This window comes from Brevundimonas sp., from assembly GCF_003248455.1.
Lineage (GTDB): Bacteria > Pseudomonadota > Alphaproteobacteria > Caulobacterales > Caulobacteraceae > Brevundimonas.
This window is the reverse complement of sequence record NZ_QFNM01000026.1, coordinates 1-42233: the sequence shown is the minus strand read 5'-3', so window position 1 is coordinate 42233 and position 42233 is coordinate 1. Positions and strand designations below refer to the sequence as shown.

The 42233-nt window shown below is 68.5% G+C and carries 47 protein-coding genes, 1 tRNA gene and 2 pseudogenes; 33 read left to right on the top strand and 17 right to left on the bottom strand.

Annotation, left to right across the window (positions count from 1 at the left end; all coding sequences use genetic code 11):
* The 5 genes and pseudogenes from rpoD to DI624_RS11260 all read left to right on the top strand — a co-directional run.
* Positions 1-679 (top strand): RNA polymerase sigma factor RpoD (rpoD, locus tag DI624_RS11280; protein WP_291538475.1); only part of this gene is annotated, 679 nt, incomplete at its 5' end.
* Between the two features lie 190 nt (positions 680-869).
* Positions 870-1700: a hypothetical protein gene (locus DI624_RS11275; RefSeq protein ID WP_291538473.1), complete on the top strand. Its 831-nt coding sequence runs from the start codon at positions 870-872 to the stop codon at positions 1698-1700.
* A gap of 263 nt (positions 1701-1963) precedes the next feature.
* Positions 1964-2719 (top strand): extensin family protein, encoded by a 756-nt coding sequence (locus DI624_RS11270; protein WP_291538471.1) that lies wholly within the window; start codon positions 1964-1966, stop codon positions 2717-2719.
* 36 nt (positions 2720-2755) lie between these two features.
* Complete coding sequence (locus DI624_RS11265) at positions 2756-3205, top strand: hypothetical protein (RefSeq protein ID WP_291538469.1); 450 nt, start codon at positions 2756-2758, stop codon at positions 3203-3205.
* 54 nt (positions 3206-3259) lie between these two features.
* A pseudogene (locus DI624_RS11260) lies at positions 3260-3452 on the top strand (extensin family protein).
* Between the two features lie 194 nt (positions 3453-3646).
* Here DI624_RS11260 and DI624_RS11255 read toward each other — a convergent pair.
* The 3 genes from DI624_RS11255 to DI624_RS11245 are packed head-to-tail and all read right to left on the bottom strand — an operon-like array spanning position 3647 to position 4924.
* The gene (locus tag DI624_RS11255) at positions 3647-4006 is read right to left on the bottom strand and encodes a DUF1428 domain-containing protein (RefSeq protein ID WP_291538466.1); all 360 of its coding nucleotides are present in this window, start codon (positions 4004-4006) and stop codon (positions 3647-3649) included.
* 22 nt (positions 4007-4028) lie between these two features.
* Positions 4029-4511, bottom strand: a complete 483-nt coding sequence (locus DI624_RS11250; protein ID WP_291538464.1) for a VOC family protein — start codon at positions 4509-4511, stop codon at positions 4029-4031.
* Entirely contained in the window at positions 4508-4924 is a 417-nt protein-coding gene (locus tag DI624_RS11245) for a VOC family protein (protein ID WP_291538462.1), read from the bottom strand. The genes DI624_RS11250 and DI624_RS11245 overlap by 4 nt, the downstream gene beginning before the upstream one ends.
* A gap of 58 nt (positions 4925-4982) precedes the next feature.
* Between DI624_RS11245 and DI624_RS11240 the strand changes: the two genes are divergently transcribed.
* The gene (locus DI624_RS11240; protein WP_291538459.1) at positions 4983-5666 is read left to right on the top strand and encodes a helix-turn-helix domain-containing protein; all 684 of its coding nucleotides are present in this window, start codon (positions 4983-4985) and stop codon (positions 5664-5666) included.
* A gap of 94 nt (positions 5667-5760) precedes the next feature.
* Positions 5761-6510 (top strand): SDR family NAD(P)-dependent oxidoreductase, encoded by a 750-nt coding sequence (locus tag DI624_RS11235; RefSeq protein WP_291538457.1) that lies wholly within the window; start codon positions 5761-5763, stop codon positions 6508-6510.
* Positions 6511-6543: 33 nt separating this feature from the next.
* Here DI624_RS11235 and DI624_RS11230 read toward each other — a convergent pair whose 3' ends face one another.
* The gene (locus DI624_RS11230; RefSeq protein WP_291538455.1) at positions 6544-6753 is read right to left on the bottom strand and encodes a flagellar basal body rod C-terminal domain-containing protein; all 210 of its coding nucleotides are present in this window, start codon (positions 6751-6753) and stop codon (positions 6544-6546) included.
* 217 nt (positions 6754-6970) lie between these two features.
* Between DI624_RS11230 and DI624_RS11225 the strand changes: the two genes are divergently transcribed.
* Positions 6971-8854, top strand: coding sequence for a DEAD/DEAH box helicase (locus tag DI624_RS11225; protein WP_291538452.1), 1884 nt, complete (start codon positions 6971-6973; stop codon positions 8852-8854).
* Positions 8855-8976: 122 nt separating this feature from the next.
* Here the strand turns inward: DI624_RS11225 and DI624_RS11220 are convergent, their stop codons facing one another.
* Together DI624_RS11220 and rpmB are read right to left on the bottom strand one after the other, a co-directional pair.
* On the bottom strand, positions 8977-10713 hold the full coding sequence (locus tag DI624_RS11220; RefSeq protein WP_291538450.1) for a M1 family metallopeptidase: 1737 nt from the start codon (positions 10711-10713) through the stop codon (positions 8977-8979).
* Between the two features lie 108 nt (positions 10714-10821).
* The gene (gene rpmB, locus DI624_RS11215; RefSeq protein WP_291538448.1) at positions 10822-11118 is read right to left on the bottom strand and encodes a 50S ribosomal protein L28; all 297 of its coding nucleotides are present in this window, start codon (positions 11116-11118) and stop codon (positions 10822-10824) included.
* Between the two features lie 225 nt (positions 11119-11343).
* On the opposite strand from rpmB, the gene DI624_RS11210 reads away from it, so the two are divergent.
* The gene (locus tag DI624_RS11210; RefSeq protein ID WP_291538446.1) at positions 11344-11853 is read left to right on the top strand and encodes a DUF3617 family protein; all 510 of its coding nucleotides are present in this window, start codon (positions 11344-11346) and stop codon (positions 11851-11853) included.
* A 12-nt stretch (positions 11854-11865) separates the two neighbouring features.
* Here DI624_RS11210 and DI624_RS11205 read toward each other — a convergent pair whose 3' ends face one another.
* The 3 genes from DI624_RS11205 to fdxA all read right to left on the bottom strand — a co-directional run bounded on the left by DI624_RS11205 (position 11866) and on the right by fdxA (position 13546).
* Positions 11866-12261 carry a hypothetical protein gene (locus tag DI624_RS11205; RefSeq protein WP_291538444.1) on the bottom strand — a complete coding sequence of 132 codons (396 nt, stop codon included), beginning with the start codon at positions 12259-12261 and terminating at the stop codon, positions 11866-11868.
* A gap of 112 nt (positions 12262-12373) precedes the next feature.
* Complete coding sequence (locus tag DI624_RS11200) at positions 12374-12904, bottom strand: CarD family transcriptional regulator (protein ID WP_055753908.1); 531 nt, start codon at positions 12902-12904, stop codon at positions 12374-12376.
* 300 nt (positions 12905-13204) lie between these two features.
* Positions 13205-13546: a ferredoxin FdxA gene (gene fdxA / locus DI624_RS11195; RefSeq protein ID WP_291538428.1), complete on the bottom strand. Its 342-nt coding sequence runs from the start codon at positions 13544-13546 to the stop codon at positions 13205-13207.
* Between the two features lie 185 nt (positions 13547-13731).
* Here fdxA and DI624_RS11190 point away from each other — a divergent pair, with 185 nt between their 5' ends.
* Complete coding sequence (locus DI624_RS11190; protein ID WP_291538424.1) at positions 13732-14358, top strand: YceI family protein; 627 nt, start codon at positions 13732-13734, stop codon at positions 14356-14358.
* Between the two features lie 30 nt (positions 14359-14388).
* On the opposite strand, the gene DI624_RS11185 is transcribed toward DI624_RS11190, so the two are convergent.
* Positions 14389-14664: a S4 domain-containing protein gene (locus tag DI624_RS11185; protein ID WP_291538422.1), complete on the bottom strand. Its 276-nt coding sequence runs from the start codon at positions 14662-14664 to the stop codon at positions 14389-14391.
* Positions 14661-17147, bottom strand: a complete 2487-nt coding sequence (locus DI624_RS11180; protein ID WP_291538420.1) for a helicase-related protein — start codon at positions 17145-17147, stop codon at positions 14661-14663. Before DI624_RS11180 ends, DI624_RS11185 begins: the two co-directional genes overlap by 4 nt.
* 245 nt (positions 17148-17392) lie before the next feature.
* Between DI624_RS11180 and DI624_RS11175 the strand changes: the two genes are divergently transcribed.
* The 13 genes from DI624_RS11175 to DI624_RS11115 all read left to right on the top strand — a co-directional run bounded on the left by DI624_RS11175 (position 17393) and on the right by DI624_RS11115 (position 27758).
* Positions 17393-19333, top strand: coding sequence for a methyl-accepting chemotaxis protein (locus tag DI624_RS11175; protein ID WP_291538477.1), 1941 nt, complete (start codon positions 17393-17395; stop codon positions 19331-19333).
* On the top strand, positions 19333-19608 hold the full coding sequence (locus DI624_RS11170) for an STAS domain-containing protein (RefSeq protein WP_291538418.1): 276 nt from the start codon (positions 19333-19335) through the stop codon (positions 19606-19608). Before DI624_RS11175 ends, DI624_RS11170 begins: the two co-directional genes overlap by 1 nt.
* Complete coding sequence (locus tag DI624_RS11165; protein ID WP_291538416.1) at positions 19605-19970, top strand: response regulator; 366 nt, start codon at positions 19605-19607, stop codon at positions 19968-19970. The genes DI624_RS11170 and DI624_RS11165 overlap by 4 nt, the downstream gene beginning before the upstream one ends.
* Positions 19971-19996: 26 nt before the next feature.
* Positions 19997-22216, top strand: a complete 2220-nt coding sequence (locus DI624_RS11160; RefSeq protein ID WP_291538413.1) for a chemotaxis protein CheA — start codon at positions 19997-19999, stop codon at positions 22214-22216.
* 3 nt (positions 22217-22219) lie between these two features.
* Positions 22220-22675 carry a chemotaxis protein CheW gene (locus DI624_RS11155; protein ID WP_291538410.1) on the top strand — a complete coding sequence of 152 codons (456 nt, stop codon included), beginning with the start codon at positions 22220-22222 and terminating at the stop codon, positions 22673-22675.
* Positions 22672-23532: a protein-glutamate O-methyltransferase CheR gene (locus DI624_RS11150; RefSeq protein WP_291538407.1), complete on the top strand. Its 861-nt coding sequence runs from the start codon at positions 22672-22674 to the stop codon at positions 23530-23532. Before DI624_RS11155 ends, DI624_RS11150 begins: the two co-directional genes overlap by 4 nt.
* Positions 23529-24566 (top strand): chemotaxis response regulator protein-glutamate methylesterase, encoded by a 1038-nt coding sequence (locus tag DI624_RS11145; protein ID WP_291538405.1) that lies wholly within the window; start codon positions 23529-23531, stop codon positions 24564-24566. Before DI624_RS11150 ends, DI624_RS11145 begins: the two co-directional genes overlap by 4 nt.
* 13 nt (positions 24567-24579) lie before the next feature.
* Positions 24580-24969: a response regulator gene (locus DI624_RS11140; RefSeq protein WP_291538402.1), complete on the top strand. Its 390-nt coding sequence runs from the start codon at positions 24580-24582 to the stop codon at positions 24967-24969.
* Entirely contained in the window at positions 24966-25508 is a 543-nt protein-coding gene (locus DI624_RS11135; RefSeq protein ID WP_291538399.1) for a chemotaxis protein CheD, read from the top strand. The genes DI624_RS11140 and DI624_RS11135 overlap by 4 nt, the downstream gene beginning before the upstream one ends.
* 2 nt (positions 25509-25510) lie before the next feature.
* Positions 25511-25846 carry a hypothetical protein gene (locus tag DI624_RS11130; RefSeq protein WP_291538396.1) on the top strand — a complete coding sequence of 112 codons (336 nt, stop codon included), beginning with the start codon at positions 25511-25513 and terminating at the stop codon, positions 25844-25846.
* A 228-nt stretch (positions 25847-26074) separates the two neighbouring features.
* Positions 26075-26151: transfer RNA gene (locus DI624_RS11125), tRNA-Arg, on the top strand.
* 153 nt (positions 26152-26304) lie between these two features.
* Entirely contained in the window at positions 26305-27042 is a 738-nt protein-coding gene (locus DI624_RS11120) for a cytochrome c oxidase assembly protein (protein WP_291538393.1), read from the top strand.
* On the top strand, positions 27039-27758 hold the full coding sequence (locus DI624_RS11115; protein WP_291538391.1) for a cytochrome b: 720 nt from the start codon (positions 27039-27041) through the stop codon (positions 27756-27758). The genes DI624_RS11120 and DI624_RS11115 overlap by 4 nt, the downstream gene beginning before the upstream one ends.
* Positions 27759-27765: 7 nt before the next feature.
* Here DI624_RS11115 and DI624_RS11110 read toward each other — a convergent pair.
* Positions 27766-28239 (bottom strand): annotated as a pseudogene (locus tag DI624_RS11110) (cytochrome c); the annotation flags it as partial.
* 325 nt (positions 28240-28564) lie between these two features.
* Here DI624_RS11110 and DI624_RS11105 point away from each other — a divergent pair.
* Genes DI624_RS11105 through DI624_RS11090 form a run of 4 tightly spaced genes read left to right on the top strand, consistent with a single transcriptional unit; the run spans position 28565 to position 32697 of the window.
* Positions 28565-28885, top strand: coding sequence for a c-type cytochrome (locus DI624_RS11105; RefSeq protein ID WP_291538389.1), 321 nt, complete (start codon positions 28565-28567; stop codon positions 28883-28885).
* Complete coding sequence (coxB, locus tag DI624_RS11100; RefSeq protein ID WP_291538386.1) at positions 28875-29852, top strand: cytochrome c oxidase subunit II; 978 nt, start codon at positions 28875-28877, stop codon at positions 29850-29852. The genes DI624_RS11105 and coxB overlap by 11 nt, the downstream gene beginning before the upstream one ends.
* Positions 29849-32395, top strand: coding sequence for a cbb3-type cytochrome c oxidase subunit I (locus tag DI624_RS11095; RefSeq protein ID WP_291538384.1), 2547 nt, complete (start codon positions 29849-29851; stop codon positions 32393-32395). The genes coxB and DI624_RS11095 overlap by 4 nt, the downstream gene beginning before the upstream one ends.
* Positions 32392-32697, top strand: a complete 306-nt coding sequence (locus DI624_RS11090; RefSeq protein ID WP_291538383.1) for a hypothetical protein — start codon at positions 32392-32394, stop codon at positions 32695-32697. Before DI624_RS11095 ends, DI624_RS11090 begins: the two co-directional genes overlap by 4 nt.
* Before the next feature lie 71 nt (positions 32698-32768).
* On the opposite strand, the gene DI624_RS11085 is transcribed toward DI624_RS11090, so the two are convergent.
* On the bottom strand, positions 32769-33143 hold the full coding sequence (locus DI624_RS11085) for a hypothetical protein (protein ID WP_291538380.1): 375 nt from the start codon (positions 33141-33143) through the stop codon (positions 32769-32771).
* A gap of 208 nt (positions 33144-33351) precedes the next feature.
* Between DI624_RS11085 and DI624_RS11080 the strand changes: the two genes are divergently transcribed.
* Genes DI624_RS11080 through DI624_RS11070 form a run of 3 tightly spaced genes read left to right on the top strand, consistent with a single transcriptional unit; the run spans position 33352 to position 35815 of the window.
* Entirely contained in the window at positions 33352-33699 is a 348-nt protein-coding gene (locus DI624_RS11080) for a hypothetical protein (protein WP_291538378.1), read from the top strand.
* Positions 33699-34379 carry a response regulator transcription factor gene (locus tag DI624_RS11075; protein ID WP_291538375.1) on the top strand — a complete coding sequence of 227 codons (681 nt, stop codon included), beginning with the start codon at positions 33699-33701 and terminating at the stop codon, positions 34377-34379. The genes DI624_RS11080 and DI624_RS11075 overlap by 1 nt, the downstream gene beginning before the upstream one ends.
* Entirely contained in the window at positions 34376-35815 is a 1440-nt protein-coding gene (locus DI624_RS11070; RefSeq protein WP_291538373.1) for a sensor histidine kinase, read from the top strand. The genes DI624_RS11075 and DI624_RS11070 overlap by 4 nt, the downstream gene beginning before the upstream one ends.
* Positions 35816-35820: 5 nt before the next feature.
* Here DI624_RS11070 and DI624_RS11065 read toward each other — a convergent pair whose 3' ends face one another.
* A complete protein-coding gene (locus tag DI624_RS11065; protein WP_291538371.1) occupies positions 35821-36510 on the bottom strand; it encodes a Crp/Fnr family transcriptional regulator in 690 nt (229 codons plus the stop codon).
* An 83-nt stretch (positions 36511-36593) separates the two neighbouring features.
* Positions 36594-36803 carry a hypothetical protein gene (locus DI624_RS11060; protein WP_291538369.1) on the bottom strand — a complete coding sequence of 70 codons (210 nt, stop codon included), beginning with the start codon at positions 36801-36803 and terminating at the stop codon, positions 36594-36596.
* A gap of 161 nt (positions 36804-36964) precedes the next feature.
* On the opposite strand from DI624_RS11060, the gene DI624_RS11055 reads away from it, so the two are divergent.
* Complete coding sequence (locus DI624_RS11055; RefSeq protein WP_291538367.1) at positions 36965-37636, top strand: DsbA family oxidoreductase; 672 nt, start codon at positions 36965-36967, stop codon at positions 37634-37636.
* Between the two features lie 245 nt (positions 37637-37881).
* Here the strand turns inward: DI624_RS11055 and DI624_RS11050 are convergent, their stop codons facing one another.
* Entirely contained in the window at positions 37882-38745 is an 864-nt protein-coding gene (locus tag DI624_RS11050) for a hypothetical protein (RefSeq protein WP_291538365.1), read from the bottom strand.
* Positions 38746-38909: 164 nt separating this feature from the next.
* Between DI624_RS11050 and DI624_RS11045 the strand changes: the two genes are divergently transcribed.
* Together DI624_RS11045 and DI624_RS11040 are read left to right on the top strand one after the other, a co-directional pair.
* Positions 38910-40316: a recombinase family protein gene (locus DI624_RS11045; RefSeq protein ID WP_291538362.1), complete on the top strand. Its 1407-nt coding sequence runs from the start codon at positions 38910-38912 to the stop codon at positions 40314-40316.
* Positions 40317-40459: 143 nt separating this feature from the next.
* Positions 40460-41821 carry a hypothetical protein gene (locus tag DI624_RS11040; RefSeq protein WP_291538360.1) on the top strand — a complete coding sequence of 454 codons (1362 nt, stop codon included), beginning with the start codon at positions 40460-40462 and terminating at the stop codon, positions 41819-41821.
* 4 nt (positions 41822-41825) lie between these two features.
* On the opposite strand, the gene DI624_RS11035 is transcribed toward DI624_RS11040, so the two are convergent.
* On the bottom strand, positions 41826-42233 hold a 408-nt coding region (locus DI624_RS11035), incomplete at its 5' end, for a phosphomethylpyrimidine synthase ThiC (protein WP_291538358.1).

Below are 42233 nucleotides of genomic sequence, written 5' to 3'. Positions count from 1 at the left end.
CTCCATCGCCAAGAAATACACCAACCGCGGCCTGCAGTTCCTGGACCTGATCCAGGAGGGCAACATCGGCCTGATGAAGGCGGTCGACAAGTTCGAGTATCGCCGCGGCTACAAGTTCTCGACCTACGCCACCTGGTGGATCCGCCAGGCGATCACCCGCTCCATCGCCGACCAGGCGCGCACCATCCGCATCCCGGTGCACATGATCGAGACGATCAACAAGATCGTCCGCACCAGCCGCCAGATGCTGCACGAGATCGGCCGCGAGCCGACCCCGGAAGAGCTGGCCGAAAAGCTGGCCATGCCGCTGGAAAAGGTGCGCAAGGTCCTGAAGATCGCCAAGGAGCCGATCAGCCTGGAAACCCCGATCGGGGACGAGGAGGACAGTCACCTGGGCGATTTCATCGAGGACAAGAACGCCGTCCTGCCCATCGACGCCGCCATCCAGTCGAATCTGCGCGAGACCACGACCCGCGTGCTGGCGTCCCTGACGCCGCGCGAGGAGCGGGTGCTGCGGATGCGCTTCGGCATCGGCATGAACACCGACCATACGCTGGAAGAAGTCGGCCAGCAGTTCAGCGTGACCCGCGAACGCATCCGCCAGATCGAGGCCAAGGCGCTGCGCAAGCTGAAACACCCCAGCCGGTCGCGCAAGCTGCGCTCCTTCCTGGACAGCTGAAGACGATCAGGGGCGGCGCCGAAAGGGCCGCCCCTTTTTCGTTCGGCGGGCCGGATCGACCAGGGCGCCCAGCGAGGGCCGAAGGGCGTGAGACTCAGGAGAGAATTGGACGACGGATTCTGTGGGATTCCGACGACTGCGGAGACGGCCTGCGACCGATTTTGGCGACTCGGGAGACCAGGATGTCGCCATGGAACATTATCGTCTGAGAAAATATCGCGGCCCAGAGGTCTGGAAACGGGTGCGCGCGGCCTATGAGGCCGGAGAAAGCGGCGCGTCCGTGGCGCGTCGGTTCGACGTGGGCCTGGCCAATCTGAGGAAGAAGTCGCAACGCGAGGGATGGAGCCGAAAGGACGTCGCCTCGCGCCTGGATCGCGAACTGGAGCCGGCGCGGATGGGCCCGACGCCGGGGCCGACGCCGGCCGACACCGCCCCGGCGCCGCCGGTCGATCCCCGCAAGGCGGTGGAGGAGGCGATGCAGCGCGCCGGCGGACTGCTGGTCCAGGGTCGCGGCGAGGAGGCCCAGGTTCTGGTGCGCTCGGCCGAGGCGTTGGCGCGACTGGCGGATCGCGCCGAACCCGCCAAGGCCGCCCAGGCCGATGACGAGGCGCTCTCCGAGGACGATCTGGCCCAGTTGATCGCCCAGCGCGACGCCGACATCATCGGGGAGGCGACCAGACTGGCGCATGCGATGCTGATGGACCAGCCGATGGGCGAATCCGCGCGATACGGCGCCTTTCTCTATCACTGGCGGGCGCGTCATCTGGGGCCGGAGGCGACGGCGGCCGACTTCGCCCATGCGGTCGACGGGGGCTGGGCGCCCAACTATTTCGACGCGGAGGGCCGGTTGAGGCCGTTGCCCGAACCGATCACGCCGCTGGGGATGATGGTGGCCCAGCATCTGAGGCGCGCGCCGAAGTTCGACGCCGTCCCCGGCTGGCGCCACCCCCTGACGATGGACCTGGACTATGCGGGGCCGATCGACGAGCGACCGCCTTCGGATGGCCCCGGAATCGACTAGTCAATCGACATTCGTAAAGACAGGCGTCTCGGCGCGTCATTCCGGGGCTGAGCAGAGCGAAGAACCCGGAACCCAGGGCTGCAGTCGCGCTGTCTAACGCCTCCAAGGCCGGATGCCCGCCTCCTGGGTTCCGGGTTCGTCCTGCGGACGCCCCGGAATGACGTTTATGGGCTGAATGTCGATTAAACCTCGAGCCTGATTCACCGCATCGATGAAATCGCGTAGCGATTCCATCTCAACGGATCAGGCTCTAGGATGGCGAAATGTCATCGCCCCTGTCTCCGCGTGGATTCGGCCGTGCGGTCGCCTCGGTCGCCCTGGTCGCCGTCCTGATCCTGAGCGGCTGCGTGCGGCGACCGCCCGAGCCCTTACGGCCTTCGCCCTATCCGTCGCGCCCCGAGGCGCCGCTGGTGGGCGGGCTGGTGGATCGCCCCATCGACGGCGGCACCCAGGCGCTGGTGGTGCGCGAGGCGCGCGACCTGGGCCGCTGCCTGGCCGAACTGAACGCCGCGCGGGTGCGGTTCAGCCCCGTGCCGGATCGCCGGAACACCGCGACCTGCGGCCTGAGCCAGGGCGGCGTGCTGGGCGCGGACCTGGGAACGGTGGCGCGCATGGCGCCGGGCGACGTGGAGATGACCTGCCAGACGGCCCTGGCGCTGAGCATCTGGCGGCGCCAGTCGCTGGAGCCGGCGGCGCGCGAGATCCTGGGCTCCGACGTGGTGCAGATCGATCACATGGGGGCCTACGCCTGCCGCAATGTGAACAACGGCGTCGGATCGAACCGCATCAGCGCCCATTCCCAGGCGGCGGCCCTGGACTTCGCCGGCGTGCGGCTGCGCGACGGGCGGCGCATCACGGTGACGCGCGACTGGTCGGGCGACACGCCCGAGGCGCGGTTCCTGAGGCGCATCCGCGACGACGCCTGCCGCATCTTCGGCACGACGCTGAGCCCCGATTACAACGCCGTCCACCACGACCACCTGCATCTGGAGGCCACCGACACGCGTTTCTGCCGCTGAGGCGCGGCCAGAGTCGGTCGCTGGAAGGAGCGGCGCGTGGCGAAACGGTTGAAGGTCTTCACCTGGTCGGACGGGTTCCACGCCTTCACGGTGGCCGCCAGCTCCCGACCGAAGGCGCTCCAAGCCTGGGGCTCCCGCCAGGATCTGTTCGCCACCGGCCTGGCCAGTGAACTTGACGGCGGTCCCGACTATGAAGCGGCCCTGGCGGCGCCGGGCGAGGTGATCGAGCGCGGCCTGATCATCGATGTCGGCGAGATCGGCAAGGCGGCCGGGCCGAAGAAGGCCGCCGGTCCGTCCAAGGCGCGGCGTGAAAAGATCGCGCGGCTGGAGGCCGAACTGGAGACCCTGGACGCCGAGCATGGCGAGGCGGAGGCGGCCCTCGCCGACCGGCTGAAGGCCCTGCAGGACGAGCAGGCCGCGCTGGAACGGGCCCATGCGGAACGCCGCAAGACCCTGCTCTCGGCATTGAAGGCGGCGCGGCGCTGAGGCGCGCCGACGGCGCGTGAGATTCTGGGCTCCGACGTGGTGCAGATCGACCACATGGGCGGCTACGCCTGCCGCAACGTAAACGACGGCGTCGGATCGAACCGCATCAGCGCCCGTTCCCAGGCTCCTGAGGCGAATCCGCGACGACGCCTGCCGCATCTTCGGCAAGACGCTGAGCCCCGATTACAACGCCGTGCACCACGACCACCTGCATCTGGAGGCGACGGACAGGCGGTTCTGTCGCTAGGTTCAATCGACGTTCAGCCCATGAACGTCATTCCGGGGCGTCCGAAGGACGAACCCGGAACCCAGGAGGCGGGCGTCAGGCCTTGGAGGCTTTCAACGGCGCGACTGAGGCCCTGGGTTCCGGGTTCTTCGCTCCGCTCAGCCCCGGAATGACGAGCCGAGACGCCTGTCATCACGAACGTCGAACCCAGGGCGTCAGCCCTTGGCGGATGGGTCGAACACGACGTCGAAGCCGCCCCACATCATCCGCTTGCCGTCGAACGGCATGTCCATGTCGGCGAAGCCGGGGTCGTTCTCCATCTTCGACCAGCAGGCGTCGGCGGTGGCGCGGTCGGGCCAGGTCAGCCAGGAGAAGACCACGACCTCGCCCGGTTCCAGCTTCACCGCCAGGGGAAAGCTGGTCAGCTTGCCGTCGGGCACATCCACGCCCCAGGTCTCCACATGCGACAGGGCGCCGTATTTCTGGAACAGGGGCCAGGCCTTTTCGGCGGAACGGATATAGCGGTCCTTGTCCGCCGTCTTCACCGGGGTCAGGAAGCCGGTCACATAGGTCATCGGTCGTCTCCGTCTTGGGGTTTCAAAGGTCCGCGACCGCGCGGTCCAGCGCGGCGATGTCGATCCTGCCCATGGTCATCATGGCCGTCATGGCGGCCCCGGCGCGCGCGGGATCGGGATCGGTGATCAGGTCCATCAGGCGTCGCGGCGTGATCTGCCACGACAGGCCCCAGCGGTCCTTCAGCCAGCCGCAGGCGCTTTCGCGGCCGCCGTCGGCGGTCAGGGCGTTCCACAGCCGGTCCGTCTCGGCCTGGTCCTCGGTCATGACCATGAAGGAGACGGCCTCGTCGAAGCTGAAGGCCGGGCCGCCGTTCAGCGCCAGATAGTCCCGTCCCGCCAGCACGAACTGGACGGTCAAGACCGATCCCGCCGGGCCCGAAGGCGTGTCGACGGGCGAGCGGTTGACGGCCGTGATCCGGCTGTCGGGCAGAAGCGAGACATAGAAGCCGACGGCCGCCTCGGCGTCGCCATCGAACCACAGGCAGGGGACGATCCTGTCGGTCATTTCGGTTCGCCGCCGACGGCGGCGGGGTCCATCCACATGACTTCCCAGATATGGCCGTCCGGGTCGGCGTAGCTGCGGCCGTACATGAAGCCGTGGTCCTGGGTCGGAGTGGGGTCGGGCGCGCCGCCGGCCCGTTCGGCCCGGCCGACCACGGCATCCACCGCCGGTCGGCTGTCTTGCGACAGGCACAGCAGGACCTGGGCCGAGGCCTGGGCGTCCGGGATCTGGCGGTCGGTGAAGGTGCGCCACTTGTCGTGGGTCAGCAGCATGACGTGAATCACGTCGGAGATCACCATGCAGGCGGCGGTCTCGTCGCTGAAGACGGGGTTCCGGGTCGCGCCGACCGCTTCGTAGAAGGCGATGGACCGGGCCAGGTCGGCGACCGGCAGGTTGATGAAGATCAGCTGGGGCACGGCGTTTCCTCTTCTTGTTATTTGCGCAGCCTGCGCCTCGACATTATTATAGGCAACCATGAAGTTAGAAAAAATAACCGTGAAGGCGGGCCGACGCTATCACGACGCCTGCGGGGCGGCCCACGGGCTGGATCTGATCGGAGAACGCTGGGCGCTGCTGGTGGTGCGCGAACTGATGATGGGGCCGCGCCGGTTCGGGGACCTGAAGAAGGACCTGCACGGCATTTCCGCGAACGTGCTGACCCAGAGGCTGGAGGGTCTGGAGGCCTCGGGCGTGCTGCGGCGACGCAGGCTGGCCCCGCCCGCCTCGGTCCAGGTCTATGAGCTGACCGACTGGGGCTATGAGATCAAGCCGATGTTCATGGTGCTGGGGCGCTGGGCGGCGCGCTCGCCCCTGCACGACCCGACCCTGCCGATCAGCGCGGTCTCCCTGATGATGTCGTTCGAGACCATGTTCGACCCGGTCCTGGCCGGGGATGCGACGATGAGCCTGGGTTTCGTCTTCGGCGAGGAAGCGTTTGTCGTGCGTATCGAGAATGGAATGATCACGACCCGCCGCGATGCGGCTGACGCCGCCGATGTGGTCCTGACGACCCAGCCGCCGCTGGCCGCCGCCTGTGTGTACGGCAAGGTCCCCCCCGCCGCCTTCGAGGCCGAGGGGGCGATGACCCTTATCGGCGACCGGGCCGTGTTCGACCGTTTCGTGGGTTTCTTCAACTTGCCGGAGAAGGCCTCGGGCTGACCGAACGTGTTCGGCTTTTCGACGCGGCGGGTTCCGTCTTCGCGTCGTCGTCCCATATGCAAGTCCTGAGGCGAACCGAAAACGGAGTTTGGACATGACGCTCGAAAACCAGGTCATCATCGTCACCGGGGGCGCCAGCGGCATCGCCCGAGAGGCGTGTCTCGCCCTGGCCAGACAGGGGGCAGACCTGATCGTCGCGGACTTCAATCTGGACGGCGCCGAAGAGGTCGCCAAGGCGGTCCAGGCGCTGGGCGTGCGGGCGTTCGGCTACAAGGTGGACGTGTCCAAGGCCGACGAGGTCGAGGCGCTGGTGGATTTCGCCGTCGAAAAGCTGGGCGGCCTGAACGGGATGTTCAACAACGCCGGCATCGGCCTGGTGAAACCGTTCCTGGAAATGGACCCCGCTTCATACCTGAAGGTGATCGAGGTGGACCAGCACAGCGTCTATTACGGCCTGTATTATGGGGCGAAGAAGATGGTGGAGCTGGGCGCGAAGGGGACCTTCGTGAACACGGCCTCGATCTACGGCTCGGTCGCGGCCAGGGGCAGTTTCAACTACAATGCGGCCAAGGCGGCCGTGGTGTCGATGTCGCGATCGGGCGCCCTGGAACTGGCGGAACACGGCATCCGCGTCGTGGGGGTCGCGCCCGGCTTCATCGATACGCCGATCCTTGGCGACGACCAGGCCGGCAAGGCCGCCCTGGCGGCCCAGCACATGCATGACAGGCTGATCCAGCCGGAAAAGGTGGCCAGCGTCGTGGCCTTCCTGTTCACCGACGCCGCCTCGGCCATCAACGGATCGACCGTGGCCGTGGACGACGGCTTCCTGTCCTTCAAGACGTAAGGGCGAACGGGCCGGCGCCCGAGACGTCGACGATCAGGCCAGAATGTCCAGCAGGGTTCCGGTCATGTCGTCGGCGGTTCGGGCGACGGCGGCGTTGGCGGTGAAGGCGGTCTTGGCTTCGATCCGCTCGACGGTTTCCTCGGCCAGGGCGTCGAGCGGCGCCTGGGCCGTTCGGCGCGCGCTGTCTTCGAAACGGGCCTGGGCGTTCATCATGCCGGCGGCGGCGATGGACAGGACTTGCATGGTCAGGCTCCGGGCGGGGCGGAAACCGGGATGTTCCGTCGTCGAAACTGCGGCTTTCGGGTCAACATCGCCTGAAGGAACAGGGTGAACGGCGTTTTCCGCCCCGCTTCAGCCTTTATCCGTGTATAGAGCGTCGCCATTCGCCCGGCCTGAGGTCTGACCTCGGCCGGGCGCGGTCGTTTCGGCGACCGCCCTTGTCCGTTTGCCCAGGTTTCCCATGCCCTTTCCCGCCGTCCACCCCGCGCTCGACCGCGCCCTGATCAACAAGGGCTATGCCGAGCCGACCCCGGTCCAGGCCGCCGTGCTGGAGGGCGAACACGCCGAGCGCGACCTGCTGGTCTCGGCCCAGACCGGATCGGGCAAGACGGTGGCCTTCGGTCTGGCGGCGGCGCCGACCCTGTTGGGCGACAGGCCGATCTTCGGACCCGGCGGCGCGCCGCTTTGCCTGGCGATCGCCCCCACGCGCGAACTGGCGATGCAGGTCGCGGCCGAGCTGCAGTGGCTGTACGCCGACGCGGGCGCCAAGATCGCCACCTGCGTCGGCGGCATGGACGCCCGTCGTGAGGCCCGCGCTCTGAGCTTCGGCGTCCATATCGTCGTCGGCACGCCGGGCCGTCTGAAGGACCATATCGACCGGGGCAACCTGGACCTGTCCGAACTGAAGGTCGCCGTTCTCGACGAGGCGGACGAGATGCTGGACATGGGCTTCCGCGAAGACCTGGAACACATCCTGGACCAGGCGCCGGAGAGCCGCCGCACCCTGCTGTTCTCGGCCACCATCGCGCGCGACATCGCCACCCTGGCCAAACGCTATCAGAAGGACGCGGTGCGGATAGACGCGACCGACAAGTCGCGCCAGCACGCCGACATCGAATACCGCGCCTATCGCATCGCCCCGAACGAGATCGAACATGCGGTGGTCAACACCCTGCGCTGGTTCGAGGCGCCGCGCGCCATGGTCTTCTGCTCGACGCGCGACAGCGTGCGTCACCTGCAGTCGTCGCTGCTGGAGCGCGGCTTCTCGACCGTCAGCCTGTCGGGCGAGATGGGCCAGCGCGAGCGCACCGACGCGCTTCAGTCGCTGCGGGACGGCCGCGCCCGCGTCTGCGTGGCCACCGACGTCGCCGCGCGCGGCCTGGACCTGCCGGACCTGGGCCTGGTCATCCACGCCGAACTGCCGATGAACCGCGCCGGCCTGCTGCACCGTTCGGGCCGCACCGGGCGGGCGGGCAAGAAGGGCGTCTCGGTCATGCTGGTCCCGCATTCGCGCCGCCGCAAGGCCGAGCGGCTGATGGACGAGGCCGGGATCGAGGCCGTCTGGTCCGGCGCCCCGACCTTCGACGAGATCAGGAAGGCCGACGAGGATCGGCTGCTGTCGCCCTCGCACTTCGAGGCCGAGGTGTCCGACGAGGACATGATCGTGGCCAGGCGGATGATCGCCGAGCGCACGCCCGACGAGATCGCCGCCGCCCTGGTGCGTCTGCTGCGCAAGGAACAGCCGGCGCCGGAAGAACTGTCCGATCCCGGTTCGGATCGCGGTCCCGCCAAGCGCGAGCGCACCGTACGCAACGACGACGGTACGGCCGCCCAGCCCTGGCCGGGCGAGCGCCTGGGCGCCGACGACGTGGTCTGGTTCCGTCTGGATGTGGGCCGCAACAAGAACGCCGACCCCAAATGGCTGATCCCGCTGATCTGCCGCATCGGCGGCATCTCCAAGCCCCAGATCGGCGCCATCCGCACCTTCCCCGAAGAGACCCGGTTCGAGGTCGCCAAGACCCACGAGAAGGCCTTCCGCGAAGCCGTCGCCGCCTCCAAGGACGAGGTGAAGATCACGCCGTCGGAAGCGCCGACGCCCGGTTCGATGAAGGCCAGCCGCTTCGCCGGCAAGCCGCGCGAGGACGGCGACCGCCCGTTCAAGAAGACCCCCTACAAGCGCGCCGACGGCGGCGAGGGCGACGCCCGCCCGCCGTTCAAGAAGAAGCCCTGGGCGCCGAAAGCCGACGGCGGCAAGCCGGCGGGCGACAAACCCTTCGCCAAGAAGCCGTTCAAGGCCAAGCCCGGCTTCAAGAAGGACGGCTTCAAGGGCAGGTCAAAGGGTTAGGTCTCGGCCTTCCGGCCATCCTCGCGAAGGCGAGGTCCAGTTCCTGTGCGAGGCGAGGCGCGGGCCCTTCGCTGTCTGCGCTGAACGCCAGAACGCGAGGCCCCGCTTTCCGGGATGAGCGGCTAACCAGCCTTTGCGCGGGCCGCCTTGTAGGCTTGGAGGGCGTCGATCACGTCCATCTGGCGCAGCACCTTGTTCTGCGGGTCGATCAGGACATGGGCGCCGGCCGGAACCGGGATCGACCCTCGGCCGTCCGTCATGGCCACCGTTTGGACGCGGCCGTCGATCTCGACCTCCACCGGCATGGGGAAGGCCGCCCCGTCGCCGGTCGTCCAGTCCAGCCGCAGCACCCCCTCCTCCAGCGTCTGGTTCAGCACCGGCAGGGCCGCGTTGTAGAGATAGCCGCGGAAGAACCAGCCGTAATCCTGGCCCGTGACGGTGTTGACGATCTCCAGAAAGTCGCCGGTCGAACGATACAGCGGGGCGAAGGCGCCGGGCCTCGGATCGGGCCGCCCATAGACCAGCCGCGTCAGCGCCTCGTGGAACGCCGCGTCCCCGATCAGCATGCGCAGGGAATGGCTGATCAGCGAGCCCTTGGAATAGATGTCGTTGCCGGGGCCGACGTCGCCCTTGTAGACCTCGTCCTCGGTCTTGGGCGCGCCCGAGACGACGGGAAATTTGTTGATCAGCCCTTCGCGCTGATTGGCCAGTTCGCGCTGCATGTAGCGGTCGCCCAGCAGCCAGCGCGCATAGAGCGGCTGCATGTAGCTGCCCAAGCCTTCGTGAAGCCACATGTCGTCGGCGTTCTGGTTGGTCAGCTGGTTGCCGAACCATTCGTGGGCGAACTCGTGCTGCAACAGCCAGTCGTAGCCCCGGCCGTCGATCTTGTAGCCGTTGCCATAGGCGTTGATGGTCTGGTGCTCCATGCCCAGGTGCGGCGTCTCCACCACCCCCATCTTCTCGTCGCCGAAGGGATAGGGGCCGACTGTGGCCTCGAAGAAGTCCAGCATTTTCGGGAACTGGGCGAACAGGGCCTGGACCTGTTCCGGCGCGTCCGACTTCAGATGCCAGTAGGCCATCGGGATCGTGTTGCCGAAGCGGCTGCGATATTCGCCCGCGACCTCTTCATAGGGACCGACGTTCAGGGCGATAGCGTAGGTGTTGGGCGATTTCGCCGACCAGTTCCAGGTGGTCCAGCCGTCGCCGTGATCGACCTTGCCCAGGAAACGGCCGTTGGACGGCGCCGACAGGTCGGACGGCACGGTGATGTGCAGGTCGACCCGGCCCGGCTCGCCGTGCGGGCTGTCGATGCAGGGCCAGAAGATGTCGCAGCCTTCGCCCTGGACGGCCGTGGCGATCCAGGGTTCGCCCGTCGGCGCCGTGGACCAGACGAAGCCGCCGTCCCATGGGGCGCGGGGCGCCACGCGCGGCTGGCCGGCGTAGGCGATGCGCAGGGCGGTCTTTTGTCCGGCCGCCAGCGGGCGGGGCAGGGCGACCGTCAGCCGCCCCTCCGGGTTGGACCAGCGGTCGGCGGGAACCTCGACCCCGTCCACCTGCACCGAGGAGATGGTCAGAAGCGTATCCAACTCGACCGCCAGCCGCTCCAGCGGGGCCGTGGTGGTGAAATCCAAGACGGCGACGGCGTCGATGGCCTTATCGGCGGGCAGAACCTTGATGGTCAGATCGGCCTTGTCGAACCGCATCGCCCTCTGTTCGGGCGTGAGCGGCTGGTCGGTGGCCAGGGTGAAGCCGGTCGATTCGCGCGCCGTCGGGGCCGGCGGCCGGGGCGCGGTCGCGCAAGCCGTCAGGGCGGTCAGGGCCGTGAGGCTGGCGGCGGCGAACAGGGCCTTGATGCGCATCGGACTTTCCCCTTCGGTCTGGCGACACGGCTAGCGCGACCGGGACGGCGCGCAAAGAAAAAGGCCGGCGTTTCCACCGGCCTTTCCAGAATAAGATAGCGTCGCGGCTTAGGCGGCGGCCTGCTCGGCCAGCTTGGCGCGAACCTGGCGCTTGATGCGCTGGGCGGCGATCGACAGCTGCTCGTCGCGGGCCTTGACGATGAAGGCGTCCAGGCCGCCCTTGAAGTCCAGGGTGCGCAGGGCGGCGTTCGAGATGCGCAGGCTGAAGGTCTGGCCCAAGGCGTCCGAAGTGACCTTGACCGTCTTCAGCGACGGCAGGAAGCGGCGCTTGGTCTTGATGTTCGAGTGGCTCACGTTATGGCCGACCATCGGGCCGATACCGGTGAGTTCGCAACGACGCGACATCGTCAGATCCTTAAGGTGCGGCGTTCGCCCCCAACCGTGGGAGCAGACGCATGAAACAGTTGCGCGCGGGAACCAGCCCGCGCGAGAGGGGGCCGTATAAGGGAAGAGGCGGTTCGGCGTCAAGTCGAGTCTGGACCGGAACGGCCGATCCTTCGTCGATGGGGCGCCATCCGGGGAACATCGCCGTTCAGGCCTCGTTCAAATCGCCTCGCTATGACCCATATCATGAACACCTCCGCTGAACAGAAGGCCGCCATGTCCCGTCCGTCGCTGATCGACCGCCTGCCCAAGAGGGCGCTCGCCGTCCTGGCCCCGGTGATGGCCGGCGGCGTCATGTTGGCCGCCCCGGCCCTGGCGCCCGCCCAGACCCCCGCCCAGTCAGAAGTCCTGCCCGGCTATTGGGAATACACCACCAGCGCCCTGGGCCAGCGCGACACCGAACAGCGGTGCGTGCGTCCCAGCGAGATCAATCGCTTCTTCGGCGGCCTGTCGACCAACAGGTGGCGCTGCACCTATCCGACGCGCGTGGTCGGGAACGGCAACGCCCGGTTCGAGGGGACCTGCCAGGACCGCAAGGGCCGCCGCATCGCCGTGCGCCTGAACGGAACCTATACCGACACCAGCTTCAGCTTCCGCGGCGGCGCCCAGCTGGTGCGCGGCACCCCCTATATTCCCGCCAGCATCACTGCGCGCCGTCTCAGCGCCCAGTGTCCGGCGAACGCCCAGTATTTCTGAGGCCCGAGAGGATCAGACGGGTTCGGCCCGGGCGACGACATAGGTCTGGGTGTCGGCGCCCTGGGTCAGGCTGACATATTCGCCGACCCGGAACCGTTCGTCCGCCAGCCGGAAGCCGCGAACATCGTCGGCCTGCCCCGGCTCGAAATCCAGGAACCAGCGGTCGGGAGCGGCGTGGCGCAGCCGCCCGAAGGTCATGGTCGCCCCGTGGAAAAAGCGCCTGACGCGGCACCGCTCGGGCGCCGCGCGCCAGATGGCGGCGTTCAGCCGGCGTTCGTCGTCCAGCGGCGCCAGAATGTCGTAGCCGATCTCGGCGTCGCCTTGGGGATGGCCGGGCTCGCGCGCCAGTTCCAGACGGATGTGATGAAACCCCAGCGGCTGGTCCTGGGCTTCGGCGGCGTCGGTCATGATCGGCTCCTTCGGTAGGCAGGGAGCCAGAACGGCGCCGGTCGCGCCTTGATGTCGGTCAAACGAAAAGGCCCCGGATCGCTCCGGGGCCTTTCGTCGGTTCGCCTCGACCTCAGGCCGCTTCGGCGGTCGGGATCGGCTTCTTGGCGCTGAGGGACTTGGCCAGCAGTTCGACGGCGGCGTCCTTGTCGATCTTGTTGGCGGCGGCGACTTCGCGCGCCATGCGGTCCAGGGCCGATTCATAGAGCTGGCGCTCCGAATAGGACTGTTCCGGCTGAGTGTCGGCGCGGTGCAGGTCGCGAACCACCTCGGCGATGGAGATCAGGTCGCCCGAGTTGATCTTGGCCTCGTATTCCTGGGCGCGGCGCGACCACATGGTGCGCTTGATGCGGGCGCGGCCCTTCAGCGTGGTCAGGGCCTTGGTCACGACATCGTCGGCGGCCAGCGAGCGCAGGCCCGCCGTCACGGCCTTCTTGGTCGGGACGCGCAGGGTCATCTTCTCGTGGTCGAAGGTCACGACATAGACTTCCAGCGACATGCCGGCGACTTCCTGCGTCTCGATCGCCGCCACCTTGCCGACGCCGTGCGCGGGATAGACGACCGCGTCGCCAACCTTGAACTCCAGACCAGTCTTGCTCGTCATATTCGTCCTTTCCCGGTCAGGGACGGGCGAAGCGAAGGCGCGTCGAACGCCAACAGGGTCTCGCCCGCCGGATCGCTCCGTCGGTCGGACAATGCTGGGCGTCAAATGCGGAAACGGATCACCAAACCTCTGGCCGATCCCGTCCATGGGCGGGATTCTGTCGCAAACACGGGCGGCGCGAAGGTTTCGCGGACCGCCCGATCCAATGAAACAGAACCTATCACAAATCTGCGGAATTTCAAAACGTCCACAAGGCGGACGTGGACTTGCGGCAAGGCTTGGCCGCCGCGCGGCCGGGGTTCAGGACCCCTTGCCCGGTTTGGGGCTGAAGTATTTCTCGTATTTCCCGGTCTCGCGTTCGTACTGTTCGCGATCGGCGGGGGGCGTGCCCTTGACGGTGATGTTGGGCCAGACCTTGGCGTATTCGGCGTTGATCTGCAGCCACTTGCCGTCCGGCTCGTCCTCGGTGTCGGGCACGATGGCGTCGACCGGGCATTCCGGCTCGCACACGCCGCAATCGATGCATTCGTCGGGCGCGATGACCAGGAAGTTCTCGCCTTCGTAGAAGCAGTCCACCGGACACACCTCGACGCAGTCCATGAACTTACATTTCACGCAGGCGTCGGTGACGATGTAGGTCATTGGGCGAAGAGCGGGCGTCGAACTGTGGGCGGGAGGCCTGCGACATGGCGGCCACGCAACCAACTGTCAACAGCGGGGCTTAAGCCGAGAGACGTTCTCAAACTCGCCATGTCGAGACTTGACAACCGTCAGGCTTAATCGCAACTGTGTTGATTGCATATCTATCTTCCTTCAAAGGACATCCCATGCGCACGCCCTTCATGAAATACGCCCTGGCCGGCGCCCTGGCCCTCAGCCTCGCCGCCGGCGGGGCCGTGGTCGCCCAGGCCGCCCTGACCAAGAACCCGGCCGAAGTCACCGCCGGCGACTACGAACTGGAATCCAGCCACGGCAAGATCACCTGGTCGGTCGAGCACTTCGGCCTGTCGACCTATACGGGCCAGTTCGTGAACGTGAAGGCCCAGCTGAAGCTGGACCCGGCCAATCCGTCGGCCTCGACCCTGACCGCCACCATCCCGCTGACCGACGTGGCGCCGAACGACGAGGCGCTGAAGCGTCACCTGCAGACGGCCGACTTTTTCGACACCGCCAACCACCCCACGGCGACCTTCGTGTCGCGTTCGGTCACGGTCGATCCGTCCGACCCCAACGAGGCGACCGTGGTTGGCGACCTGACGCTGAAGGGCGTGACCAAGCCCGTCACCATCGAGGTCGAGTTCAACGCCGCCGGAACGGTCATGGGCGCCTACAAGGCCGGCTTCGACGGTGAAGCCACCATCAAGCGTTCGGACTTCGGCATCAACTACGCCCTGCCGGCCGTGTCCGACGAGGTGAAGCTGCACATCGAAGGCGAGTTCGTGATCCAAAAGTAGGGCTGTCGCGCTTTCGCGCAGATCGCGCCCTCAAGACGTAAGGGCGTAGAGGGCGCGGGCCTCCTCGGCGGGTCCGCGCCTGTCTCCCAAGGCTTCCACGCGCAGGCTGGTGACGCGCCCGTCCCGGGCGAAGGTCAGCAGGTCGCCGACGTGAACGCAGCGGCTGGCCTTGTCCAGCCGCGTCTCGCGCCCATGATGCGTCAACCGCACCGCGCCGCGTTCGACCAGATCGGCGGCCAGTCCCCGCGTCTTCACGAACCGCGCGCGCCACAGCCAGATGTCGATGCGGCAGGCGTCCTCGCTCAAACCTTCGCCTTTCGGCGGGAGCGGCGGTGCTTGGGGCGGGCGGGCGGCGCCGTCAGCACGGCCAGGGCCGCGAAGGGCGAATCCTTCACCGGACGGGGCGCCGCGCCCGGCCCGTCGGGCCGGCGGGCGCGCTCGGTCTTCAGGGCGGCGACGATCTGTTTGGCCTGATCGGCGCTCCAGCCCAGATCGGTCAGGGCCTCTTCGGACAGCCGGCCGTGACTGGCCCCGCGCAGCGCGGCCATCTTCTCCAGCGCATCGACGGAAACCAGCCAGCGCCCGGCCTGGCGCAGGCCGTGCGCCGCCAACAGGCGCGCCGAGGGCGGTTCGGCCGGCGCGGAGATCGGATCGGGCGTGGCCGGGATCAGGGGGGCGGCGACGAAGGCTTGGGCGAAATGCCGCGCGCGGGGCTTCTGCAGGCCCGGCAGCCACACCGAATGGACGCCGACGCGGATGGCGAAGGTCTTCAGCGTGCGCCGCTCGACCTGGCTGAGCGCCGCCAGGTCGCGCTCCACCTCGCGCCGGTCGATCAGGCCCCCGGCCTCGATCAGGCGGAAGGCGATCCCGCGCGGCAGGCCCTTCAGGGCGCCGGTCTCCACCGCCTGGCGCAGGCGACGCAGATCGCGCAGCGCCCGGCCGGCCTCGGTCGCCAGCCAGGCCTCGATGCGCCGCCTGGCCCGCTCGCGCGCCGGCGTCGGGCCCAGTTCGCCCAGCAGCCGGACGGACGGCGAGAAGGGATCGGCGCCCTGCGGCGTGGCCATGATCTGCGCCGTCAGCACGCCGCGCCACAGCACCGCCCCGTCCGGCGCGACCGAAAAGGCGTCGTCCGCCTCGGCCGCCAGCCGCCCCAGCCGCAGGTTGATCTCGGGCGTCACGGCGCGCACGGCGGCCTGGCGCAGGGTGCGGTCCTCCAGCGCCGACGATCCCTTCTCCATCTGGAAGCGCACGCCCTCCAGCTGGCCTACGAGCTGGCCCTCGACCGTGACCTCGCCGTCGTCCGCCACGCCGGCAAAGGCGTCTTCGCGCACGTTCAGGGCGCGCATCAGGGCCGTCGTTCGGCGGTCGACGAAGCGCGCGGTCAAACGTTCGTGCAGCACGTCCGACAGCCGGTCCTCCAGCGCGCGGGTCTTGTCGCGCCAGCCCTTGGCGTCGTGGACCCAGTCGGGACGGTTGGCGATGTAGGACAAGGTGCGCACCGCCGACAGCCGCGCCGACAACTGGTCGATCTGGCCGTCGTCGCGATCGACCTCGGCGAAGCGCGGCGCCATCCAGTCGTCGGCCAGCCGTCCGCGCTTTCCGGTCAGGGCGGTGAAGACGTCCTTGGCCAGGCGCGCGTGCTCGTCCAGCGTCGTCTTCTGGAAGTCGGGCAGCTGGCAGGCTTCCCACAGCCGCATCACCGCCCCGCGCGACCGGCCGATCCGGGCGATCGCCTCGTCCTTGATCAGGCGGCGCAGCAGGGTCTCGTCCAGCGCCTCGGCGGTCAGGCTCAGCCCCGAACGCTGGGGCGTCACCGTCAAGGACCGCAGCAGGTCGGGCAGGGTGTCGAAGTCCAGCCGGGCGTTCCTCCACTCCGCCGCCTCGACCGGATCGAAACGATGTTCGACCACCTGTTCGACCAGATCGGGGTCCAGATCCTCCGCCTCGGCCGTGACGCCGAAGGTTCCGTCGCGCAGGTGGCGGCCGGCCCGCCCGGCGATCTGGCCGATCTCGTGGGCGTGCAGCCAGCGGGTCCGCCGCCCGTCGAACTTGCGAAGGCCCGCGAAGGCGACATGGTCCACATCCATGTTCAGCCCCATGCCGATGGCGTCGGTGGCGACCAGGAAGTCCACCTCGCCCGACTGATACAGGGCCACCTGGGCGTTGCGGGTGCGCGGCGACAGACTGCCCATCACCACGGCCGCTCCGCCCCTCTGGCGCCGGATCAGTTCGGCGATGGCGTAGACCCGCTCGGTCGAGAAGGCGACGATGGCGCTGCGGCGGGGCAGGCGCGTCAGCTTCTTGGACCCGGCGTAGGACAGGGTGGACAGCCGATCCCGCGTCACGATCTCCACGTCCGGGACCAGGCGGCGGATCAGCGGCTCCATGGTTCCGGCGCCCAGGAACATGGTCTCGAACCGGCCGCGCGCGTGCAGCAGCCGCTGGGTGAAGACGTGGCCGCGTTCGGGGTCGGCGACCAACTGGATCTCGTCGACGGCCAGGAACTCGACCGACCGCTCCAGCGGCATGGCCTCGACGGTGCAGACGAAATAGTGGGGGCGCGGCGGGACGATCTTCTCCTCGCCGGTGATCAGTGCGACCGCTGAGGCCCCACGCTGGCGCACGATCCGCTCGTAGATCTCGCGGGCCAGCAGGCGCAGCGGCAGGCCGATCATGCCCGAGGCGTGACCCAGCATCCGCTCGACCGCCAGATGGGTCTTGCCGGTGTTGGTGGGCCCCAGGACCGCGGTGACGCGGGAGGGAGCCAGGCCTGGGGAGCGGTCGCTCATGACCGGGCTAAGGTGGCGACGATTCCCCGTCGGCTCAAGCGTCGCCGAGACGCTTCTTCTCGCCGTGTCTTTTTCGCGTTTCGGACGGCGGCCGTCGGCTTCGCCGATCGCATTAATCATCGCCTCATCCTTGGGACGCATAATCCCGCCGTCAGCGACCGCGGCCCGCCGGCGTTTCGGGCCGTGGCCTATTCGCTCTGAATGACGCGCCAATCGGGGGATTCGAGTTGAAGTTTATCGAGAACATGCCGGTCGGCCGAAAGCTGTTCGTGGCCTTCGGCCTGGTGCTGGCGGCCATCGCCGTGATGGGCGTGGTGGTCCTGTCCAGCGTGATGCGGCTGGAGGCCGCCGGCGATCGGCGCAGCGTCGAGAACAAGGCCAACCGCGACACCGCCACGGCCGAATTCTACATCGCCCGCCAGGAGAACGCCCTGCGCGGCTATCTGCTGTCGCAGGATCCCTATTATATCGAGCGGGTCGACGCACACCGCGCCAAATTCCTGGAAGCGATGCAGGCGCTGAAAGCCGATCTGCCCGCCGACCGCGCCGCGCCGATCGACAAGGCGATCGCGGCGAACGCCGTCTGGTACAGGGACGTCGCGCAGGGCAGCGCCGAACTGATGCGCGCGGGACGCGCCGCCGAAGCCGTCGGGATGGTCGGCCGTGCGGGCGCCGCCGACGCCCACATGGGCGCGCTGGAAGCCGCCGTGGACGAGATCAAGGCCTCCAACGCGGTCGCCCTCCAAGCCGCGCGCGAGGCGCAGGAGAACGCGTCGCGCACCGCCCTGATCGGCGTCATCGTCGGGCTGGCCGCCGCCCTTGTGATGGCTCTCGCCGTCGGCTTCGTGACCACCCGAGCCATCGTCCGCCCGATCTTCGTCATGATCGGCCATATGCAGAGGCTGATGGCCGGCGACACGGCCATCCAGATCGTCGGGGCCGACCGCAAGGACGAGTTCGGCAAGATGGGCCAGGCCATCGTCGCCTTCCGCGACGCCGCCGTCGACAAGCTTCGGGTCGAGCAGGAGGCCGCCGCCCAGCGTTCGTCGAGCGAGCAGGAGCGCGCCGCCAGCGAGGCGGAAAAGGCGCGCGAGGCCGAGGCGGACCGCGTGGCGATCCAGGCCTTGGCTCAAGGGCTTTCGGCCATGGCCAATGGCGACCTGACCCATCGGATCGAGGCGGAGTTCGCACCCAAGGCCGCGCAGTTGAAGGCCGACTTCAACGCCGCGATCGCCCAGCTTCAGCAGGCGGTGGCGGTGGTGGCGGCCAATGTGGCGGGCATCCGCTCGGGCGCGGGCGAGATCAGTCAGGCGGCCGACGACCTGTCGCGGCGCACAGAGCAGCAGGCCGCCAGCCTGGAAGAGACCGCCGCCGCCCTGGATCAGATCACCGCCACGGTGAACAAGACCGCCATGGGCGCGCGCCAGGCCTCCGACGTGGTCCAGGCCGCGCGCGGCGACGCCGAAAAGAGCGGCGTTGTGGTTCGCGACGCCGTGTCGGCCATGACGGCCATCGAGACCTCCTCGTCCCAGATCGGCCAGATCATCGGCGTCATCGACGAGATCGCCTTCCAGACCAATCTGCTGGCCCTGAACGCGGGGGTCGAGGCGGCCCGCGCCGGGGACGCCGGCCGCGGCTTCGCCGTGGTCGCCTCCGAGGTGCGCGCCCTGGCCCAGCGGTCGGCCGAGGCGGCCAAGGAGATCAAGACCCTGATCTCGGCCTCGACCGGCCAGGTCGGCGCTGGCGTCAAACTGGTGGGCGAGACCGGCGAGGCCCTTCGGCGGATCGTGGACCGGGTGGCCGAGATCGACAGCCTCGTCGCCGAAATCGCCGCGTCGGCCCAGGAACAGGCCGTGGGCCTGGCCCAGGTCAATACGGCGGTGAACCAGATGGACCAGGTGACGCAGCAGAACGCCGCGATGGTCGAACAGTCGACCGCCGCCAGCCACTCCCTGGCCCAGGAGGCTGAAGGCCTCGAGGCCTCGGTGGCCCGGTTCCGCGTCGGCGCGGGCCAGCCGGCCGCCCACGCCGCCGCCGCCCATGTCGCCGCACGTGCGCCTGCCGCCTCCGCATCGGCCCCCCGGCCGGCCCATCGCATGGTCGCGGCCCTGAGGACCCTGGGTCGCGGCGGCGCCGCCCTGAAGCCGCAACCCGCTCCCATCGAAGACGGATGGGAGGAGTTCTGATGGCCGAGACCCTGATCCTGCCCGACATACTGGACCTGAAGGCGGCCGCGCCGCTGAAGGCCGAACTCCTGGCCCGCCGGGGCCGGGACCTGATGCTGGATGCGTCCGGCGTCCAGCGCCTGGGGGGGCTGTGCCTGCAGGTCCTGCTGGCGGCCGCCCGCACCTGGGACGCCGATGGCGTCAACCTGAGGTTAGGTTCTGTGTCGCAGGCTTGGCGCGAACAATGGGCGGCCTTCGGCGCGCCCGGGCGGATCACCGAGGGGGCTGCGGCGTGACCAAGACCGTTCTGACGATCGACGATTCGCGCACCATGCGCGACATGCTCCTGCTGGCGCTGGAAGATGCGGGCTTTACCGTCATCCAGGCCGTGGACGGGGTGGAGGGACTGGAGACCCTGGCCGCGCGCGGCGCCGACGTGGTCATCACCGACATCAACATGCCGCGCATGGACGGCTTCGGCGTGATCGAGGGCGTGCGCGCCGATCCGAACCATCGCGCCACGCCTGTCCTGGTCCTGACCACCGAAGGCGACGCGGACAAGAAGGCGCGCGCGCGCGCCGCCGGGGCCACCGGCTGGATCGTCAAACCCTTCGACCCCGCAAAGCTGGTCGACGCCGTTCGCCGCGTCGCCGCCTGACCGCCAAAGCCCGCCGGACCCGTCGCATGGACGCCTTCGAATCCATCAAAGCCACCTTCTTCCAGGAATGCGACGAACTGCTCGCGGACCTGGAAGCCAAGCTGATGCTGCTGGAACAGGGCCAGACCGACATGGAGACGATCAACGCCGTCTTCCGCGCCGTCCATTCGGTCAAGGGCGGGGCGGGGGCGTTCGGACTGGAGGCCCTGGTCCGGTTCGCCCATGTGTTCGAGACCTTGATGGACGAACTGCGCGCGGGCCGCAAACCCTGCGACGTCGTCACGGTCAAGACCCTGCTGCGCGCCTCCGACCTGCTGGCCGACCACATCCAGGCCGCCCAGGGCCTGATTCCGCCGGTGGACGAGGCGCGCTCGGCCGCCCTGGTCGCCGAACTGGAAGCCCTCACGCACGGCGGCGAGGCGCCGCCCGCCATGGAGGACGAGGACGACGATTTCGGCTTCACCCCCATGGCCTTCGACATGGCGCTGGACGGGGCCGTCGCGCCCGCACCTGTGGACGCCGCGCCGACCGGCTGGCGCGTCGTGTTCAGGCCGACGGGACGGATGTACGCCAACGCCAACGAGACCGGCCTTCTGCTGCGCGAACTGGGACGGCTGGGTCCGCTCGAGGTCGTGCTGGACGACAGCGCCGTGCCGACCCTGGACGCCCTGGCGGTCGAGGAAGGCTGTCTGACCTGGACCGTCGACCTGGCGGCCCCGGTGGAGGAGGCCGCCGTGCGCGAGGTGTTCGATTTCGTCGAAAGCGACTGCGAACTGACGATCAGCCCGCTGGGCGGCGCGTCGGAACCCGCCCTGGCCCTCGCCGAGGTTTCCGCCGCCGAAGACGAACTGGACATCGCCGCCCTGCTGGCCCGCGCCTCCAGCGCCGTCGCCGAAGTCGCCGCCACGCCCGAAACGTCCGCCGCCCCGCCGTTCCAGACGCCGCCCCTCCAGACGCCCGCGCCCGTCGCCGCGTCTCCCGCCCCGCCCCCCGTCGCCCCGCCCGCCGTCGCTGCGCGCCCCGTCGCGGCGCCCCCCGTCGCCGCGCCGGTGACGATCCGCGTCGATCTGGACCGGGTGGATCGTCTGATCAATGTCGTGGGCGAACTGGTGATCCAGCAGGCCATGCTGTCCCAGCGCGTGCTGGAAAGCGGCCTGGCCCGATCCTCCGGCATCGCCCTGGGCCTGGAGGATCTGGAGCTTCTGACGCGCGAGATCCAGGACAGCGTCATGGCCATCCGCGCCCAGCCGGTGAAGTCGGTGTTCCAGCGGATGCCGCGCCTTGTGCGCGAGGTCGCCGACATGACCGCCAAACAGGTCCGTCTGGTCACGGCGGGCGAGGACACCGAGGTCGACAAGACGGTGGTCGAACGCCTGGCCGAACCCATCACCCATATGCTGCGCAACGCCATCGACCACGGGTTGGAGACGCCCGATGAACGGATCGCCGCCGGCAAGCCGGCCGAGGGGACCGTGCGCCTGGCCGCCCTGCACCGTTCGGGCCGCATCGTCATCGAGATCGCCGACGACGGCCGGGGCATCGATCGCGAGCGCGTACGAAAGATCGCCGTGGACAAGGGTCTGATCGCGGCCGACGCCGTGCTGGCCGACGAGCAGATCGATAATCTGATCTTCCTGCCGGGTTTCTCCACCGCCGCTGCGGTGTCCGACATCTCGGGCCGGGGCGTCGGCATGGACGTGGTCAAACGCTCGATCCAGGCCCTGGGGGGCCGCATCGCCATCGGCTCGGTTCCGGGCGAGGGATCGACCTTCACCCTCAGCCTGCCGCTGACCCTGGCGGTGATGGACGGCATGGTGGTCGCCGCCGCCGGACAGACGCTGATCGCGCCGTTGCCGGCCATCGTCGAGAGCCTGACCCCCCAGGCCGTCGACCTGCATCGCGTGGGGGGGGGCGATCCGGTCATCCGCTTCCGCGACCGCTTCCTGCCGCTGATCGACGTGGCCCTGACGATGGGTTTCAGCGAGACCGCCATCGACCCGACCGGCGGCGTCGCCGTGGTGGTCGAGACCGAGGGCGGCCAGCAGGCGGCCCTGCTGTTCGACGCCATCCAGGGCCAGCGCCAGGTCGTGATCAAGAGCCTGGAGACCAACTATCGGCAGGTCGAAGGCGTCGCCGCCGCCACTATCCTGGGCGACGGCCGCGTGGCCCTGATCCTCGACGTCGACGCCCTTGTCGGCGACATGCGCCGCAAGGCGGCCCGCCCCGACCTCAAGCTTGCGAGCTGAACCATGAACGAAGCCGAAGACACCCAGCGCGAACTGATCGCCTTCCGCATCGGCGCCCAGGAATTCTGCGTCGACATCATGTCGGTGCGCGAGATCAGGGGCTGGACGCCCGCGACGCCCCTGCCGCGCTCGCCCGGCTATATGAAGGGGGTCATCAATCTGCGCGGCGCCGTCCTGCCCATCATCGACCTGGGCGCGCGGTTCGGTCTGCAAACCTCCGAGCCGACGGCGCGGCACGTCATCATGGTCGCCCATATCGGGGGCCGGATGGTGGGGCTGCTGGTCGACGCCGTGTCCGACATCCTGCAGATGAGCGCCGCCGCCGTGCAGCCCACGCCCGACGCGGCCAGCGAAAGCGTGAAGACCTTCGTCAAGGGCATCTTCTCCATCGACGGGCGCATGATCAGCCTGATCGAACTGGACCACATCCTGCCGCAGGTCGAGGCCGAAGCCGCATGACCGCCGTCGCGGGCCGCGGATCCCTCGTGGAGGGCGAATTCGCCTTCACGGCCGATGATTTCCGCCACATCGCCGAAATGCTGCATGCCCACGCCGGCATCGCCCTGAACGAGGGCAAGGCCGCCCTGGTCTATTCGCGTCTGGCCAAGCGCCTGCGCACCCTGGGCCTGAACAGCTTCCGCGAATACTGCGCCCTGGTTCAGGGCGTGGACGGCGTGGACGAGCGCCAGAAGATGACGGCGGCCCTGACGACGAACGTCACCCGCTTCTATCGCGAGCCGCATCATTTCGACGACCTGCGCGACCGGGTGATGCCCGCCCTGGCCGCGCGCGCCCGCGCCGGCGGGCGGGTGCGCCTGTGGTCGGCCGCCTGCTCGAACGGGCAGGAGCCCTATTCGATGGCCCTGACCGTCCTGTCTGTCCTGCCCGAAGCGGCGGATCTGGACGTGCGCATCCTGGCCACCGACATCGACCCCGACATGGTCGCCCAGGGCCGCGACGGGACCTATTCCGAAGAGGCGCTGGAGCCTGCGCCTCCAGCCCTGTGGCGCAAATACTTCGACCGCGCGGATCGCGGCCAGTGGACCGCCGGGCCCCAACTGCAACGTCTGGTCGCCTTTCGCGAACTGAACCTGATCGGCGACTGGCCGATGAAGGGCCGGTTCGACGTCGTCTTCTGCCGCAACGTGGTCATCTATTTCGACGACGCGACCCAGGAGCGGGTGTGGAAGCGGTTCATTCCCCTGATGACGCCCGGCGCCACCCTCTACATCGGCCATTCCGAGCGCGTTTCCGGCCCGGCCGCCGCCCAGCTGCGCACCGCCGGCCTGACCACCTATCGCCTGGGGGCCGCATGACCCCCGTGCGCGTCCTGGTGGTCGACGACAGCCTGACCATGCGCGGCCTGATCTCGGCCGCCCTGAGGGCCGACCCCGAGATCGAGGTCGTGGGGACGGCCGCCGATCCCATCGAGGCGCGCGCCGCCATCAAGGCCCTGAACCCCGACGTCGTCACCCTGGACGTCGAAATGCCCAATATGAACGGGCTGGAGTTCCTGGAAAAGATCATGCGTCTGCGGCCCATGCCGGTGGTCATGGTCTCGACCCTGACGGCGGCCGGGACCGACGTGACCCTGGCGGCGCTGGAGATCGGCGCGGTGGACGCGGTGGCCAAGCCGGCGCTCGCCAGCATCGGCGCCTTCCAGGAGCTGATCGGCAAGGTGAAGACCGCCGCCCGTTCGCGCGTCCGCGCCCGCGGCGACGCGCCCGCCGCCGCGAAGGCGCCCCAGGCCTATCGCCCCGCGTCCGACCACGTCCTGGCCATCGGCTCGTCCACCGGCGGGGTCGAGGCCCTGCTGACCGTGCTGGGCGGCTTTCCCGCCGACTGTCCCGCCACCGTCGTCACCCAGCACATGCCGGCGACCTTCACCGCCAGCTTCGCGGCCCGTCTGGACCGCGTCTGCGCCCCGAGCGTGAGCGAGGCCGTGGACGGGGCGCCGCTGAGGCCCGGCCATGTCTATCTGGCCCCCGGCGGGGCGACCCACCTGGAGGTCTCGCCCGGCGTCGTCCCGCGCTGTCGCCTGACGGCCCGCGAGCCGGTCAACGGCCACCGCCCCTCGGTCGATGTGATGTTCGACTCCGTCGTGCGGCTGAAGCGCCCGATGACGGGGGTCATCCTGACCGGCATGGGCCGTGACGGCGCCAGGGGTCTGCTGGCGATGCGCCAGGCCGGCGGCCGCACCCTGGGCCAGGACGAGGCGTCGTGCGTCGTCTACGGCATGCCCAAGGCCGCCTTCGAACTGGGCGCGGTGGAGCGGCAACTGCCGCTGCATCGCCTGGCCCCCGCCATTCTCGAACTGTGCGCCGACCCGGCCGCACGATCAGTCGCCTGACCGGGAGCGTCCCATGCCCGCCGCCGCCGCCATCCACTGCCTGGTCGTCGACGATCAGATGACCATGCGCTCGCTGGTCCGCACCAGCCTGCAGCAGCTCGGCGTGCGCGAAATCCGCGAGGCCTCCGATGGCGAGATCGCCCTGCGCGAAGTGGTGGTGAAGCCCGCCCACCTGATCATTTCCGACTACAACATGCCGAACCTGGACGGCCTGGGCCTGCTGCGGGCCGTGCGCGCCCATCCGCCCACGTCCAAGACCGCCTTCATCATGCTGACCGGCCGCGCGGACCGCGAACTGGTGCAGCGCGCGGTCCAGTTCGGGGTCAACAACTATCTGGTCAAACCCTTCACGGTCGCCCAGTTGAAGGGCAAGATGGAAGCCGTGTTCGGACCCCTGACATGAGCTTCGCCGCCCTGAGGGAAGGCGCGGAAAAGCGCGTTCACGTCGGCCAGGGCGAACATGTCGTCACGTCCGATCCCGATGTCGTCCTCAGCACCATCCTGGGCTCCTGCGTGGCCATGTGCCTGCGCGATCCGCAGGCCGGGGTGGGAGGCATGAACCATTTCCTGCTGCCGGAGGGGACGGGGGCGGGAACCGACGCGGGCCGCCGCTACGGCGCCTATGCGATGGAACTGCTGATCAACGACCTGCTCAAGGCCGGCGGCCGGCGCGAGCGGCTGGAGGCCAAGCTGTTCGGCGGCGGCCGGATGTTCGACGCCCTGCGCGACGTCGGCCGCGCCAACGCCGACTTCGCCGAACGCTTCCTGCGCGACGAGGGCATTGCAGTCGTGGGCGGCAGTCTGCGCGGCGAGGGCGGCCGTCGCCTGCATTACTGGCCGGTCAGCGGCCGGGCGCTGCAACGGGCCGTCGCCGACACCGTCGCCCCCCGTCCCGTCGCGGTCGCCCCGCCCGCCGAGATCGGCGCGCTGGAGCTGTTCTGAGAATGGCCCTCGCGCCCGACCAGGCCCGACTGCTGGCCGCCGTCGCCGACGAGCTGGTCCGCGCCCGCGCCGAGGTTGAGGCCGTCGAAGCCCTGGTCGCCCGGCTGGTCCGCCACGCCCCCGCCGCCGACCGTCCCGCCGCCCTGATCCAGGCCCAGGGGCTGGACGCCCTGAACCAGAACCTCGACTCCCTGGCGGCCGTGCTGCGCGCGCTCGGTCAGGGGGCGAACCCCGACCAGGCCGTCGATCCTGTTGCGCTGGCCGATCTCGCCGCGCGTCTGCGCCCCGCCGGGGACCGCGCCCCGACCGCCGATCCCGGCGACCTGATCCTGTTCTGACGCCGTCCCTGCACGCCCGGTTAACGGCCAAGCCGGCCTTGCGGAACAAGCGCGAAACGAATCGGGACCGAATCGCTGACTCGCCTCGATTCGCCCTTTGTTCACCGCGACATCTGGTAGGTTAAGCCGCCTTAACCACAACGCCGTTCGCCGGCGCCGCGGAACCCGTCCGTTTTTTCCCCGCCGCCGCTTCCCGAACCGCGCGCGAGCCGCTAGGTCATCGCCCATGGCCCCGTAGCTCAGCCGCATAGAGCAAGGCTTTCCTAAAGCCGAGGTCGCAGGTTGGAGTCCTGCCGGGGTCGCCAACGACGGGGAATCGGTGATGTGCACCAAGCCTGCGATCGGTTCCAGACGTCGTGTCGCACCCGCCCGGACATGCGGCGGCGGAACCGGACGGGTGTGGAGGGTTTTCGCCAAGGCGTAGCTTGAGCGGACGCCCGTGCGGCGAGGGGTTGATCATGGATGCTGGTCCGATCTGGACGCCCTATTGCGGCCCGGCGCCCCTGGCCGGGGACTGGCGCTGGAACCTGGATCCGATGCTGCTGGGCGTGCTGGTCGTCGCCTCGGCCGTGATCGCGATGCGGCTGGAGGGGCGACGGCGCCTGTTCGGCCTGGCGGCGACGGGGGTTCTGGCGATCAGTTTCGTTTCGCCCCTGTGCGCCCTCAGTTCGGCGCTGTTCTCGGCCCGGACCGTGCATCACGTCCTGCTGGTCGGCGTGGCCGCGCCCCTGCTGGCCTGGGCGGCGCCGGTCGGGGCGGCGCGACGGCGGCGCGCGGGCGGCGGCCTGGTCCTGGCGACGGCGGCGCAGGCGGCGGTGCTGTGGGCCTGGCACGCGCCGGGCCTCTATGCTGCGGCCTTGTCGAACGATGCGGTCTACTGGGCGATGCAGCTCAGCCTGCTGGGCGCGGCCGTCTGGTTCTGGACGACGGTGCGGGGGGCCTCGGCGCCGGCGGCGGTGGTCGGCCTGCTGGCCGCCATGCTGGCCATGGGCCTGCTGGGCGCGATCCTGACCTTCGCCGGCCAGGCGGTCTATGCGCCGCATTTCCACACCACCCTGGCCTGGTGGATGACGCCGCTGGAGGATCAGCAGGCGGCCGGCCTGATCATGTGGGCGCCGGCCGCGGCGCTCTATCTGTTCGCGGCCCTGGCGGTGCTAGGGCGGATGCTGGGGCCGACGCGAGAGGTTGCGGCGTGATCGCCCGGCTGTTCCAGCAGGCCCTGGAATGGGCGGCGGGCCATCATGACGAGGGGCGCTATTCCCCGGTCGCCATCGGCTTTCACTGGACCATGGCCGCTCTGGTGGCGTTTCAGATCGGCTGGGGGTTCTGGATGGGGCGTCAGCCGGTCGGCGCGGCCATGGTCGGGGCCTATGACGTGCATTTCGCGGTCGGGGTGCTGATGCTGGTGCTGGTGATCGGGCGGCTTTCGTGGCGGCTGATGGCGCCGGACCTGGTCAATGACGCGGACAAGCCGGGCTGGGAGAGCTGGGCGGCGCACGTCACCCATTATGTCTTCTACATCTGCCTGTTCGGCCTGCCGCTGACGGGCTGGGCGATGATCTCGGCGACGGACCGCACCCGCCATCTGGAGGTGGTCGGCCTGATCCCCTGGCCCTTGCTGCCGTTTCAGGATTTGTCGAACACCCAGCTATGGGCGATCGAGGCGGCGGCGGAATGGATGCACTGGGGCATGGTGCTGACGTTGCTGCTGATGATCCCGATCCACGCGGGGGCGGCGCTCAAGCACCATCTGATCGATCGGGACGACGTGTTTCACGCGATGCTGCCGGTCGTGCCGCTGCGTCCACGGAAGCGGACCCGCTGGCAGCGGCGCTGGCGGGCGCTTGAGCGGCGGGCCGTGTCGACAGCCAAAGGGCTATGGCGCGGGCTTCTGGGTCCGAAAGCGATCTGACGGCGGCGGCCATGACGCCGCGCGGGTCGTTGCGGCGCTCGCCCGATTTCCAGCGATCGATCTGCTCCAGCGTATAGGCGGCGGGCTGGCCGGCGATCGGGGGATTGCCGCCGCGGCCCGCGCCTTCGCCGTTCGCCCCGTGACAGGCGGCGCAGGCCACGATCCCGCGCGACGGATCGCCGGTCAGATAGACGGCCGGCGTGGGCGCGGGCGGCGCGTCGGAAGGCGGCGTATTGGGCGGCGAGGCGGGCAGGCCGGCGTACCAGGCGGCGACGGCGCGGCGATCCGTCTGGTTCAGCGCCTTGGCGATGCGCGTCATCTGGTCGTCGGGGCGCAGGCCCGAGGCGTAGTCCTCCATCTGCTTCTGCAGATAGCCGACGTCCAGGCCGGCCAGGCGGGGCGCGGAAACCCCGTCGCCCTGTCCCTGCAGCCCGTGGCAGGTGAAGCAGGCGTTGGCCGCCCCGCCCGCGCCGCCGCTCATGGCGATGGTCCGGCCGTCGGCGCTGAAGGCCGCGTCTGTCTGGCCGCGCGTGGAGTCGCAGCCGGCCAGCGCCGCCAGGCCGAACGACAGACCGATGAGGGAGAGGGGCGCGCGCACGCCCCATCGAACCCGTCTCTATGGCGAAGGTTCCGGCCGCGGCCCTGGACGGCGTGTCGCACCCGGGAACCACGGCGGGGATGGCGGATTGTGTGGTCAAGCTTTTGGGGGCGGGATGAGACGATCGACGCAGGCGCGCCGAAGCACGAGGGGGCCGTCTAACACGCGCCTGCCCGTCCTGGCGGCCGTTTGCCTGCTGGCGGGTTGCGTGGACAAGGCCGATCTGCCGCGCCCGGTGGCCCAGGGCGACGCCGCCAAGGGGCTGGCCGTGGCGAACCAGGTCGGATGCGCCGCCTGTCACAGCATACCCGGCGTCGCCTGGCCCCGGGGGCGCAGCGGCTCCGACCTGGCCGGGTTCGGCGCCCGGCCGATGATCGCCGGCCGCCTGCCCAACCAGCCCGACGTCCTGATCCGCTGGTTGATCGACGCCCCTTCCCTGGACCCCCAGACCGCCATGCCGCCCATGCCCCTGTCCCACGACCAAGCCCGCGACGTCGCGGCCTATCTGTATTCGCTCGATGACGACTGAAGCGACGCCCGGCATCGCCGGCTGGCCCCCGCCCGTGCTCGATCCGGCCGGACCGTTCGCGGCCCCCATCCACACCGTGGCCTGGGTGCTGTTCGTCATGTCCGTGGTGGTCATGGCGATCGTGCTGGCCGCCCTGGGCGTGGCCCTGTTCGGCCCGCGCAAATGGAAGCGGCGCGTCGGCGGCGAGCGGCTGGTCTGGACGGCGGGCCTGGCCTTTCCCGTCGTGGTGCTGACGGGGTTGCTAATCTATGGCCTGAACACCACCGCCCGGATCGCCGATGCGCCCGGGCCCGGCGAGATGCGCGTGCGCGTCACCGGCGAGATGTGGTGGTGGCGCGTCGCCTATCTGGACGACCAGGGGCGCGAGATCCTTCAGGACGCCAACGAGGTGCACATCCCCGTCGGCCGGCCGGTGGTGTTCGAGCTGGAAAGCGCCGACGTGATCCACAGCTTCTGGGTCCCGCGCCTGGGCGGCAAGACCGACATGATCCCGGGCCGGCGCAACTTCATGCGGCTGCAGGCGGATCGGCCGGGGACCTATGGCGGCCAGTGCGCCGAATACTGCGGCGGGCCCCATGCGCTGATGGGGCTGGTGGTCGTCGCACATGAGCCGACCCGGTTCGCCGCCTGGCGCGACCGCCAGGCGGGGGGCGCCCGGCCGGCAGTCTCGGCGCAGGAGACGCCCGACCTGATCGCGCGCGGACGCGATGTCTTCGCCGCCTCGGGCTGCGCGGCCTGCCACACCATTCGCGGGACCGAGGCCAACGGCCTGGCCGGTCCCGACCTGACCCACGTCGGGTCGCGCCAGACCCTGGGCGCGGGCATCCTGCCGAACAATCAGGGCACGATGGCCGGTTGGATTTCCGACAGCCAGGCGATCAAGCCCGGCAACCGGATGCCCGCCTATCCGGTGCTGGCGGGTCAGGATCTGCGCGCCGTCGCCGCCTATCTGGAAAGCCTGAAATGAGTTCGGAAACCGGGTTCGACACCGAACTCTACAAACGCTTTCCGACCACCGAGCCCCGGCCCGAGGGCGAGCTGGAGCAGCTGGAGGAGGTCTGGTGCGGCCCGCGCAAGCCGTGGGAATGGATCACCGCGATCAACAACAACTACGTCGGCGTCTATTACGTCGGCGCGGCCATGCTGTTCTTCGTGCTGGCCGGGGTTCTGGCGCTGCTGATGCGGACCCAGCTGGCCCTGCCGATGACGGGCTTCCTGGCGCAGGAGACCTACAACCAGATCTTCACCATGCACGGCACGGTGATGATGTTTCTGTTCGCCGTGCCGGCGGTCGAGGCGCTGGGCGTGCTGCTGTTGCCGCAGATGCTGGGCGCGCGCGACCTGCCGTTTCCGCGCCTGTCGGCCTACGCCTTCTGGGCCTATCTGGTCGGGGGGCTGGCCTTTTTCTGCTCGCTGTTCTTCGGCCTGGCCCCGAACGGCGGCTGGTTCATGTATCCGCCCCTGACCGGCATGACCTATTCGCCGGGGATCAACGCCGATTTCTGGCTGCTGGGCATCGGCTTCATCGAGATATCGGCCATCGCCGGCGCCATCGAGATCATCGTCGGCGTCCTGAAGACCCGGGCGCCCGGCATGTCCTTGGACAAGCTGCCGATCTTCGCCTGGGCCATGCTGATCTTCGCCTGCATGATCGTGATCGCCTTCCCTTCGGTGATCCTGTCGACCTTGCTGCTGGAGATGGAGCGCGCGCTGGGCTGGCCCTTCTTCGATGCGGCCAAGGGGGGCGACCCCATGCTGTGGCAGCACCTGTTCTGGTTCTTCGGCCACCCGGAGGTCTACATCATCTTCCTGCCGGCGGCGGGCGCCATGTCGACCCTGATCCCGGCGGTGGCCCAGACGAAACTGGTCGGATACCGGCTGGTGGTCCTGGCCATGCTGGCGACCGGCTTCATCAGCTTCGGCGTCTGGGCGCACCACATGTTCACCACCGGCATGCCCCAGATCTCGATCAACTATTTCAGCGCCGCCTCGATGGCCGTCAGCGTGCCGGCGGGGGTGCAGGTGTTCGCCTGGATCGCCACCCTGGCGGCGGGCAGGATGCGGTTCAACACGCCCGGCCTGTTCGCGGTCGGGGGGCTGGTGATCTTCGTCATGGGCGGCCTGACCGGGGTGATGGTGGCCATGGTCCCCTTCGACTGGCAGGCCCACGACAGCTATTTCATCGTCGCCCACCTGCACTACGTCCTGATCGGCGGCATGGTCTTTCCGCTGTTCGCGGCCATCTACTACTGGCTGCCGATGTCCAGCGCGCGGCCGCTGTCCGAACGCTGGGGCAGGTGGATCTTCTGGCTGATGTTCGTCGGCCACAACGTGACCTTCCTGCCGATGCACCTGACCGGGCTGATGGGGATGCCGCGCCGGGTCTACACCTATCTGCCCAACCGGGGCTGGGACCTGCCCAACATGATCTCCACGATCGGGTCGTTCCTGTTCGGCCTGGCGGTCCTGCTGTGGGTCGTGGACATGATCCGCAACTTCCGCCCGTTCGGGGCGCGCGAGGCCGGCAATGTGTTCAATGGGCCGGGGCTGGAGTGGCTGGCGGCCGGCCGGTATTCGCTGCGGTCGACGCCGGTGATCAGGAGCCTCTATCCGCTCTGGGACCAGAAGGACCTGGAGCGGGACGTGGTCGCCGGCCGCTACTTCATGCCGGGGGCGCCGCGCGGCGAGCGGGAGACCATCGTCACCAGCCCGGTCAACGCCGAGCCGCAATATGTGCTGCGCATCCCCAGGCCCTCCAGCTGGTACGTGTGGGCGGCCGTCTTCACCGCCGGCTTCTTCCTGATCCTGACGGTCCAGGCCTATCTGATCGCGGTCGTCAGCGGCCTCCTGGCGATCTACTGCATCTGGGAATGGGCCTGGCGGCTGGACCGGCCCAATGCGAACGCGACGGTCGACGTCGGGGGCGGGGTGCGCCTGCCGACCTATGTGTCGGGACCGTCCAGCCACGGCTGGTGGGCCATGGTCATCACCCTGATCGTGGGCGGGATGGTCGCGGCGATGGCGTGCTTCTCCTACGTCTTCCTGTGGAGCCGGCGGCCCGACCTCTGGCAGGCGCCACCCGACCTGGCGTCGCTGCCGTTGACGCTGGGGCTCCTGGCCGTGGCCGGCCTGGGCGGGTGGGCCGGGCAGGGCGCGCTGAAGCTGGATCGTCCGCGCAGTCCGATGATCGCGGCGGGATTGATGCTGGTCGCCGCCGTGGCCGCGGGCGGGGCCTGGGCGGCCGAGGCCTGGGCCTGGTGGGATTCGGGCCTGCGTCCCGACGCCTCCAGCCAGGGCGCCACGGTTTTCGCCCTTCTGGCCTGGCAGGGGCTGTTCGTGGGCATCTGCCTGCTGATGGGGCCGTTCGCCCTGCTGCGCTGGCTGTTCGGCCATCTGTCGCCCGAACGCCCCGCGACCTTCGAGCTGATCGCCCTGTTCCTGGCCTTCACCGCGCTTCAGGGCGGGATCACGACCCTGCTGGTGCGGCTGTTTCCCGGCGTGATGTCATGAGGTTCTGGCTGACGGCGCTGGGCGGGCTGACGATCTGGGCGGTCCATTTCCTGGGCCTCTATGTTCTGGCCAGCGTCGCGGACGTGGCCTGGCGCGACGCGGCGGGCGGCCGGGCCGCGGGCCTGGTCTTCAGCTTGGCGTGCCTGGCGGCCGTGGCCCTGGCCGGCCTGTCCGCGGCTCGCGGCCTGCGCCGGCCGCCGTCGGACGAGACGCGGCTGTTCGGCCTGCGGATGGGGGTGGCGGGGGCCGTCGTCGCCGGCGTGGGCGTGATGTTCCAGACCGCCCCGCTGCTGGTCGTCTGAGGCCTGCGGACGACCGAAAGGGCGCGGTCGGATCGACCGCGCCCCATCCGGGCCGAAGGCGGAGAGAAGGCTCAGCCGCGACGGTGGTCGCGGTCGCGGCGCTCGGCGCGGATCTGGGCCGACAGGCGGTCGAAGCGACGATCCAGGTCGGCCCGTTCCCAGGCCGTCAGGCCGCCGCGGCGGTAGCTGGCCTCCAGCCGCAGCAGGCTGTCGAACTCGCCGCGCAGCCGGGTCGCTTCGCGGCGGCTGATCTGGCCCGAGCGGACGCCCTGGTCGATGCGGCGATCCAGGTTGGCCTGGCGGGCGTTGACGGACTGCCAGGACCCGTAGCCCGCGTGCTGGGCGCCCTGATGCGCCGGGGCCGGACGGTGATTGGACTGGGCGAGCGAGGGGGCCGCGACGGAGACGGCGGCCAGGATGAGGGCGGGGGCGATAAGCTTGCGCATGACGATCTCCTTGATAGGCGCCGCCGGTCGGGATCGGCCGGCGTCGGGCAGACAAGACCACGCCCGGCCTGAGCCCGATCTGAACGGCCGCGCTCAGGCGGCGTTCATCTGCATGACTTCGCCGACAGGTGCGTTTGGATGGCGGCGAGGCTTGGACTATAAAGGGCATTCAGCGCCCGTTCAGATGAAGGGGGCTAGATCGGTCGCCATGTTCCGCAAACCCGCCAGTCTCATCGCCGCCCCGGCCCTGGCCCTGACCTCGGCCCTGGCCTTGGCCCTCGCTCCCGTCCTCGCCGCCGAGGCGGTCGCCCAGTCTCGCGACCAAGCGCAACAGTCGCAGGAACGCGGCCCCCGCGTCAGTCCCGACGAGGCGCGACGCCGTGGCGGCGAGGCCGGGCGCGGACGTCCCATCGACACCCAGCCGCGCCGCGACGGCAACTATTCCGTCCTGGTCGAACGCGACGGCCGCGTGCGCGAGGTGGTGGTGGACGGCCAGACCGGCCAGGCCCGCCAGGGCGGTTCGAACGACAATACTCAACGACGCAGGCCCAACTGATGCGCGTGCTTCTGGTCGAGGACGACGTGGACCTGTCGCGCCAGCTGAAGGCGGCGCTGGGCGACGCGGGCTATGCGGTCGATCACGCGCCGGACGGCGAGGAAGCCCATTATCTGGGCGAGAACGAACCCTATGACGTGATCGTGCTGGATCTGGGCCTGCCCAAGATCGACGGCGTGTCGGTGCTGGAACGCTGGCGGCGCGAGGGCAAGACCACGCCGGTCCTGATCCTGACGGCGCGCGGCGCCTGGTCGGACAAGGTGGCGGGCTTCGACGCCGGGGCCGACGACTATCTGACCAAGCCCTTCCATACCGAGGAGCTGCTGGCGCGGCTGCGGGCGCTGCTGCGCCGCTCGGCGGGCATCGCCTCGGCGACCCTGTCGTGCGGGGGCCTCAGGCTCGATCCCCGGGCCGCGCGGGCCAGCGTCAACGGCGAGCCGCTGCGGCTGACGTCGCTGGAATACCGGCTGCTGCACTACATGATGATGCATCAGGGCCGCGTCATCAGCCGGACCGAACTGGTCGAACACCTGTACGACCAGGACTTCGACCGCGATTCCAACACCATCGAGGTCTTCATCGGCCGGGTGCGCAAGAAGGTGGGGTCGGACCGGATCGAGACCGTGCGCGGCCTGGGATACCGGCTGACCCCGCTGGCGGGCGAATCCGAAGCCGCGTGACCGGGGCGCCGGCCGCCAAGGGCCCCGACTGGGGCCGCTGGTTCGGGCGGCCGGGACGGTCGCTGACGCGCCGACTGATCTGGCTGGCCTCGGCCTGGATCCTGGTGGCCCTGGTGGTCGCGGCCCTGGTCCTGACCCAGGCCTTCCAGGAATCGGCCCTGCGCCGTCTGGGCGCCATGCTGAACGAGACCATCGACGAGATCGTGGTCGCCGCCAGCCGCACCCCGCCCGGCGACGTGGTCCCCCAGATTCAGGACGCCCGCACCCTGCGCCTGCTGTCGGGCAAATACTGGCAGATCCTGGAGGTGCGGCCGGACGGACAGCGGGTCAGCCTGGCGCGCTCCACCTCGCTGTGGCGTTACGACCTGGCCCTGCCGGAGGACCTGCCCCGGCGGCTGGATGCGGCGTTCGGGGACGTCATCACCTTCAACACGACCGGCCCCAAGGACGACGCCCAGACGCGCGAACCCTTGCGCGTCGCCGCCAGCATGAAGTCCATCCCCCGGCACGAGCACCCGATCATCTTCATCGCCGCGGTGGACCGGTCCGAGGTGGACGCCGACACGCGCCAGTTCGCCCATGTCGCCTGGATCGCCCTCATGATCCTGGGGCTGGGGCTGGTGGCGGCGGTCTTCATCCAGGTGCGGATCGGCCTGCGCCCCCTGTTCGACCTGCGCGACGAGATCGCGGACGTGCGCAAGGGCAAGTCGGCCCGGATCGGCCGGTCCTATCCGCTGGAGATCCAGCCCCTGGCCGAACAGGTCAATCGCCTGCTGGACCATAACCAGGAGGTGGTGGAGCGCCAGCGCACCCATGTCGGCAACCTGGCCCATGCGCTGAAGACGCCGATCTCGGTCATGCTGGCCGAGGCGGGAACGGCCGAAGGCGACCTGCCCGAACTGGTGCGGCGCCAGACCCGGGTGATGCAGGGCCAGGTCGATCACCACCTGCGCCGCGCCCGCGCCGCCGCCCGCGCCGCCCACGGCCTGGGCGAGACGACGCCGGTGCCCGAGGTGCTGGACGAACTGGCCGTCATGATCGAACAGGTGTTCCGCGCCAAGGGGGTCGAGATCGACTGGCGCGCCCCCGACGACCTGGCCTTCCTGGGCGAGCGCCAGGATCTGCAGGAGATCCTGGGCAATCTGATCGAGAACGCGGCCAAGTTCGCCCGGCGGCGGGTGCGCGTCTCGGCCGGGGGCAGCGGCCTGGGGCAGATGATCCTGGTGGTCGAGGGCGACGGCCCGGGCCTGCCCGCCGATCAGCGCGACACGGTCATGCAGCGCGGCGCCCGGCTGGACGAGAGCGCGCCCGGATCGGGCCTGGGCCTGTCCATCGTCGAGGACCTGACGCGCGCCTATGGCGGCCGGCTGACCCTGGCGGACAGCGACATGGGCGGGCTGAAGGCGGTGCTGGAGCTGCCGGCCGCCCAGACCTGACGGCGTCAGTCGTCGCCGCGGCGATAGCACTCGCAGGCGGCGCGCTCCAGGGCGCTGCGGTCCAGGACGGTGATGCGGCCGCGCGAATAGGCGATGGCCCCGGCCTTCTGCAGCCCCTGCGCCGCCTCGTTCACCGTGGTCCGCTGCGAGCCCAGCATCGAGGCCAGATACTCCTGCGTCAGGTTCAGCGTGTCGCCCTCGACCCGGTCGTGGCAGCGCAGCAGCCATTTGGCGAACCGCTGGCCTGCATGGTGCAGGGCGTTGCACGCGGCCGACTGCTCCAGCTCGCCCTGCAGCCGCGCCATATAGGTCGCCACGGCGTCGCGAACGCCCGGCCGCTGGGCCGACAGGGCGCGGAAGCGGCCCGCGTCCACGCGCCGCGCCCTGCCCGCCATCTGGGCCACGCTGCGGGTGTGGGTGTGGTGGGGCACGACCGAGGCGACCACGCCCAGGACGCCCTCGCGCCCGATCATCACGGTCTCCACCGTCCGCCCGTCCTCCAGCACGGCCACCGAGGAGCAGAAGCCGCTGTCGATGAAGTGCAACTGCTCGACCGGGTCGTCCGGCTCGTTGAACACATGGCCCAGGTCGAACTCGACGGGCGTGGCGATCCCGAGAAGGGCGTCGCGGTCTTCGGAAACGAGACCCTGGATCAGCCGGTTTCCCGGCGGGAGGATGCGCATGGGTTCGCGCATAAGGCGATCTGTTCCTTCCGTCTGTCGGAAGCCGACACAGCGTAGCTGTATTTAGTGCGCGATCCTGGGGAAAAAGCCAGGGATTACCGGCGCCTGTACGGAACCGTGCAGTCGCGATCCACCCGCGCGACCAGCCGGGCGGCCTCGTGCACCTCGACCCCCTGGCACGAGGCGTGACGCAGCAGTTGTGCGCGGGCGGCCTTGATCGCCGTCTCGTCGTCGTCGCCGTCGAAGAAGTCGAGCACCGGCCGGCGGTCGGCCGCGTCGAAGAAATGGAACTCGTAGATGCGCAATGGACCCCTCCCTCGAGATGAACCCTAGCCGTCCAAGCGGGGCCGTGTCTGTCGGATACAATACACAACCTATGAGAGTTGGCGCGGCGTCCTCGCCGGGCTGGCGTCCGGGCGGCCCCTTCCCATATGCGAGGCGACGCCCGCTGTTCCGAAAGCCCGACATGACCGACGCCGCCCCGCCCAAGACCCTGAAGATCGATTTCGTCTCCGACGTCGTCTGCCCCTGGTGCGTCGTCGGCCTCGGCGGGCTGGAGACGGCGCTGGAGCGGCTGAAGCCCGAGGGGATCGCCGCCGACATCGTCTTCCAGCCGTTCGAACTGAACCCCGGGATGGCGCCCGAGGGTGAGAACATCGTCGACCACATCGGCCGCAAATACGGATCGACACCCCAGCAGTCGGCCGCCAACCAGGCCATGATCCGCGAGCGGGCGGGCGCGGTCGGCTTCGACATGCGGATGGGGCCGGACAGCCGCATCTGGAACACCTTCGACGCCCACCGCCTGCTGCACTGGGCCCAGGAGACGGCGCCCGAGAAGCAGAAGGCGCTGAAACAGGCCCTGTTCGCCGCCCATTTCACCGAGAACCGCAACATCGCCGACGCCGGCGTCCTGACCCAGGCGGCCGAGGCGGCGGGCCTGGACCGGGCCGAGGCGGCCGAGATCCTGGCCTCGGGCCGCTACGCCCAGGCGGTGCGGGCCGCCGAGGACCTGTGGCGGTCGCGCGGGATCGGTTCGGTCCCCGCCGTGGTGGTCGAGGGGAAATATCTGATCTCGGGCGGCCAGCCGGCCGAGGCGTTCGAACAGGCGCTGAGACAGATCGCGTCGGAAGCCTAGTCTTCGCCTTTCGTCATCCTCCGGCGAGCGTAGCGAGACCGGAGGACCCAGCGGCGCGCGAGCGCGAACCTGTCGCGGACGCGCATCAGCGACCCTAAAGCCGGGGTTGCGACCGCGCCTGCGCCCACGGCGCCGGCCCCCGTCGCGGCGCAGCGGACGGCGATCTGGGGTCTGGACTGAAGATCGGCGGTCATGACGACGGAATGGACCGGTCGGCGGCGGGTTCAAGCCCCTTCGACGGCGCGTCAGGGCGGGGCCAAGGGCGGATCGAGCGGCGGATCGGGGGTTTCGGACCCCGCATCGGGAAAAACACCGTCCGAATGGTGTGAATCGTGTGAAATCGGCGGCCGGTCCAGGGCGTCCAGCACCTCCAGGCTCTTTTCGATCAGGCGGCGGCTGGTCGGGTCGCGCGGGTTCAGGGCGGTCACGGCGCGGACCAGGGTGTGGACGGTGCGCGCCTTGGCCGTCGCGAGGGCCTCGGGGGCGGGGGTCTTGCCGGTCTTGGCGGGCTCGGCGGGCGGGCGGGACGCCGGTTCGGGGTCGGGCGTCGCCGGGACGGGGCTCGGGGGCGGGCTGGGAGGCGGCGTCGCATCGGCGGCGCGGGCCAGGTCCGACAGGCGGATGTGCAGCCGCATCCAGCCGGCGGCCTCGGCCGCCCGGCCGCCCAGGACGGCGCGGTTCAGCCGCACCAGGGCGTGGCGCGCCATCTCGGCGTAGTCCGGCAGGCCCGCCGCCGCCTCGGCCTCCAGATCGACCGGCTCGGGATCGGGCCGGTCGATGCGGCGCCAGCCCCCGGCCCTGGCGCGCTGGCGGAAGGTGGACAGGGCCAGGCCGTGGCGGGCGCACACCGTCTCGGCGGCGTCCCCGTCCAGATAGTCGTTCCGCGCCCGGTCCCAGACCGCCTCCGACACGCGGCGATAGCCGCCGCCCCGGTCATAGGGATCGCGCACCGGCCGCCCGTCGTAGAGGGGCGGGGCCTCCTCCGGGCGGTCGACGAAGTCCGCGTCGGTCACGCGGCCGTCCCAATAGGCATAGGGCCGGTCGCCGTCCCCGCCCGACGCCTCGACGCCGAACGCCCGGCCCGGCCCGCCATCCTCATCCCGTTCCATACGCCCCTCCGACGCCGATCCGCCCCGGACGCGGGGCCGGGGCATTATGGGCGGGCCGGAAGGTGTGGTAGGTCGATTGGCGCTTGAGGGCGGAAAGACGAGGAAATTCAGAGGTCGGGGCGACGGAAATAGGATGGCTGCGCGCGACCGATCAGGAGGGCGAGATGCTACTGGCTGCGCAATATCTCCGAATGTCGACGGACCATCAGCGATACTCGCTTGGAAATCAGGCTGCGCTGATCGCTGCATTTGCCGAAGAGCATGGCTACAGCGTCATCAGATCATACGAAGACGCCGGGAAGAGCGGCGTCACGACGGCAGGTCGAACCGGCTTGAAGGCGCTCCTCCGGGACGTACTGGGCGGGGCGCCGTTTTCAACGATCTTGGTCGTCGATGTGAGCCGCTGGGGGCGATATCAGGACCCGGATGAAGCGGCTCACTATGAGTTTCTCTGTCGCGACGCGGGGGTCAGAGTTCGATACTGCGCCGAGCCATTCGACGACGACGGCTCACCGACAGCGGCTCTAGTCAAGAACATCAAGCGCGTGATGGCCGCCGAATACAGCAAACAGCTGTCTGATCGTGTGCGGGCAGCGCTTCGACGGAAAATGCTCGCTGGCTCGAAGGCCGGAGGAAACCCACCTTACGGCTTCGCCCGTCAGGTATTGAATGCGGACGGCTCGATGGGCGCCGTGCTGGGTGTCGGAGAGCGACGCTCGCGAGCCGATCAAAGCGTCAGAATCGTTCATGGGACGAAGGAGGAGGTGGAGGTTCTGCGCCGGATTTTCCGTCTGTTCGTCCGCGATTTTCGAGGTGTGACCGAGATTGCCCACATCCTCAACCGAGAAGGCGTTCCCTATCGCCGATCTGGACCTTGGAATGAACTCAGGGTCAGGGCGGTCCTGAAGAACGAACTCGCAATCGGCATATTTGCCTTCAACCGAACGACCTCACTGTTCGGCAACCTTGAGAGCAATCCACATGCTGAGTGGCTTCGAGTGCAGATAACCGAGCCACTGGTGCCACGCGCCCTATTTGCAGCCGCGCAGCATAAGCTGGGAACCCTGAGGCGGCGTCTCCAAACCGACGAGGACATGATCGGCAGGCTCAGGCGGCTCCTAGAGAAGGACGGCCATCTATGCCGTAGCCAGATTGATGAATCGCCCCTTGTGCAAGGGTCGCAGGCCTACATCCGGCGCTTCGGGACGCTAGACGCTGCGATGGCGTTAGCGGGCTACAAACGGATGAAGCGATACGGCGAGCATGTCGACCGAAAGGGCCTGAAGTCCGACGAGATCATCAAGCGGCTTCGAAAACTTCTGGCTCGGACGGGATACCTCAATACGCCGCTAATCAACGCCAGCCCGGCCCTGCCCAACGCGAGCACAATCGTAAATCGCTTCGGAACCCTCACGGAGGCCTATCGTCTAGTGGGCTATAAACATGCGCGGAGCGACATCGCCTTAGCAGCATGGCAGCGTAGGAAGGCGAGCGGAGACAAAGGGCGGTCTTCAATCGACACTTCCACGATGCCGACCGAAGACCTCGCCGCAGGGGTCTCACGCACCTGATCTGCGGCTGACAAGAAGGTATCACAACCATCCCGCGCGTCCAGTGTGACGCGCGTCTACGTAGCCTGTTCGCCGTTTCGAGCGTCCAGCGTGGATTTTTCGGCCGGAGTCGAGCTAGGGTTGCCACTATTCGAATGTGGTGAATGAAATTGGCTCGCCAGAAGATTGCGGACGTATTCAAGACGGTAGGACAACCTACCGTAACCTATGTGAAGCGCGACAGCGGCTCGCTAGAGCAGTTGCTCAGTGGAGCCCTGAACGAGGCTGGCCAGTTGTGCTTGGTTACGGGCCCGTCAAAAACAGGCAAGACAACCCTCTATAGAGAGGTGCTTTCGCAGAGGAATGAATTGCCTCTCATTGTCCGCTGCGACAGCAAAATGACGGCTGACGAGGTATGGCTCAAGGCGCTCGAAGAAGTGGATTTTGATCGTGTGCAAAGCCGTACAAGGGCGACCATCAATCGCATCGGCATCGAAGCAGAGGTCGGCGGTAAGCTAAGTTGGGCGTGGCTTGCGGAAACTACATCCCGATTCAAGGGATTATTTTCACGCGAGATGCAGGATTCAGACGTCCGTAGCCGAGTGCTGGCGGCACCCGGTCCCGATTTGCTGATACCGATATTGAATGATACCGCCTATACATTAGTAGTAGAAGACTTTCACTATCTGCCCGACGATGAAAAAGTAGCTCTTTTCCAACAATGGAAAAGGTTTGTCGATCAAGAGGTATCCGTTGTAGTTCTAAGCACAACGCACCGAGCGGTAGATATCGCCAACAGCAACAAAGACTTGATTGGCCGAGTTGCCCACATAGATGTGGGGCACTGGGATGTCAAAGACCTGGAGCTAATTGCTCAGAAAGGTTTTGATCACCTGCGCATAGGGTTTGATCCGGATTTTCGACGGCTTATCGCCTCTGAAGCTGTCGGGCTACCGATTATAGTTCAGCAGGCATGTCTTGCCCTGTTTCAAAACAAAACTTTTACCGACGAAATTGATCGAAAGAAACTGAGAGTAGATAAACATGCAGTCGAACGAGCGCTCCACCACGTCGCTCGCGTCAAATATCAGCAATTCGACCCATACTATGCAACTTTAATACGAGGACCTAGGGAAAAAGCCCGAAAATATAAAACATACGAACTTGTATTGGCGTGCTTTACCCTAGACCCAATTAAATTTTTTCTCCATAGGCGAGAGATCGATGACCGTCTAACGCGTCTGCAGATACCTGCGGATGAGCTTCCTCCCTTCGCGTCTTTGAATTCAACGCTAGGCGCACTGAAGAAATTTCAAACCAAGCGAGAATTCGAGCTGCTTGAGTGGCGTCCTAACGAAGATATGCTCTATATTATAGAGCCAGCATTTCTGTTTTTTGTTAGGTGGAGGACTATCAAAGAGGTAGAGTACCATCAACTAGACCTTTTCGAACAGCTCATTTCGAAGAGTTGGAATCAGGTAATTTTATCGGCAAACGAGAACGATACAGTGAAGCCGGTCTCGTAAGCTCTCATACCTTCACCTCCACCACGCCTCCCCCCGCGCGGAACTTCGCGCTCATCTCCGCCATCCCGGCCTCCGCTTCCGCCAGCGAGCCGCCCGCGTCGTTCTGGGCCTGGGCGTCGCGGCGGATGTCCTGGCTGATCTTCATCGAGCAGAACTTGGGGCCGCACATGGAGCAGAAGTGGGCGGTCTTGTGGGCCTCCTTGGGCAGGGTGGCGTCGTGGTATTTGCGGGCGGTTTCGGGGTCCAGGGACAGGTTGAACTGATCCTCCCAGCGGAACTCGAACCGGGCGCGTGACAGGGCGTCGTCGTGCAGGCGGGCGGCGGGGTGGCCCTTGGCCAGGTCGGCGGCGTGGGCGGCGATCTTGTAGGTGATGACGCCGTCCTTGACGTCCTGACGGTCGGGCAGGCCCAG

Excerpts from the sequence above, each read along its gene's own strand:
- DI624_RS11275 (WP_291538473.1), top strand. The coding sequence starts at position 870 with ATGGAACATTATCGTCTGAGAAAATATCGCGGCCCAGAGGTCTGGAAA.
- DI624_RS11270 (WP_291538471.1), top strand. The coding sequence starts at position 1,964 with ATGTCATCGCCCCTGTCTCCGCGTGGATTCGGCCGTGCGGTCGCCTCG.
- DI624_RS11255 (WP_291538466.1), bottom strand. The coding sequence starts at position 4,006 with ATGACCTATGTGACCGGCTTCCTGACCCCGGTGAAGACGGCGGACAAG.
- DI624_RS11250 (WP_291538464.1), bottom strand. The coding sequence starts at position 4,511 with ATGACCGACAGGATCGTCCCCTGCCTGTGGTTCGATGGCGACGCCGAG.
- DI624_RS11240 (WP_291538459.1), top strand. The coding sequence starts at position 4,983 with ATGAAGTTAGAAAAAATAACCGTGAAGGCGGGCCGACGCTATCACGAC.
- DI624_RS11235 (WP_291538457.1), top strand. The coding sequence starts at position 5,761 with ATGACGCTCGAAAACCAGGTCATCATCGTCACCGGGGGCGCCAGCGGC.
- DI624_RS11230 (WP_291538455.1), bottom strand. The coding sequence starts at position 6,753 with ATGCAAGTCCTGTCCATCGCCGCCGCCGGCATGATGAACGCCCAGGCC.
- DI624_RS11225 (WP_291538452.1), top strand. The coding sequence starts at position 6,971 with ATGCCCTTTCCCGCCGTCCACCCCGCGCTCGACCGCGCCCTGATCAAC.
- DI624_RS11220 (WP_291538450.1), bottom strand. The coding sequence starts at position 10,713 with ATGCGCATCAAGGCCCTGTTCGCCGCCGCCAGCCTCACGGCCCTGACC.
- rpmB (WP_291538448.1), bottom strand. The coding sequence starts at position 11,118 with ATGTCGCGTCGTTGCGAACTCACCGGTATCGGCCCGATGGTCGGCCAT.
- DI624_RS11210 (WP_291538446.1), top strand. The coding sequence starts at position 11,344 with ATGAACACCTCCGCTGAACAGAAGGCCGCCATGTCCCGTCCGTCGCTG.
- DI624_RS11205 (WP_291538444.1), bottom strand. The coding sequence starts at position 12,261 with ATGACCGACGCCGCCGAAGCCCAGGACCAGCCGCTGGGGTTTCATCAC.
- DI624_RS11200 (WP_055753908.1), bottom strand. The coding sequence starts at position 12,904 with ATGACGAGCAAGACTGGTCTGGAGTTCAAGGTTGGCGACGCGGTCGTC.
- fdxA (WP_291538428.1), bottom strand. The coding sequence starts at position 13,546 with ATGACCTACATCGTCACCGACGCCTGCGTGAAATGTAAGTTCATGGAC.
- DI624_RS11190 (WP_291538424.1), top strand. The coding sequence starts at position 13,732 with ATGCGCACGCCCTTCATGAAATACGCCCTGGCCGGCGCCCTGGCCCTC.
- DI624_RS11180 (WP_291538420.1), bottom strand. The coding sequence starts at position 17,147 with ATGAGCGACCGCTCCCCAGGCCTGGCTCCCTCCCGCGTCACCGCGGTC.
- DI624_RS11175 (WP_291538477.1), top strand. The coding sequence starts at position 17,393 with ATGCCGGTCGGCCGAAAGCTGTTCGTGGCCTTCGGCCTGGTGCTGGCG.
- DI624_RS11170 (WP_291538418.1), top strand. The coding sequence starts at position 19,333 with ATGGCCGAGACCCTGATCCTGCCCGACATACTGGACCTGAAGGCGGCC.
- DI624_RS11160 (WP_291538413.1), top strand. The coding sequence starts at position 19,997 with ATGGACGCCTTCGAATCCATCAAAGCCACCTTCTTCCAGGAATGCGAC.
- DI624_RS11155 (WP_291538410.1), top strand. The coding sequence starts at position 22,220 with ATGAACGAAGCCGAAGACACCCAGCGCGAACTGATCGCCTTCCGCATC.
- DI624_RS11150 (WP_291538407.1), top strand. The coding sequence starts at position 22,672 with ATGACCGCCGTCGCGGGCCGCGGATCCCTCGTGGAGGGCGAATTCGCC.
- DI624_RS11145 (WP_291538405.1), top strand. The coding sequence starts at position 23,529 with ATGACCCCCGTGCGCGTCCTGGTGGTCGACGACAGCCTGACCATGCGC.
- DI624_RS11140 (WP_291538402.1), top strand. The coding sequence starts at position 24,580 with ATGCCCGCCGCCGCCGCCATCCACTGCCTGGTCGTCGACGATCAGATG.
- DI624_RS11135 (WP_291538399.1), top strand. The coding sequence starts at position 24,966 with ATGAGCTTCGCCGCCCTGAGGGAAGGCGCGGAAAAGCGCGTTCACGTC.
- DI624_RS11130 (WP_291538396.1), top strand. The coding sequence starts at position 25,511 with ATGGCCCTCGCGCCCGACCAGGCCCGACTGCTGGCCGCCGTCGCCGAC.
- DI624_RS11120 (WP_291538393.1), top strand. The coding sequence starts at position 26,305 with ATGGATGCTGGTCCGATCTGGACGCCCTATTGCGGCCCGGCGCCCCTG.
- coxB (WP_291538386.1), top strand. The coding sequence starts at position 28,875 with ATGACGACTGAAGCGACGCCCGGCATCGCCGGCTGGCCCCCGCCCGTG.
- DI624_RS11095 (WP_291538384.1), top strand. The coding sequence starts at position 29,849 with ATGAGTTCGGAAACCGGGTTCGACACCGAACTCTACAAACGCTTTCCG.
- DI624_RS11090 (WP_291538383.1), top strand. The coding sequence starts at position 32,392 with ATGAGGTTCTGGCTGACGGCGCTGGGCGGGCTGACGATCTGGGCGGTC.
- DI624_RS11085 (WP_291538380.1), bottom strand. The coding sequence starts at position 33,143 with ATGCGCAAGCTTATCGCCCCCGCCCTCATCCTGGCCGCCGTCTCCGTC.
- DI624_RS11080 (WP_291538378.1), top strand. The coding sequence starts at position 33,352 with ATGTTCCGCAAACCCGCCAGTCTCATCGCCGCCCCGGCCCTGGCCCTG.
- DI624_RS11075 (WP_291538375.1), top strand. The coding sequence starts at position 33,699 with ATGCGCGTGCTTCTGGTCGAGGACGACGTGGACCTGTCGCGCCAGCTG.
- DI624_RS11065 (WP_291538371.1), bottom strand. The coding sequence starts at position 36,510 with ATGCGCGAACCCATGCGCATCCTCCCGCCGGGAAACCGGCTGATCCAG.
- DI624_RS11055 (WP_291538367.1), top strand. The coding sequence starts at position 36,965 with ATGACCGACGCCGCCCCGCCCAAGACCCTGAAGATCGATTTCGTCTCC.
- DI624_RS11050 (WP_291538365.1), bottom strand. The coding sequence starts at position 38,745 with ATGGAACGGGATGAGGATGGCGGGCCGGGCCGGGCGTTCGGCGTCGAG.
- DI624_RS11045 (WP_291538362.1), top strand. The coding sequence starts at position 38,910 with ATGCTACTGGCTGCGCAATATCTCCGAATGTCGACGGACCATCAGCGA.
- DI624_RS11040 (WP_291538360.1), top strand. The coding sequence starts at position 40,460 with ATGAAATTGGCTCGCCAGAAGATTGCGGACGTATTCAAGACGGTAGGA.